Origin of the sequence: Pantoea sp. B65 (assembly GCF_047308185.1) — a bacterium.
Lineage (GTDB): Bacteria > Pseudomonadota > Gammaproteobacteria > Enterobacterales > Enterobacteriaceae > Erwinia.
This window is the reverse complement of record NZ_JAHXPU010000039.1, coordinates 173015-230685: the sequence shown is the minus strand read 5'-3', so window position 1 is coordinate 230685 and position 57671 is coordinate 173015. Positions and strand designations below refer to the sequence as shown.

Annotated in this window: 43 protein-coding genes, 1 pseudogene and 1 riboswitch (1 of these 45 cut by a window edge); of the genes and pseudogenes, 19 read left to right on the top strand and 25 right to left on the bottom strand. The window is 50.0% G+C overall.

Annotation, left to right across the window (positions count from 1 at the left end; all coding sequences use genetic code 11):
- The 18 genes from JWF83_RS19325 to JWF83_RS19240 form a co-directional block, all read right to left on the bottom strand.
- Positions 1-961 carry the 5' portion of an O-antigen polymerase gene (locus tag JWF83_RS19325; RefSeq protein ID WP_413652033.1) on the bottom strand. It extends 242 nt beyond the left edge of the window, so the window shows 961 of its 1203 coding nt (coding positions 1-961); the start codon lies at positions 959-961; its stop codon lies off the left edge, out of view.
- A complete protein-coding gene (locus tag JWF83_RS19320) occupies positions 958-1920 on the bottom strand; it encodes a glycosyltransferase (protein WP_413652032.1) in 963 nt (320 codons plus the stop codon). The genes JWF83_RS19325 and JWF83_RS19320 overlap by 4 nt, the downstream gene beginning before the upstream one ends.
- Before the next feature lie 9 nt (positions 1921-1929).
- Positions 1930-2754, bottom strand: coding sequence for an NAD-dependent epimerase/dehydratase family protein (locus JWF83_RS19315; RefSeq protein WP_413652031.1), 825 nt, complete (start codon positions 2752-2754; stop codon positions 1930-1932).
- A 7-nt stretch (positions 2755-2761) separates the two neighbouring features.
- Complete coding sequence (gene rfbC / locus JWF83_RS19310) at positions 2762-3310, bottom strand: dTDP-4-dehydrorhamnose 3,5-epimerase (RefSeq protein WP_413652030.1); 549 nt, start codon at positions 3308-3310, stop codon at positions 2762-2764.
- 569 nt (positions 3311-3879) lie between these two features.
- Positions 3880-4893 (bottom strand): UDP-glucose 4-epimerase GalE, encoded by a 1014-nt coding sequence (galE, locus tag JWF83_RS19305; protein ID WP_413652029.1) that lies wholly within the window; start codon positions 4891-4893, stop codon positions 3880-3882.
- Between the two features lie 44 nt (positions 4894-4937).
- Positions 4938-5834 (bottom strand): UTP--glucose-1-phosphate uridylyltransferase GalF, encoded by an 897-nt coding sequence (gene galF / locus JWF83_RS19300; protein ID WP_413652028.1) that lies wholly within the window; start codon positions 5832-5834, stop codon positions 4938-4940.
- 247 nt (positions 5835-6081) lie between these two features.
- Complete coding sequence (locus JWF83_RS19295; RefSeq protein WP_413652027.1) at positions 6082-7074, bottom strand: glycosyltransferase; 993 nt, start codon at positions 7072-7074, stop codon at positions 6082-6084.
- Positions 7071-8018 (bottom strand): polysaccharide pyruvyl transferase family protein, encoded by a 948-nt coding sequence (locus JWF83_RS19290; protein WP_413652026.1) that lies wholly within the window; start codon positions 8016-8018, stop codon positions 7071-7073. The genes JWF83_RS19295 and JWF83_RS19290 overlap by 4 nt, the downstream gene beginning before the upstream one ends.
- A 10-nt stretch (positions 8019-8028) precedes the next feature.
- Entirely contained in the window at positions 8029-9510 is a 1482-nt protein-coding gene (locus tag JWF83_RS19285; protein WP_413652025.1) for an MOP flippase family protein, read from the bottom strand.
- A 77-nt stretch (positions 9511-9587) separates the two neighbouring features.
- A complete protein-coding gene (gene wcaJ, locus JWF83_RS19280; protein ID WP_413652024.1) occupies positions 9588-10982 on the bottom strand; it encodes an undecaprenyl-phosphate glucose phosphotransferase in 1395 nt (464 codons plus the stop codon).
- A 63-nt stretch (positions 10983-11045) separates the two neighbouring features.
- Positions 11046-12122: a glycosyltransferase gene (locus tag JWF83_RS19275; protein WP_413652023.1), complete on the bottom strand. Its 1077-nt coding sequence runs from the start codon at positions 12120-12122 to the stop codon at positions 11046-11048.
- A gap of 128 nt (positions 12123-12250) precedes the next feature.
- Positions 12251-14257 (bottom strand): hypothetical protein, encoded by a 2007-nt coding sequence (locus JWF83_RS19270; RefSeq protein ID WP_413652022.1) that lies wholly within the window; start codon positions 14255-14257, stop codon positions 12251-12253.
- Positions 14258-14409: 152 nt separating this feature from the next.
- Positions 14410-15204, bottom strand: coding sequence for a glycosyltransferase (locus JWF83_RS19265; protein ID WP_413652021.1), 795 nt, complete (start codon positions 15202-15204; stop codon positions 14410-14412).
- A gap of 10 nt (positions 15205-15214) precedes the next feature.
- Positions 15215-16330: an EpsG family protein gene (locus JWF83_RS19260; protein WP_413652020.1), complete on the bottom strand. Its 1116-nt coding sequence runs from the start codon at positions 16328-16330 to the stop codon at positions 15215-15217.
- Between the two features lie 35 nt (positions 16331-16365).
- Entirely contained in the window at positions 16366-17262 is an 897-nt protein-coding gene (locus JWF83_RS19255; RefSeq protein ID WP_413652019.1) for a glycosyltransferase family 2 protein, read from the bottom strand.
- 151 nt (positions 17263-17413) lie between these two features.
- Positions 17414-19588: a polysaccharide biosynthesis tyrosine autokinase gene (locus JWF83_RS19250; protein WP_413652018.1), complete on the bottom strand. Its 2175-nt coding sequence runs from the start codon at positions 19586-19588 to the stop codon at positions 17414-17416.
- Positions 19589-19603: 15 nt separating this feature from the next.
- The gene (locus JWF83_RS19245; protein WP_413652017.1) at positions 19604-20035 is read right to left on the bottom strand and encodes a protein tyrosine phosphatase; all 432 of its coding nucleotides are present in this window, start codon (positions 20033-20035) and stop codon (positions 19604-19606) included.
- 5 nt (positions 20036-20040) lie between these two features.
- Complete coding sequence (locus JWF83_RS19240; RefSeq protein WP_413652016.1) at positions 20041-21171, bottom strand: polysaccharide export protein; 1131 nt, start codon at positions 21169-21171, stop codon at positions 20041-20043.
- Between the two features lie 975 nt (positions 21172-22146).
- On the opposite strand from JWF83_RS19240, the gene JWF83_RS19235 reads away from it, so the two are divergent.
- Entirely contained in the window at positions 22147-23724 is a 1578-nt protein-coding gene (locus tag JWF83_RS19235) for a TerC family protein (protein ID WP_413652015.1), read from the top strand.
- A gap of 53 nt (positions 23725-23777) precedes the next feature.
- Here the strand turns inward: JWF83_RS19235 and asmA are convergent, their stop codons facing one another.
- From asmA to udk, 3 genes are all read right to left on the bottom strand, one after another.
- On the bottom strand, positions 23778-25616 hold the full coding sequence (gene asmA, locus JWF83_RS19230) for an outer membrane assembly protein AsmA (RefSeq protein WP_413652014.1): 1839 nt from the start codon (positions 25614-25616) through the stop codon (positions 23778-23780).
- A 33-nt stretch (positions 25617-25649) separates the two neighbouring features.
- Positions 25650-26231 carry a dCTP deaminase gene (gene dcd, locus JWF83_RS19225; RefSeq protein WP_413652013.1) on the bottom strand — a complete coding sequence of 194 codons (582 nt, stop codon included), beginning with the start codon at positions 26229-26231 and terminating at the stop codon, positions 25650-25652.
- Between the two features lie 102 nt (positions 26232-26333).
- Positions 26334-26975, bottom strand: coding sequence for a uridine kinase (gene udk, locus JWF83_RS19220; RefSeq protein WP_026111595.1), 642 nt, complete (start codon positions 26973-26975; stop codon positions 26334-26336).
- A 286-nt stretch (positions 26976-27261) separates the two neighbouring features.
- Between udk and JWF83_RS19215 the strand changes: the two genes are divergently transcribed.
- From JWF83_RS19215 to yegD, 3 genes are all read left to right on the top strand, one after another.
- Positions 27262-27882 (top strand): phosphatase PAP2 family protein, encoded by a 621-nt coding sequence (locus JWF83_RS19215; RefSeq protein WP_413652012.1) that lies wholly within the window; start codon positions 27262-27264, stop codon positions 27880-27882.
- 168 nt (positions 27883-28050) lie between these two features.
- Positions 28051-31392 (top strand): diguanylate cyclase, encoded by a 3342-nt coding sequence (locus JWF83_RS19210; RefSeq protein WP_413652011.1) that lies wholly within the window; start codon positions 28051-28053, stop codon positions 31390-31392.
- Positions 31393-31515: 123 nt separating this feature from the next.
- Entirely contained in the window at positions 31516-32865 is a 1350-nt protein-coding gene (yegD, locus tag JWF83_RS19205) for a molecular chaperone (RefSeq protein WP_413652010.1), read from the top strand.
- A 5-nt stretch (positions 32866-32870) separates the two neighbouring features.
- On the opposite strand, the gene JWF83_RS19200 is transcribed toward yegD, so the two are convergent.
- Complete coding sequence (locus JWF83_RS19200; RefSeq protein ID WP_413652009.1) at positions 32871-33830, bottom strand: aldo/keto reductase; 960 nt, start codon at positions 33828-33830, stop codon at positions 32871-32873.
- Positions 33831-34079: 249 nt separating this feature from the next.
- Here JWF83_RS19200 and JWF83_RS19195 point away from each other — a divergent pair, with 249 nt between their 5' ends.
- From JWF83_RS19195 to JWF83_RS19125, 15 genes and pseudogenes are all read left to right on the top strand, one after another.
- Entirely contained in the window at positions 34080-35321 is a 1242-nt protein-coding gene (locus JWF83_RS19195; protein WP_413652008.1) for an MdtA/MuxA family multidrug efflux RND transporter periplasmic adaptor subunit, read from the top strand.
- Positions 35321-38443 (top strand): MdtB/MuxB family multidrug efflux RND transporter permease subunit, encoded by a 3123-nt coding sequence (locus JWF83_RS19190; protein ID WP_413652007.1) that lies wholly within the window; start codon positions 35321-35323, stop codon positions 38441-38443. Before JWF83_RS19195 ends, JWF83_RS19190 begins: the two co-directional genes overlap by 1 nt.
- Positions 38440-41508, top strand: coding sequence for a multidrug efflux RND transporter permease subunit MdtC (gene mdtC / locus JWF83_RS19185; protein ID WP_413652006.1), 3069 nt, complete (start codon positions 38440-38442; stop codon positions 41506-41508). Before JWF83_RS19190 ends, mdtC begins: the two co-directional genes overlap by 4 nt.
- Positions 41509-41584: 76 nt before the next feature.
- Positions 41585-41839 carry a type II toxin-antitoxin system VapB family antitoxin gene (vapB, locus tag JWF83_RS19180; RefSeq protein ID WP_413652005.1) on the top strand — a complete coding sequence of 85 codons (255 nt, stop codon included), beginning with the start codon at positions 41585-41587 and terminating at the stop codon, positions 41837-41839.
- Positions 41797-41907, top strand: a pseudogene (locus tag JWF83_RS19175) (VapC toxin family PIN domain ribonuclease); the annotation flags it as partial. The gene vapB and the pseudogene JWF83_RS19175, both read left to right, overlap by 43 nt.
- 21 nt (positions 41908-41928) lie before the next feature.
- Complete coding sequence (mdtD, locus tag JWF83_RS19170) at positions 41929-43341, top strand: multidrug transporter subunit MdtD (protein ID WP_413652004.1); 1413 nt, start codon at positions 41929-41931, stop codon at positions 43339-43341.
- Positions 43338-44720, top strand: coding sequence for a two-component system sensor histidine kinase BaeS (gene baeS / locus JWF83_RS19165; RefSeq protein WP_413652003.1), 1383 nt, complete (start codon positions 43338-43340; stop codon positions 44718-44720). Before mdtD ends, baeS begins: the two co-directional genes overlap by 4 nt.
- Before the next feature lie 10 nt (positions 44721-44730).
- Positions 44731-45435, top strand: coding sequence for a two-component system response regulator BaeR (gene baeR / locus JWF83_RS19160; protein WP_413652002.1), 705 nt, complete (start codon positions 44731-44733; stop codon positions 45433-45435).
- A 131-nt stretch (positions 45436-45566) separates the two neighbouring features.
- Positions 45567-46904 (top strand): tRNA 5-hydroxyuridine modification protein YegQ, encoded by a 1338-nt coding sequence (gene yegQ, locus JWF83_RS19155; protein ID WP_413652001.1) that lies wholly within the window; start codon positions 45567-45569, stop codon positions 46902-46904.
- 333 nt (positions 46905-47237) lie between these two features.
- Positions 47238-48137, top strand: coding sequence for a lipid kinase YegS (gene yegS / locus JWF83_RS19150; RefSeq protein WP_413652000.1), 900 nt, complete (start codon positions 47238-47240; stop codon positions 48135-48137).
- A 365-nt stretch (positions 48138-48502) separates the two neighbouring features.
- A complete protein-coding gene (manD, locus tag JWF83_RS19145; protein WP_413651999.1) occupies positions 48503-49717 on the top strand; it encodes a D-mannonate dehydratase ManD in 1215 nt (404 codons plus the stop codon).
- A 10-nt stretch (positions 49718-49727) separates the two neighbouring features.
- Positions 49728-50738, top strand: a complete 1011-nt coding sequence (locus tag JWF83_RS19140) for a Zn-dependent oxidoreductase (protein ID WP_413651998.1) — start codon at positions 49728-49730, stop codon at positions 50736-50738.
- A gap of 132 nt (positions 50739-50870) precedes the next feature.
- Positions 50871-52154, top strand: a complete 1284-nt coding sequence (locus JWF83_RS19135) for an MFS transporter (protein ID WP_413651997.1) — start codon at positions 50871-50873, stop codon at positions 52152-52154.
- Positions 52155-52199: 45 nt separating this feature from the next.
- On the top strand, positions 52200-53663 hold the full coding sequence (locus tag JWF83_RS19130) for a mannitol dehydrogenase family protein (protein WP_413651996.1): 1464 nt from the start codon (positions 52200-52202) through the stop codon (positions 53661-53663).
- Between the two features lie 148 nt (positions 53664-53811).
- Positions 53812-54498 (top strand): GntR family transcriptional regulator, encoded by a 687-nt coding sequence (locus JWF83_RS19125; protein WP_413651995.1) that lies wholly within the window; start codon positions 53812-53814, stop codon positions 54496-54498.
- A 164-nt stretch (positions 54499-54662) separates the two neighbouring features.
- Here the strand turns inward: JWF83_RS19125 and fbaB are convergent, their stop codons facing one another.
- From fbaB to thiM, 3 genes are all read right to left on the bottom strand, one after another.
- Positions 54663-55715 (bottom strand): class I fructose-bisphosphate aldolase, encoded by a 1053-nt coding sequence (fbaB, locus tag JWF83_RS19120; RefSeq protein WP_413651994.1) that lies wholly within the window; start codon positions 55713-55715, stop codon positions 54663-54665.
- A 169-nt stretch (positions 55716-55884) separates the two neighbouring features.
- Positions 55885-56685 (bottom strand): bifunctional hydroxymethylpyrimidine kinase/phosphomethylpyrimidine kinase, encoded by an 801-nt coding sequence (gene thiD / locus JWF83_RS19115; RefSeq protein WP_413651993.1) that lies wholly within the window; start codon positions 56683-56685, stop codon positions 55885-55887.
- Positions 56682-57476: a hydroxyethylthiazole kinase gene (gene thiM, locus JWF83_RS19110; protein ID WP_413652141.1), complete on the bottom strand. Its 795-nt coding sequence runs from the start codon at positions 57474-57476 to the stop codon at positions 56682-56684. The genes thiD and thiM overlap by 4 nt, the downstream gene beginning before the upstream one ends.
- 34 nt (positions 57477-57510) lie before the next feature.
- Positions 57511-57613: riboswitch (TPP riboswitch) on the bottom strand.
- Positions 57614-57671 lie beyond the last annotated feature (58 nt).

Here is a 57671-nt window from a genome sequence, read left to right as displayed (position 1 = left end):
CTGAACCGAAAGTGCCGAAGTACTTATACAAAACGCCAAAAATCGTGTAGGTATTCGTCTTTATCTCGGGCGTAAGGAAGATGCTATCAGCGACAATATTGAATGCCCCATCCGATGCCATCCCTAACATCTGTTCAATATAGACAAAAGTTTTCGGCAGATAAATAAAATCAGGGTTATTATAGAACACACTAAATGCCGGTAACCCGCCAAAGATATACATTAAAAAGTACTGAAAGGAAAAGCCTGATTCGCTTCTTATCATCCCCGCCAGCATAAAGAAAACAATAAACAGAAATCCGTATTTGAATATAAATTTAAATGAATCTTTGCTGCGGTCGATAAAAATAAATGACAAACTAAGGATATCGACAACCCCCTGCCAGCGACTCCCCATCAGAGTGGCGAAAATCAGCCTGACTAGCAGATTTGAAGCGATCATTTTCTTTTTATCGGACAACAGCGCGAATGTCACCAGCAAGATATAATTAAACAAATAATTATTCTTGATTACTCGCATAATGATAAAGTTTGATAACAACCCCGGATAACTATTATCATCCGGATACATCTGCACAGCGCGTAAGTTAGCGATAAACTCGACCAGCGATTTTCCTGAGGCCAGGTACTCTCTTAGCATTATCAAAACAGCTAATGTCTGGATAACAAAAGTGATAATAAATAATGCTTTAACAATTCGATATGATATCGGTCGATACTTAACTTTTATCCTGATGTTTTTGGTCATCACCGATGCAGCTAAAAACAGCAGAATCATGCTGAGAACAAAACACATCGCACTGTCGCTGGTTTGAATATAGCCCGCTAAGGTGACGTTAAAAAACATCACTGCCAGCCAGACAAAGCTAAACAACACTGCCGGATGAGTGATATCCGCATAATAACGGTACACTGCAAATGAAATTATCAGCATGATCAGCAGGGAGCATATGGCAATCAACTTTTGTATTCCTCATGATGAGAGAAATCTTCTTTATAGCCATGCCGGGAAGCGATATGGAATAATTTAAGCCCGGCAAAATCGAATTTTGTCAGGAATAAAAAATAATACTTCACATACCATTTCAATAATGCATTCCGACTATAATACTTCTTCAGAATATAGGTATAGTTTCTGAAGTAGCAATATCTGCGTAACTTGCCATCGGGCAGGTTAACCTTAAAACGTCCCAATACCAGCACAAAAGGAACTCTGTTTTTGGGATGATAATGTCTGGCACAAATAACTGTACAGATTCTGGCCTTATGCAGTCTGGCGCGCGATTGAAATTCATTTTCATCGCCCCAGATAAACATATCTTTTTTAGGTTTGCCAATCTGCGCTATCAGTGAGTGGGTAAATAAAACGCCATTAAATGGGTTTGCCACATTTTCCACCACATCATCCTGCTGATAGCTCTGCAGCAATTGCGCAACAGTGAAATACTTTCCGATGCCAAAACTTAGCTGGTCATGATTCTGCTCATCAATAACCAGTGGGCTAATAAAATCATATTCTTCACTTCTGGCTACCAGTCCAGCGAGGCATTCAACATCCGGATATCCGTCATCATCCATCGTCCAGATTAAATCAAAGCCTTCATTAAATGCTTCATTAATACCGAAGTTAAATCCACCTGCCCCACCGGTGTTTGTCTCCAGGTAAATATGCTCAACTTCGATACCGGTAGCAGCATGGTTATCGGGAGTATTTAACGTTCTGTTTGCTACGGTGGCGCTGTCATTTAGCAGTCCGTTTTCGATCAGAAATGCTTTCGTGCCGTCGGTGGAGTTATTATCAATAATTTTAATTTTTGCAACGGCATAGCTCTGCTGCAGAAGATTTTGCAGACAGCGAGTTAACAACTCTTTCCGATTAAATGTAACCAGGACAACACATACTGATTTAAGCTTTGACATAGTCAGGTATCACTCAATGTTATTTTTATAATCTTGTATCATTGTCCGAAGATCTTTCAGCATATCACTGGAACGAAACCCGTCAATTTTTTCGGCTGCCAATGCAATATCTGTTTCCGGGAAATACTCATTAAAGCCATCACAATCGTGCCAGACCAGATCGCAACCGGTCTCAGTGACCAGTACCTCACCGATTTGCTCAGCGGTGATATTATAACCTGCGGCAACATTAATTATCTGCCCATGCCACTGCTGATGACTGGCGGAAATTGAGCAACAAACCTCAGCAACACAGTCGACGGACACATAGTCCTTGGCATAGTGCTTAGGAACATACATATCTACTTTTTTATTATTAATGGCATTACGGATAATTGATGGCAGGAAAAGCGGACTGTTCAGCGCCAGGCCATAGACATTGCCTGGCCGCACAATGGTAATGTTTTTTCCACTGCGCAGCAGCAGTTCTTCAGCAACCAGTTTGGTCAGATTGAAAAGACGTCGCTTATCATCACTACAAATCGTGAGATCATCATTTTCACCTGAGTTCTCCTGATTCATATATACACGCGTCGAAGACATATAGAGCAAATGTTCGAAGCGGTTATTTTCCAGAATTTTAGCCAGCAGTTCAGTATTTGCCCGGAACACATCAAAAGGCGCATTAACGCAGTTTCCGTTACCTGCGCAATAAATCACATTACCTAAGTCCTGGTTATCAGGGACGGCGTCACTGCGTCCGCGGATATCAACCTGATGTCCGCTGGCAGTTAATTTTTTATAAATTTCGCTGCCGATAAATCCGTTTCCACCAAATAGTGTATAATTTCCCATTTTAGTCTCACCTGAAATTTATCTGATCTTTTATCGCGGCAAATCCTGGCAGTTTTTTATCTTTCTCTGATAAAGTGACTGCATCATCTGGCCAGGGGATGTTTAGCTCCGCATCATTCCAGATAATACCGCCCTCATCTTCAGGATGATAAAAATCAGTGCATTTGTATTGAAACTCAGCAGTATCACTCAGTACCATAAATCCATGAGCAAATCCTGGCGGGATATAGAACTGCAGTTTATTCTCGCCGCTTAATACAACAGTTTCAAACTGTCCGAATGTCTCAGAATTTTTTCGCAGGTCAACCGCCACATCCAAAACTTCCCCGGAAGTCACCATCATCAGCTTACCTTGCGGGTAATTTTTCTGGAAATGTAATCCCCGTAACACCCCCTTCGTCGAAGATGAACGGTTATCCTGAACAAACTCCAGATCTATCCCCAGCGCGGCATATTTTTCTTTATGAAAACTTTCAAAAAAGTATCCGCGTTCATCACCGAACACTTTTGGCTTAATCAATTTCAGCCCGGAAATGCTGGTCGGTAGTAGTTCCAAGTTCAATCCTCTCCACATTGCTGTATAGAATTACCGTCGCCAAAATTTATATTCTTTTGGCCGCGGTATAACTATCTGTTAATTTTGATGAAATGTTAAATTTTCTCTGGTGGGGAAAACAGATAACACTGAGCTCTCAGCTGCTGCTAAGGTAATTATCGAGGTTAAGGTACTAAAACAAAACCACGCTACCGCCCCTGGCTCCCAGCAACCAGTTTGCTGCAGTGACGTCAGCGATGTGAAATTAGCAGCAGCATACGCGGTTTAGCCGGGCTGTAACTCAAGATTTATCCTGAAGCGTCAACCGACAGAATGCGGTCTATCGCCATCCTTGTGCTGCGGTAAACTGTAATTTTGGTACTTACCTGCGCCATAAACAAGCCCAGATTAGGGAAGTTTTGCCGCAACCCCAAGCAGAATCGCTGATTCCCGGCCTAACTGTCTATTTCACAGTCGATATCCGGCTCTTTTCCGGCAGCAGTCAGGGCATGTCGCTAGCGTTTGCTCCGCAAAAAAAGCAAAAAAAAACTCTCCTTCAACATGCAAAGGAGAGCTTTTCAAATGCAGAATTATTTATAGCCCTGCGGGTTCTTCGACTGCCAGTTCCAGGTATCGCGCATCATTGCATCAATGCCACGCGTAACACGCCAGTCCAGTTCTTTATCTGCCAGTGCGGCATCGGCCCAAAATGCGGCCAGGTCACCATCACGGCGTGGTGAAATCTGGTAGGGAACTTTACGACCAGACGCTTTCTCGAACGCTTTCACCATCTCCAGCACCGAGTAACCCTTACCGGCGCCGAGGTTATAGGCTTTGTAGCCGTTAATCGCCACCAGATGATCCAGCGCCTTCAGATGCCCTTCGGCGAGGTCGACCACATGGATATAGTCACGTACGCCGGTACCATCTTTAGTGTCATAGTCGTCACCAAAAATCCCCAGCTTCTCCAGACGGCCAATGGCGACTTGCGCAATATAAGGCAGCAGGTTGTTTGGAATGCCATTCGGGTCTTCGCCAATCTCACCGGACTCATGCGCCCCTACCGGATTAAAGTAGCGCAGCGCGATAGTCTTAAAGTTACTGTCAGCTTTGGCATAGTCTTGCAGAATCTGCTCTACCATCAGCTTGGAGGTACCGTAAGGACTGGTGGTACCACCGATTGGCGTCGTTTCGACATAAGGAACTGGCGAGTTGGCGCCGTACACTGTGGCAGACGAACTGAAGATAAACTGAAACACCCCGGCGTTACGCATCTCTTCCAGCAGCACCACGGTACCGGAGACATTATTCTCGTAATACTCCAGCGGTTTCCGCGTTGACTCCCCTACTGCCTTCAGGCCGGCGAAGTGAATGACCGCGCTAATACTGTGTTGAGAGAAAATATCGCGTAAACACGCCCGGTCAAGAATATCTCCTTCGCAGAACACGGCTTTTTTACCCGCCAGTTTTTCTACCCGGTTCAGAGATTCACTCGAAGCATTACTCAGATTATCCAGTACCACGACATCGTCGCCGCGTTGCAACAGCGCCAGTACCGTATGGGAACCGATATAGCCAGCCCCCCCAGTTACCAAAATTGCCATCTGAACTCCTTTCAGCCGCAGCCTGCTTGCAGCATGTAGTTAAATTATTTTGCCAGAAGCTTCTGAATCTGTTCGCGGAACTCACGTCCCTGGGTGTTGTTACGCAGGCCAAAAGAAACGAACGCCTGCATATAACCCAGCTTACGGCCACAGTCAAAGCTACGTCCGGTCAACAGACATGCATCAACCGGCTTTTTCTTGCTGAGATTGGCGATAGCATCGGTCAACTGAAAGCGGCCCCATGCGCCGGGCTCTAAGGTCTCCAGTTCTTTCCAGATATCACCTGACAGCACATAGCGACCAACAGCAGCCAGATGAGAATTCAACGCCTGTGGCGTTTCTGGTTTCTCAACATATTCTGTAATGGTCTCAACTTGCCCTTCGTTATCCAGTCGATGTTCGGTAACAATCACGGAGTACTCAGAAAGATCGGCATCCGGCATATGTTGTGCTAATACCTGGCTGCGCCCTGTTTCTTCGAAACGCGCAACCATTGCGGCGAGATTATAGCGCAACGGGTCAGCAGTGGAATCATCTAACACCACATCCGGGAGGACAACCACAAAAGGATTATCGCCAATCATTGGGCGGGCACACAGCACCGAGTGGCCGAGACCTAACGGCTGCGCCTGGCGGACGTTCATAATGGTCACGCCCGGCGGACAAATTGATTGTACTTCACTCAGTAACTGACGCTTAACGCGCGCTTCCAGCAGCGCTTCAAGCTCGTATGAGGTATCAAAATGGTTTTCAACCGCGTTCTTGGACGCGTGGGTGACCAACACAATTTCCTTAATACCTGCCGCAACACACTCGTCAATGATGTACTGAATCATCGGCTTATCAACGATAGGCAACATCTCTTTAGGAATGGCTTTTGTAGCAGGGAGCATATGCATACCGAGGCCCGCAACCGGGATAACTGCTTTAAGCTGGGTCATATTTTTTCCATATCTATGATGTGAAGTCAGTCACACATTATGCACCAGGTGCATGATTGTTAAGTATAATCATAATCTGAAAATTTTACATGAACATCTCATAATTCCAGGGAAAATATAACTCCAATAGTGGGTATAAAAGCGTACTAAATTCAAATCACCTCTATGCATAACCAATAAAAATTTCATTAACAATATTTATATACTAAAAATAAAATTAGCTAGCAATTAAAAGGCAATCTCACTATTAAATTTCAACCAATTTCAACTGACGAAGCACTCCGCGCAAAACACGATATGAAAAGAAATTTATGCTGGCTACTCTCATTAATGGCGTTTGATACTGCATCATTAATTTTTTATACTCATCTTCTGTGGATTGAGAAAAATTCACCTCAGAACGAATATGAATTATAATGAACATATTATTCTTGATACGTTGTAGCAAATGTCTTTTACTTTCTGCATTGTCAGTTTTTTGGTATAATTCCTGTAATGCCTTTATACTCTGTAGATAGCCAATTGCATTTCCTTCCCCCCGCCGTGTTTGCATGATAGAACCACTTCTCAAACGCCGTTCGAAGAAACTCTGCGCTGTAACTACAACTTTTTTTGCATTAAAAAAAAGTCTCGGCGTAAACTCTTCATCTTCATGAATAATAGGCTTGAAAAAAAGGTTATTATGCTTTTGCAGATCACGACGGTAAATATAGAGCCAGGCATTAGGGAAAAAAACCGCATTCTGCGACATACCACAGAATGCAGTTTCTCCATCAGTGTAGGTATGTTCCATGCCACGATTATACTCAGGCATTTGCAGCATTTTTTTCCCGGATTTCAAAACATCCTTATCATAAAAAGATTCTGCAGAAAATACGAAAATATCCAAATCTGGGTTTTTCCCCACCGCATCTTGAAAGACTTCAACAAGATTATTTTTCAGCAAATCATCAGAATCAAAATAATAGATAAAGTCACTCTTCGCCAAACGAGTGCCAACGTTACGCGCCTCACCAAGCCCAGCATTTGGAGTATGAACAATAGTGACATGTTCATATTGTGCATAAAGTTGCTCAATCAATGCCCCTGAATTATCAGTCGCTCCATCATCGACGATAATGATTTCATCAGGTGCTACCGTTTGCTCTAGCACTGAATCGACAGCAGCCTTAACGTATTTTTCAACGTTATACACTGGAATCACTACTGATAATGTTGGTTTCGACGAAATTTCACTCATAGTCTAATTAACTCGCAATTGGGAACATCTTTTGTCCATGACATGTAATAACCGGAGTTTTTCCCATAGGAATTATCAAGCAATTGTGTTTTGACACCCAATAGACAGCAAAGAATATGGCCATGCATGCGCGAGGTAATAACTGTATCGTGTGACATAAAATAGTTGTTAATGCGATCAACCAGTCGGTCTGTATACCTGCCCCAGATACTTGGTGCCGGTATAAGTTTGCTGGAAATATGTCGGTTAAAGCGTTCTGCATTCTCAATCAGATTCAGTACTGTTCTATCACGATCGGTACAAATATCTTCCCAGTCTTCAAACTTGTCGCGTGTAGGTACATTTGGAAAGCCTGTGACATTGGTTTCCTCGATATCTTTCCGCAGCATCCACAATTTTTCGCTTTTGATATCCGTTGGCTTTTGCTGAGGAAATACATTCCAAAGCGCATGAGCCATATCTGGGCAAAGCACGACGTGATCACAGAAATGCTGCAGCAATATCTCCTGGCTACGCGTATCACGACAAAAAATTGTCAAATTTTTATGCTGTTTTATAATCGCAGCAGATTTTTCAAGCTCAATTGAGCTCTTGAAATGAACGGTTTGTGGTAAAAATACCACTTTATTATCGGGGAACTTTTGTACCACAGCCTCTCGCAAGCGTTGATGGTGTCCATAAAGGTCCCCGAAGTTACCTCCACCATGCATCATAATTACGACATCTGACGGCAACTTACTAGTTTCATCAACATATTTTAGACTACACTTATCAGTTCTGCGCGCTAACACTTGGTATTTCTGCTCAATAAAGAACTGTTCTGTACCTTTATAAATTAACAAATCGCCTACATTCAGATGTAACGGAATATCCAGATAAACAACTTTACTGTTTTGCGGAACCTCATCAACAATTACTGAAAGCATTTGTTTTAATTTTGCCATATGGTGCATATCAATTTCCCACTCTTAAAATACGACGAAGCTTTGGACTTTTCACAAACTGTACTTTCAGTTCACTGACAAATGAATTTTTACTGAGCCAGAGGGTGGTCACAAAGACGAATATTCCCAAAAAAACTTCAATAGACAAACTTAGTGCTACAGGCAGCTCTCCCCTGATGAACCATCCAACTACTCCAGTAATCAATAACATTGGAAGAGTTAGTTTAAATGGCAGCCAGATGCTATTAATGTAGGCACCATAACTATTCCCCAAGACGGGTTTGATCAAGATAAAGTAGCTAAGATAAGTATTAACTATTTGAACTACCAGAAAACCGACTGAAGCTCCTATACCACCAAAATAGTATGCCCCCATCCAGATAGCTGGAACGAACAAAAAAAGTTTGAAAATATTAAATTTAAAACTGATATCAACACGAGCCTTTGCCATCAATAAAGATCCAATCGGATTGCCAATAGAACGCAACAAGCCTACCAGGCATAAAACCTGCAAAATTGGAGTCACAAATGCCCATTTTTGACCAAACATGAACAACACAAAATTATCGGCAACTACTAATAATCCTAACAGCACCGGGAAATTTATCAACCCGACCAGTGACAATAGCTTATAGAAGTTAATTCTTAACTTTTCACGGTCATCTTGGATCTTGGAAAATGCGGGGAAAAGCACTCGGGTAATAATAGGGTTAAGTTTAGTGGGTGGCATAACTGCAACATTAAACGCAAGATTATAACCACCTGCAATAACTGCACCCAATGTCCGTGATAGTATTACAGTGGCAATATTACCGTTCAATTGGTTGATCAGGTTATCTGCGGTAAGCCAGGCACCAAATCGAAGATTGGACTTAATAGACCCCAACTGAAATATAAAAACAGGTTTATATTCTTTACGTCCGACCCACGCCAACATGAGCGTTCTTGCAACTGACATTGCGAGATACCCCCACATCGCGACTATAGCCAATGGATGAAAATAAGCCGAGATTATGGTTACAGCAAATCCGAGTAACAGAGCCGTAGTTTCGATAATCCCTATTCTTGAGAAATCGAGCTCTTTTTGTAACAAAGCCCGATACTGCTGACCATGAGGTATGACAAGGAAAGCAAAAGATAATGTCTTGATCAGGATAGCTAAATCAGCTTGCTTAAGGAATGCGGCAATCGCGTCACTGCAGCTAAATGTCAGCACAAAAACAGTGAAACCAATCAGTGTGTTAACCCAGTATAGCGATGACAGCTCCACAACAGTCAAGTTTTTACGCTGTATAATAGAGTTTGAAATACCAAAATCTGAAAGTGTATCGGCGATCAAGATGATCACCATTGCAATGGTCAGCAGACCAAACTCATGTGGCTCGAGGATACGAGCCAGCAACGTTATTTGTAGAAAGCCTATAGCAATAGTAGCAACTGTGGATATTGCTGACCACTTAGCTCCCTTGATGGTTTTATCTCTCAAGCTCATAGCAATATTTTATGTTTATTTAAATGATGGAGGATAATCCGCAGACGAAGGCGAGCGGTGTGCTTTTTGTAGCCTTATTAGTAGGCTGTTTTGCTGATGAAACCTTTAAATATAGTCAAAAAGATTATATGCAAATCGAAATAGATACTCCACTGGCGGATGTATTCAAGATCAAACTCTATACGCTTTTCCATCTTTTCCAGTGTATCAGTTTCACCTCGCCAACCATTAATCTGAGCCCAACCGGTAATACCTGGTTTAACTTTATGACGTAACATATATCCTTTGATCATACTACGATATTGCTCATTATGAGCTACAGCGTGAGGTCTCGGTCCGACAATTGACATATCACCAAACAGTACATTAAAGAATTGTGGTAATTCATCAAGGGATGTTTTTCGTAAGAATCCTCCGATAGGAGTCAAACGCTTGTCCCCCTTACTGGCTTGTACAACTTTATCACCGTTTTCCATAACATTCATTGAACGGAACTTCCAGACCATAATTGGTTTGCCATCAATCCCATAACGGGTTTGTCGGAAAATTACCGGTCCTCGAGAGGTGATTTTAACTGCAAGAGCAATAGAAAAAAGAGCTGGGGAAATTAGCAGCAAAATCAGGCTTGAGACAATGATATCTTCGATGCGTTTTAGAATCATATTTACACCGTAAAATGGTGTATCTGTAATTGAAAGAACCGGCAAACCATTAATATCTTCAGAACGTGACTGCAAGATGCTAAAGGTGAAAATATCAGGAATTAACATAACTGAGCATGTTGTATCGCAGAGCTCATCAATGAGTTCTTTAATTTTTGCTTCTGACGTCATCGGTAAAGCAATATAAATACGATCAATTAGTCCAGATTTAGCATCATTGACTACTTGCCAAATATCGTCGATGTAATTGACGTTATCAAGCCGATCGTTTTCACTACCTCCATATATTGCCGTCAGACGCATTCCCAGCCAAGGTGCATTGGTTAAATTAACCGCCAACTCATGGCCAGCAGTAAGGCTACCAACGATCGCCACACTACGGGTATTATAACCACGATATCTTAAGGCTCCAATAAGTTTACGTAATATAGCTCTCGCAACAACGAGCCCCACGGAAACCAGCAAGAACCAATAGCCATAAACACGAAAATTAACATCAAAAACATTAAAGAATGAAACAATGCCAGCGGTAACAATAACTGCAAGCGTCCAGTTTTGCAGGACCAACTGGAGCTCTGTCAGAAGACTTACCCCACGCCATGAACGATAAAAATCGGTCATTCCACCAACCATCTGAAAACAGACTAAGGCAGTCATCGCCATAAACAAATGCTTGGAAGAAAAATGCTCTCCCACCACTAAGCAGACGATATATAATCCGAAGAAGATCGTTGAAATATCGGTAAACCTTTGCAACATTGAAATAATTGATGCGTTCGCAAGTGTGCGACGTCTTGCCTTGAAGTTCATAACATTTCACCAGGTTATAAGCTTTGAAATAATATAAGAGGTAATAATTGGCACTCTTTGATATTAGGAAAGTACTATCTGATAAAGTGAAAATGTTTTATCAATCATGGCCTGAGAAGAGAAGTGTTCGCGAAATACCTTATTGCCTTCACTTCCTAATTTATTAAGGTCACTTTCCTTTAGTGCCAATATTTTTTCTTTTAATTCTTCGGCATCTCCATTTTTAAACAAATATCCTGTAACCTGATCCTTAACAACTTCAGGAAATGAAGTCGAATCGCTTGAGATAACCGGCAGCCCATAGCTCATGGCCTCTAATGGTACCATCGCAAAACCCTCCCAACGGCTGGGAATGACTAAAGCATCAGCATTCACAAAATAACGCTCAATTTCAGTAGATTTAACCCAGCCTGTATACGTTATGTTTTTTAAAGGGACCTTTTCAGTTTCACCATTTACACTATCACCAACAATAGTTAAATGAATCGATTCATCTGATATTTCACGCATAGCAGTCACTAATAGATCATATCCTTTCTGGAAATCCAGTCTGCCAACGAATAGCAAATTAAGCGTATCATGAGAATAGTGTTTATCTATACCTTCACGCACAGGTACGCCATTATGCACCACTGCCATCTTACTCGGGCTGATACCTAATTTTTTAGCAGCCTCATACTCAAATTGACTAACGCAGATGATCTTATCGGTTATCAATGATAAAAATTTCTCAATATATACATATAAATTTTTCTTGATCCCACTCCCCTCCATGAGGAAGGCGAATGCATGAGGACAATAAATTACTGCAGGTTGTCGGATGGGGTAAAAAACCATCAAAATTAATCTAGCCATAAACCCGGCAAAAGTACTATGTATATGCACAACATCAGGTTTTTCTTTAAGCAGGATAGAAATGAAACGCTTAGCAAATTGCCAAAAAGAACTAATATTTCGACCACTACGTCTATATAAACAAAGATTAGTGGCAGGAACCTCATTTAGCTCACTACTTTGAGTATCTGGTATCATACAGATAACGTGAGAAAAATCAGATGAAGAAATTTGTGCCAGAGCAATTTGCTTCAAAACAGTAGCAACACCACCCTTAATAGTTTCAGCACAATGCAATACTTTCATTATTATTTCCCTGCAGTTACAGTTAAATCAACCATGGCCCAGAGGTTAACTATTCAATACTAACTCAAATAAGTTTAAGTAGTTATCTGACGTCAACACTATAATTTCAAGCTGCCAATCGATTACCTTTAAATTTTTGAGAACCCCACTCCAGCGATTTTAACATCTCCAGATGCACCTGTTATCGAAACATCAAAACTAACATAGTAGGTATTATTATCCAGCTTAAAACTACTTAGTTTTGTTGGTAACACGGCTTTACTGTTTTTGAAACTATTCTCTTCAAGCTTTCTATTTTTATAGATAGCATAATCAAATACGCTACTTTCTTGCGTTCCAATAATGTTCTTGTCACTATCATATTTAGTTAATTTGATAATAACCTTTGGGAAATTATTATTAGAACGTTCTAACAATAAACTGCACCATACAGCAAGATTACTTCCAGGCTCAACTTTAAACTGCTTGCGTCTTAATGTTAAAGGTGCACCAGTAGATATTGCTAAACTCATAACTTCCTGTTTTGTACCACCCACATTTTCACTATTGAAATTCCGCTCTGCTTTGCCATGCCCATTTATTATATCAAAGTGCGCATCAATATCTTTATTATCTGATAAATCATGATAAGAGACATTGCTATCTTTTCGAGGTAACTGCGGGAATGGGTCTTTTACATAACCAATGCTATCGAATGCGCCTTTATCATCAGCACACATATAAATATTATTATCAACGGCAGGAAATTCATGACGAATTTCAAATCCTGATAAATGCATACTCACACCAGAATTCAATTTAAATAGCGAACGGGATGGACTATTGATAATATCTTTTATATTCGAACGTGGTAAAAAAATAACATTTGACATTATAACACTAATATTATTTAGCGCATTCTTGCAGTTAACAACATATCCATCCCATTGCTCAAAGTGACAACCAATGAAACGAACGCATTGATAACCTGAATTTTTATCAAAAGTAAGTATATCATGCCGGGAAAAATCAAAACTACAATTTATAAAGTTGAAGTCAAAAGCATCCGCGTCGATATATATATTTTCGTTGCCTGAACCACCTAATACGCAGTTCTCGTATGACATTTTTTCGCCACTGTTATCTGTTTTACCCGAAACATATAAGTTATATGCGTTATTCTCCAGGCGGCAATCTCGAAAATTTGTCAGATAAACATCAATTGTTCTATATTCGTTAGCTTTATTCCAGCCGGTGACAACTAAGTTGGAAAATTTAACTTCCCGGCATGGTGTATCAGAACGTTTATTATTCCCAATAATAAGAGCAGAAGCCTGCGAATTTTTCCGCCCTACCCCCAGAATCGAAATTGCGCCATTGACACCATTGAGGCAAGGGGCATTATTACCCGGCATTTTTAAGGCATCGATCTTGAGTGAACTTTCACTGTTAATAATAAAACCATCTACGTTTTCATGGGCGTTCGAAAAATCGAAAGTGACACTTCCTTGTGACTGGATCTGGATATAAGGCGGCAAATGCACACTATTCATCATTAAATAGCGCCCGGCGCGCACTCTGATAATGGGTAATTCATAGGTTTTGCCACTCGCCAGGGCCTTCTTAGACACCAAATCGATTGCCCTTTGTAGTACAATCGACTTGTCTTCTTCCCCCCGATCACACCACTCCAGTTTAATCATCCCTTCATCTATGCGTTTCCACCGCTTGCCTGTTGCTGTAACAAAGCACAACACGCCATCATCCGGTGTTTCAGTGTCCTTAGCGTCATAATAAAGAACACCATCGTGAGCAAGTTCAAGATGCCCGGCCAAAGCTTCATTGGCCAAATCCGAAAAAAACACACGTTGACCATGATGTTCAGGCTCAATTTTACCCAGCGAGTCGAGCTGATTACATGAGCCGATATACTTCAAACCATCAGGTTGTTTTAAATCGGAAAGTCCCCGATCTTCTATTCTATCATTACCAACTATTCGTGCATTATTCTCTGTTGTTTTATTACTAATACTCGTTTTATCTTCAGCAGCAAGCACCCGACCAGTGCCTAATACCAGTGAACCGACAGAGAGTGCCGCAAATGATTTTACAAATCGATTAAAGAAAATTCTTCTTGGAGTGTCACTATTTTTCATCTTTGCATCCTACTCAGTCTTGGGGAAATTTTGAAAAGATGTATTCAAAATAATTATTTCGTCACTAAAAAACGAAAACATTCACCCCAGAGTATATCGTTTCAATTTATTATATGCAGAGATTGAGAATCTAAAACTGACTAAGGATTTATCTATCGCCCCAATAACTTCCTTACAAAAGTTGTTGTCTTCCGTCCGATAAATAAGAAAACCACACCTCTAATTAACCCATAGTAAGGGTATAAACCATATTGAAAGAAAGAAAAGTTTTGTTTTATTATTTTAATTCTATTCTTTATTTGCTTATTTCTTTTAGCAGAAGAAATACTATTATCATTTACTTCGTAGTTTAACCATGCATACGGCATATTGTGGCCTTTGCCATTTGACATAAGTCGAAAAAACAAATCATAGTCTTCACATGCTTCGTAGTAAGTACTATACAATCCAACTTTTTTGAGAGCAGCGCAACGCATCATCACTGATGGATGGATGAACATATTATTTATAAACATACGATTGCGAATTTCATTATCTTCAACCGGCGTTTTACTTACAAACAAACTATTACCATCCATATCGACAAAGTTTGCCCAACAGCCGACAAGGTCGTAGTCTGGATTTCGTTCCAGAAAATTTACCTGCGCGGCGAACCGTTCTGACATGCAACTATCACCAATATCCAGGCGCGCAACATAGGTATAATTATCGATGATATTTCCCAATCCCGAATTTAGTGCATTCTCGATTCCTGCATTTTTCTCAAGTTTAATTACCTGAAGATTACTGTATTGCGAAAGTTCAGTACCAATAACATTACTGAAAGGAATTTTACTGCCATCATCAACTACAAATATATGAGCATCTAGTGGCAACCCCTGAAATGTACGTAAAATAACATCCCTATTAGAATTATAAGATGGAATTAATATCGCATAAGAATTCATTTCACATTCCTTATCCATGAAGGTTGCTAAAATACCATTTAGAATTATAAACAATAAACAATAAAAAGTTACTTAGTGGTAAAAAAAGTAACAATGCGACATTATAAATGCTTCTGCTATTTGCTTTTTTCGCTAATAACACGAGAAATAGTGGAGTGATAAACCATGAATATGCAGCGAAGCGATCATAGTATGGCATAAATGAAAAAATATTCATCAAGCAATTGAGTGTAAAGTAACAGCAAAGCATCATTATAACTTCTTCATCTTCACGCACTCTTTTAGGCATTAAGCGATAAACAATATAAGGAAAGAAGGAGAAGATTACAAAATCAGGACGAAAGCCTTTTATATAATCATTTTGCTGAAAATAAAGCTGATACCGCTCATCGAGAGCACCGACATTTACTCGGCTCGATATCAACTTATCAAACACATTCGCGGCAGAAAGTATCAGTGTAAATACCCAGCCAAAGCCAATCAACTTTAACAAAGACTTAATATTCATATTAATGAAGATTGTAAAATACAACACCACTAATGCTGCTGCTGTATTATGAAACATAAAGGCAACAAACAACCATATTAAACTAGTTACCTTTTTTTTCTCAAGAAGATAACTAAAGAAGACTAACATTGTTCCTAATGCAAGACCTTGCCTAATCCCTAGCGCTGTATAAGAGGAAAAATAAGGATACATCGTATACGAAATAACTGCGATTACACCGAATGAAAAACCAAGAATGCGGATGCAACCAAATGCTACAAGCGCAAAGATCAGCGCAGCAATAACTGAAAAATAGTAATGCACATCAGGCAAACTTTGAGAAAGTATCCATGATAGCACCCGAAACCCTGGCATAAAGCCACTGGCATAAACCGTATCGTCATTCCACGCCTGTGAGAATGACCATTGCGTCAGACGCACAAAATAGGCTGCATAGTTTATTGAGTCAGAGGCAATTACTTTATTGAAAGTCAGAACTGCAGTGAAACCAAAACAATATATCAATGGAAGAATGAGGATATCATCCCGATAGTTTTCCAGATTGGATTTTTTTAGCATAATAAATACAGCAGATATTATTGTTATGCCAAAAAATATTAAATAGAATATTTTTTCCATCTCTACTTTCACTTTTTAGTGGTATAGAATTTACTTTATCGGGCGATTGCTTTTATCGCCTTATTAATTTTTTTCGAGATATTAAAAAATATTACTTCAAGGTCAGTTTTGAAGATGTTCGTTAACGACACCTTCAGAGCACCCAATTTTTTACCATCGTCTAAATACTTGTACGGCATAATAAAGGCATTAAAACATGCCCGTTCTTTTGCCGTAAGATACTGGCTCATATCATTTATCCAGTATGTTGAATACGTACGAGACTCTTTCTTTTTCCCTGGATTAACCACACGACTGACGTAGTAACGCGATAAAGTCTCAGGGATCATTACAAAGCGAAAACCTTTTACATCTGCGCGAATACAGAAGTCATAGTCCTGGTGACGCCGGTAATTCTCGTTAAACATAATTTTTTCTGCATCGACCCGCTTTAGTACAATCGTGCTTGTCTGTATCACACCTTCAAATCCAAAAATATAGCGCGCAGCGGATTCGCTCTTCTTGATTCCCCGTGCTGGAGTATCTGGCACACGCCTCACACCGTCAATAATTAGTGCAAGTCTGCTATAAAAGATTATATTTTCATCACCCTGAGTAAGAATGGCATCATAATGTACCTGAAGTTTCTGTATCTCCCACTCATCATCGGCATCAAGAAAGGCAATATATCGGCCCACTGCTTTTCTAATACCTTCGTTGCGAGCAGCTGCACCATTGCGATTCTCGGGGAAACTGATCAATGTTATCGCCATACCCTGCTGCTGAAAGCTTGCCACTTTCGCTTGCAATGCAGCAAAGTCTGCAGATGCATCATCAACAATCACAACTTCATAGTCGGTGAATGTTTGATTTTTAACTGATAGTAGCGTCTTTTCAATACTTTCGGATGCGTTATAAGCAGGCACAACAACCGAGAAAAATGGCGTAGACATACTGTCACTCCTGTCACAACGTAGTCTCAAATTAAAGCAATACAGTTTATATATTTTTTGTACTGCATTTTGATATTTCACCAAGTCACTGCAAAACATCGTGTTAAAGCAGAAACAGAGTGGAATAGTCCACTCTGTTCTGAGTTATCGACTATTTAGAAGAGGACTCATAGTTATAACTGTAATAGCCATATTCGCCATAATATCCACTCGCTTTTTTCTCTACGGCATTGAGAATCACACCTTTAATTTCTGTGCCATTATGTTCAAACCGTTTGACACAAAGCTCCATCTCTTTGGCAGTGTTAACACCAAAACGGGCCACCAACAAAGCTGTTGAAGCAATTTTACTAATAATTGCCGCATCGGTTACCGCAAGGATAGGCGGAGTATCAATAATAATCAGGTCATAATTTTTCTGCGCCCACTCAAGAAGTTCTTTCAATGCAGGCCGCATTAATAATTCTGACGGGTTAGGTGGGACTTTGCCACGTGGAATAAGGTCGAGATTCGGCACTTCAGTAGTCTTAATAGCTTTAGCATAATCAGTCTGATTAGACAGCAATTCCGACAACCCATTTTCATTTTTCACATTCATAATTTCATGTGAATATCCTTTACGCATATCCGCATCGATAAACAGGATTTTCTTATCACTTTGCGCCATCGCTGCAGCCAGATTACTGGAAACAAAAGTCTTACCGCTCGATGGACTTGCGCCAGAAATCATGACGATATTGTTTTCTGCTTCTACCAATGCAAAGTGGATGCTGGTACGTAAGCTACGGATAGCTTCCATTGCCAAATCACTTGGATTACCAATAGCCAACATCTTTGCGGAACGATTTGCTACACGCTTAAGACGAAGCGTATTGATCAACTCACGATCTTGCGTTTTTTGCCACTCTGAGACTGGAATATTGGCATAAACACTCATGCCACGCTCTTCAAGTAGATCTGGGTTTTCAATACCGCGATGTAGAATGGATTTGATGATCACCACTGTCATTGCGAGCATCGCACCAACCACCGTCATTAAAACAACGATCATAGCTTTTCTTGGGCTAACGGCTGTTGGGTCTATCTGTGCAGGATCGATGATCCTAACATTGCCGACAGTACTTGCTTTGTTTATATTGAGCTCTTGCTGTTTATTCAGCAACTGCATATAGATTGCCTGCCCAGAATCAACATCACGAGTCAACTTAATGATCTCTTGCTGTGTACCCGGCATTTCACTTACACGTTGATTGTACTTACGCTTTTCTTCCTCAAGCGTTGCACGTTTCTCTAATAGAGCACGATACGTAGGGTGCTCTTTGGTATAAAGCTTAGATACATCGGCCTCTTTAAATGTCAGCTCATTAAGCTGAGTATCGACAGCGACGATACTATCCAACACCGATCTCGCCTCAAGCGGCAAATCAACAGTGTCATGCTGACGACGATAGAGATTCAAATTGTTTTCAGCAGTGTCCAGACTATTCCTAACAAGCGGCAGCTGTTCTTTAAGAAATGCCAGACTTTTAGCTGCTTCTTCTGACTTACGTTCTATATTTTGTTCTAAGTAGTTACGCGTAATTCTATCAAGGATTTGCTCCGTCAATACCGGATCACTTCCTACCAGCGAAAGATGTAATACACCAGAGTCTTTGCTATTATCTAATACAGTTAACGCAGGGAAAATACTCTTATAGATGTTTAATACAGTATTTTTATTAATATCAAAACTAGTTCCCGACTCAGCATCAATTTTGCTAACGTTAATCTTAACACCATTTCCGCTTATTGGCTGGCCTACTTTTCCCTTTAATTCGTCCCCTGCTGGGGTTGTGAGGGTATAAGTACCATTTTCGCCTACCTGGAATGTGAATGGTTGCCCCATGTACATACTATCAATATCAAACTGACTCAGTTTAAGAGATGAAGGTTTTTGTTTCGTTAATCTGGCCCATCCATCACCAATCAGAGGAAAATGTTTTTCTGTGATACTGGTTTCAAGACCAAGATCACGAGTTACTTTATCAATTACCATACGTGAAGTAATTAATTCGATTTCGGTATTTGAGGCTGGCTGCGCGTTAGGCAACATTTCCGAAATATCATTCAGTAACGAACTGCTGGCATTTTTTTCGACCTGAACTACTGCGTTAGCCTGATACTGGGGTTGAGCAAAAATCACATAGACGATTGAAATCAATGAAAAAAACGCAGTAACACCAATAATCAGCCAACGATAGTCAATTATGGTGCCTATGAGTTTAGCAATATCGATGACATCTTTGCTTTCAGTATCCGGCGCAGAAGTATTATGTTTATTGACCATTAGGTTTTCCAACTATTAGCTCAGAACTTTAGCCCATTTTTTTGCTGAATTGTTCAGCATCCCAAATACGCCATCAAAAAATTCATCATTTTTCCTGTAAGGATCATAAATTTCTACATCTTTGTCCCAATGGCCAAAAAGCATAATTTTTCCTTTTGATTCCGGTGAAATTTTTTCCACTGATTTAATATGCTTTTTCTCCATCACTAAAATCAGGTCATGTTCGTAGCACATCCGGCTGGTAATCTGACGTGCCATATGTCCGACGAGAGAAACACCATTTTTTTCTGCAACTCTCATCGCCGTCTCATCAGCATGGTGATCAACGAGTGCATTGATACCAGCAGAGCTAATATTTTTATCCGGTAAATACTGTTTCAACAAACGCTCCCCAGTAGGGGAACGACAGATATTCCCTACGCAGACAACTAAAATTGAATTAAACATATGCGTTACCAGTTTTTGATATTCTGGGTCGTTTCGACACCATAACGTACACTGTTGATTGTTGGCAGGAGCTGGTTAATTACGCGGTTCCAGCGGGAAAGCGGTGTAGCCGTAACATACACAATGTCATATGGCTCCAGTTGGAAATCAGTGCCTAATACCATAGCTGTCGCATCAGAAGTATTCAGCTGATAAATATTAGCGATTTTTCCACCTTGCTGGCGATTTGGTCGGATAACAAAAACACCTGTCGCATTCGCTACCGATTGATCCAGACCTTCTGCATTCCCCAAAGCCTCGGTCAGTGTCATACCACTGCGATCCATTTTCAGTGTCTGTTGCTTGCCGACTTCACCCATAACAAAAACCTTCAGGTCGTCATTACGCGGTATATAGAGAATATCGCCAGGATAAAGCAGATGGTTCTGGGTCAGGTCACCATTCTGCATCAATGCCTGCAATGATATTCTCTGCTCACTGCCATTATGGGTCAGAACGACATTACGCCAATCTGCGGTTGCGGTTAATCCACCAGCACTGTTGATTGCATCCAGTACCGTTAGTGGGATATTGGTAATAGCTTGTTTCCCAGAAGTTGTGACTTCACCTGTTACATATACTTTCTGCGAACGGAATCCGGCAACATTGACATCAACCTGTGGACTCTCAATATAGGTAGCTAAACGATTTTGAATATCGTCACGCACTTGTTGAATCGTTTTGCCGACTACGGTGATTTTGCCAATATAAGGATAGAAAATTGTGCCGTCGGAATGTACCCAGTTGCCGGTATCACTAGCGCTGCGATATTGACCGGCAGGTGTGGTTAATTCCGGGTGATCCCAGACGGTGACGTTGAGAACATCACCTACACCAATACGATATTCATAACTCGCCAGTTCTTGATCGAGCTGAAGATTTGGCCGCGCGACTACTGGAGACTTGCGCATCTGCGCAATCAGCATCGGCGTCATAGGAAAGACATTGACCATTTTATCAAGATCGTAATCAGCGTCTTGCTGCTTAATAACATCCTTACCGCTGGTTGAAACGTTTTGGCCTGGAATTATAGTACAGCCACTGATAAGTGTTATCGACACCAGCAAGGGTGCCAATTTGAGTTTTGATTTCATCATTAAATTATCATCACTATTGCTGATTTATTGTCTAAAGCGGTTACGCCGCAAAGTGTTCGTGAATCATCTCTCACCCACGTCCAGCTTTATCCCCAACTATTTCGATCCGTCATCCGATATTTACCCTGGAAATTGCGCGCACTGAAGCGCTGACTTAATGCAGCATTTTAAGGATTTCGACAAGATTCGCACCACCAGACAGAATACAGAGGGCAGTGTAGCAACATGTGACAAGCCAACAAAGGCTAACAGTCCGAAATCTCTGATTTTTCCAACACGCAGCCAGATTTTTATGGCCGGAGGTCAGTAAGCATGGTAAGTCCGCAAATCAATCTGGCTTTAATCTTAAAATGACGCAATTAACGATATTTTTGTTGACGAGTATTGTTTATTGCGATTAATCGATTTTAAGCACGCTACCGCCCCTGGCTCTCAGCTACCAATGCTGTTTGCAAACCGGACAGTGCTATTTGTGAGTGAAGAATAAGTGAGCTTGTAATACCTGAGCTAAAAAATCACCAATTAATCGTCAATCTGGCAACCTGTAATCAGGCAGTGGCTACAAATGTTATGACTAGATTTTTATACTATTGATCGTTCGTTACAAGCATGAGTACGCAAAACCAGTACACTTTCAGAATAAGACTAACAAAAGTAAAAAATTAATGTTAAATTTCATAATGTTACTCAAATATGCAAACTCCGCATTTTCCAGAACAATCCATGTTGATAATACTATTTTTGCGATTTCAATCTTTATTTGCTGTAATTTCCACCTGTTCTAATCGCATCGTGCATATAAACGCGTAGAATAGCTATACAATTTCCATGCCTCTTTATCACACACACATCTTAGGGCCAATGCAATTGATTTTATTTTAAGAATTTTCTTATACTGCATTGCATTTTTGTTATTCCACCGTCACTATCAACATTAATCTGACTAATGTTCTGCAATAAGGAAAATTACGTCGTATGGAATGGATCGCTGATCCTTCGATTTGGGCAGGTCTGGTCACGCTTATCGTGCTGGAGCTGGTTTTAGGTATTGATAACCTCGTTTTTATCGCCATTCTCGCCGAGAAATTGCCAGCGGCTCAGCGCGATCGCGCACGGGTTACCGGCCTGTTACTGGCGCTGGTCATGCGCTTGTTACTGCTGGCCTCAATTTCCTGGCTCGCTACGCTCACCACCCCTATTTTCACCATTTTGGCGCACCCTTTTAGTGCACGCGATCTGATTATGCTGGTCGGCGGGGTCTTTCTGTTATTTAAAGCCACCATGGAGCTTAACGAGCGGCTCGAGGGTAAAGATGAAGAGCAAAATCCACAGAAACGTGGAGCGCGCTTCTGGCCGGTGGTGGTGCAAATTGTGGTACTGGACGCGGTATTCTCACTGGACTCAGTGATTACTGCCGTCGGCATGGTTGATCACCTTGCGGTGATGATGGCGGCGGTAATAATAGCGATTTTCCTGATGCTACTGGCCAGTAAACCCCTAACCCGGTTTGTTAATAGCCATCCGACAATTGTCATTCTCTGCCTCAGTTTTCTGTTAATGATTGGCTTCAGTCTGGTGGCTGACGGTTTTGGCTATCATATTCCCAAAGGCTATCTGTATGCCGCCATCGGTTTCTCAGTGATTATCGAAGGTCTGAACCAGCTGGCGCATTTTAACCGCCGCCGTTTCCTGTCGGCAAAATTGCCACTACGCAAACGCACCGCTGAAGCGGTACTGCGTTTACTGCGTGGCCACCATGAAGAAGCCGAACTCGATGCCGAGACCTCTTCGCTGGTCGCTGACCATGATGAGAACAACGGCATTTTTAATAAGCAGGAGCGGCTGATGATCGCCCGGGTACTTGGTATGGGGCAGCGCAGCGTCAGCAGCATCATGACCTCGCGTCATGATATTGAAAATATCGACCTCAGCGATGAACCTGCAGATATTATGGCGCAGTTGGACCGTAATCAGCACACCCGTATTATCGTCACCGACAATAGCGATGAACCTCTGGGCGTGGTGCATGTGATCGATCTGCTGCATCAGTCGCTGCATCATAACTCCCTCGATCTGCGCGCGTTGATTCGCCAGCCACTGGTATTCCCTGAACAACTGACGCTATTGCAGGCGCTGGAACAGTTCCGCAGCGCCCGTACCCATTTTGCTTTTGTCGTCGATGAGTTTGGCTCAGTTGAGGGCGTGGTAACATTAAGCGACGTGATGGAGACTATCGCCGGTAACCTGCCAAACGAAAATGAGGAGCTGGATGCGCGTCATGACATTATCCAGAACCAGGACGGCAGCTGGACGGCCAATGGTTATATGCCGCTGGACGATCTGGTGATGTATCTGTCGCTACCGCTGGACGAAAAGCGCGAATTCCACACCATTGCCGGATTGTTAATGGAGCATCTGCAACGCATTCCGCAGGAAGGGGAAGAGTTACAGATTGGCGATTATCTGTTCCGCACCCTGCAGGTTGAAAGCCACCGCGTACAGAAGGTGCAGATTATACCGTTAAATATGCCGGAACCGGATTACGAGGTGTAAACCTGCCCGCGGAAAGCACCTCGGTGGCGGGAGCCATAACTGGCTCCCCTGCCCTATTGCATTAACTTTTTCACATCATTGGTATTCTTGTTGTCCGGATTACGCTGGATCCAGTCATTGATACGTGATTTTGCTTCGTCCTGAATACGCTTACGCAATAACTGATCGACTGGCAATGAATACTGTAATCCATCCCACGAGCCATAGAGACGCAGCGGCACTGCCGTGTTGGTCAGGGTTTGCACCAGCGCGTTATCTCCCTGCCAGCCGCTAATCACTTTAATATCAAAAGTGATATCACACTGTTTATTGTCAAGGTCAATGACCCCTTTACCGGCCAGATCAAGCAGTGCGGAGCGACCCTGCAGATTTACCAACGCCATGGATCCATTATCGAGCTGGACCGAACCTTTCAATTGCTGAACTTCAGTGTAATTGGCATCACTTTCACTGCCTCGTACCTGATCGCTGCTGCGCTCAACCGCCCGCTGTACCATCTGCTGGAAATTCAGTCCGGCCAGACGTGCATTTTCCATGCTCAGCTCGGCACTGCCACGCCAGTTATGCTTAAAATCTTCCACACTTAAACCGCTACCCCGCAGGCTACCGTCCAGCGACAGTTTGCCGCTGACGGTTTCTGGCAGTTCAAAGGCGGTTAACAACGGAGCAAGTTCGATGTTATGGATCACCGGCTGAAAAGCGACTTTGGTCTGCACGCTACGCAGGTTGATGGTTCCAGGCAGCGAAAAATCCCCGCTCGCGGACTTGCCGCTCAGGTCGGCGATATTAATCAGCCCGCGATCGTTACTGCCATTCAGCGTCACCTGATTAAAATCCATGCCTCGCCAGCGTAGCGCATCCACCTGCAGCTTCAGCTGAGCCGTGCTGGTATTCAGCGGCGAGTTGGCGCTGTTGCGATCGGCAGGTTCGGCGATCACCGGCGCGCGTCCGGAAAGCTGGGCCTGCGAAGCGGCGCTCTTATTGCCCTGTTCCGCTGAATCATTACCGGTCAGCGCATCAACATCTATTTTTGCTGAATGCAGATCGATATTAATGGCAGGAATATCGCTCAGCTTGCCGCTAATCGTTCCCTGTAGCTGGCTGTCGTTAACGGTGAGCGCCAGATTTTTCAGCGCGAACTGCTGGCTTTCATTCAACCATTCAGCCAGCAATGTGCCTTCACCCTGCAAGCCCTGCGGCGGCAGATCGGCGCCTTTCAGCTGCCAGCTCATCCTGGTGATATTGCCCGATAGCTGCTGCGGATACTGTGCGACATTCATGTCGCCATTCAGTGCCAGTTGCAGTTCACGCTGATCGCGACTGACACGGGTGGTTAAATCCACGTGCGCCAGCTTACGATCGCTTTGCGACAGTTCAAGATTGATGTCGCGAAAGTTAATCTGCTCACCGCCGGCCTGCTGCCAAATCAACAAACTGTCTGCGACCTGCAAATTGCCGATATCAAACTTCCAGCCGCTTACCGGTTCAGGCGGAGAGGAGTCTGACGGTCCAACCGGCGCATCCAGCGGACGTTGTGCTTCACTTTCCGGCGTCATGCGGATGACTGCGTTTTTCAGCATCACCTGCCTGACGCTGAGCTGATGCGACAGTAATGGCAGAAGATCGACATCGAGGCGCATATTTTCCGCATTAATCAGCGGCTGTTGCGCACCGGGCGCGGTGAGGGACATCCGCCCCGCAAGAATGCTCAGCTGTGGCCAGACGTGCCAGCGCAGATTGCCATCCAGCGCCAGATGGTAGCCACTACGCTGTTCAACCTGCTGGACCATATAGGCACGAAAATCGTTTGGATTCACCAGCAGTACCAGCGCGGACATTCCTGCCACAATCACTACCAGCAAAATGGCCAGCGCGGTAATCAATCTTCTCATCCGATCCTCTTATCCGCCCGAAGATTCAGGCTATTAGTCTTTATCAATACGACTGGCATCTGCGCCCTGCTGATCCTTATATTTTGCATCCTGGCGACGGTTATAAGGACGTGCCGCTGGACCGGAAAGCGGTTCAAAACTCAGGGCGCCAATCAGCATGCCTGGACGCAATGCCAGCGGCAGCTTACCTGAATTATAGAACTCCAGCACAATCCGTCCCTGCCAGCCGGGATCAATGCGGTGAGCGGTAACATGCACCATTAGTCCCAGTCGTGCCAGAGAAGAGCGGCCATCCAGCCAGCCTACCAGATCATCAGGCAGCGTGACGGATTCAAACGTTACCGCCAGCGCCAGTTCACCAGGATGCAGATAAAAGGCTTCACCTTCCGGCAGCACAATCTCATCGCTCATTACGCGATCCAGTGCCGCGCTGACTTCATCTTTCGGGCCACTAAGGTCAATAAAGGCGGCGGTATGACCGCGAAAGGTACGGAATTTATTACCCAGTCGCACATCAACGGTAGCACCACTGATGCGCTCTTGCGGTGGACGTGGGGTAATGTCCAGCTTGCCGCTGTCAAGCCAGGCTTCGATATCGCGGTCGCATAGTCTCATCGCCGTCTACTCCCTTAACGTATTGAGGAGCGGCATTAATGCCGCCAGTATAGCCAGTGCAAATCATTGGTACGGGCGGCATTAATGCCGCCCCTACAGTTATTATTCGAAAAACTGATTGATCTTCGCTTTCAGAATGTCAATCGCGATGCGGTTTTTGCCGCCGCGTGGCACGATAATGTCAGCATACTGTTTTGAAGGCTCAATAAATTGCAGAAACATTGGCCGGACAGTCTTCTGATACTGCGCCATCACCGAGTCCATCGAGCGGCCGCGCTCGTTGACATCGCGCTTCATACGACGCATCAGACAGATATCTAATGGCGTATCGACGAAAATCGAGAAGTTCATCTCCTGGCGCAGACGCGCATCAGTCAGCAGCAAAATCCCTTCAAGGATAATCACTTTCTTTGGCTTCAGGTGGATGGTCTCTTTAGTACGCGTATGATCAACGTAGCTGTAAACCGGCAGTTCGATATCCTGGCCGGACTTCAGCATCTGCAAATGCTGTAGTAACAGATTGTGGTCCATCGCGCTCGGATGGTCGTAGTTGGTTTTAACCCGCTCTTCCATGGTGAGGTGACTTTGGTCTTTGTAGTAGCAATCTTCAGGGATCACACCGATATGCTCGTCGCCAACCTGGTCGCGCACCTCGCGGTACAGGGTACTGGAAATTAAGCTTTTACCTGACGCTGAAGCGCCTGCGATTCCTACAATGACGCATTGGTGAGACTTGTCAGTCATATAATTAAAGACCTGATAACTATGTGACAAATCAATAAGGCGGCATGATTTTGCCCGGTCTTATTGACTGGTCAGGAATGAGAGGGGTGATTCGCTGGCAATTATAGGGACTTAGCGGATTTGATGCCAGAAAAAAGCAGTATCCGGTTTTTCAGACTTTCCCTTTAGTGAAAAACCGCTTTCATCGGTAAACTACCGGCCATACCATTCGGATGTTGTTGATCCGTCTTTAAACTAACCCCGTACAGCCACTTCTGCAGTCGCAGTGAGTTCAACAAGGAAAGCTATGTTCTGGAGAACATTAACCTATTTTGGTGACAGCATGCTGCTGATCCCCACCGCGGTGATTATTGCGCTGGTGATGCCGTGGAAAAACGACGACCGGCGCGCCGTATGGTTCTGGGTGCTCGCATTCTGTGTGGCAGGGTTAATTGTCAGCCTGTCGAAAATTGCCTTTATGGGCTTTGGCATTGGCAGCGCCCGCTTTAATTTTACCGGTTTTAGCGGCCACAGTGCGATGTCCGCCACTCTCTGGCCGGTCATGCTCTGGTTGCTCAGCGGTCGCCTGCTACCGGTATGGCGTACTATGGCGATCGGCGTTGGCTATCTGATCCCATTACTGGTCGGTGTTTCGCGACTGATGTTGCATGCGCACTCCGCCAGCGAAGTCGTCAGCGGTTTAATCCTCGGTTTTACTCTGAGTACGGCATTCTTAGCGTCGCAACGCAGCTCCCGTCTGAAGGGTTTTAGCCTCGCGCAGCTGTGCGTTGCGCTGCTGGTACCGCTACTGCTGCTGGGCCGCGGCGAAGTAGCCAGCACTCAGCATTTTCTCGAACGTCTGTCGGCAAAAATTGCCGGACTGGAGAAACCATGGACACGTGCCGATCTGCTGAAACATATGCGATAACCTCTCACCATCGACGGAGGGGATGAAACGGCGCTATCATTCTGGCAAATAAGCAATAATAATGATTTGCCACGGGCATTACGCAGTATCTATGCTAGCATGCAAAAGTATTGTTGATTGTGCTTAAATCAGCCTGTTCGGCTCTCAGGCGTGCTGCTGGAACCGTTGATGACGACAGAAATTTTCTCTTCTTCCCGACAGACCCCTTCATGGTGGTGGACAGCCTTATCGCTGGGAGCGCTGAACTTCCTCCTGACCGTTTTTTGCCTGAAGTTAATTATGGTGAGTGGCAATATTTCGCCGCTCTGGTTCCCGACGGCATTGATGACTGTGGTGGTGTTCCGTTGCCCGGCGCGATCGCTGCCGCCGATCCTGTTCTGCTGCGTGGTCGCGGTAATGCTGGCCAATGCGCTGATGTTCAGCCCGACGCTGGCCAGTATCAAATTCCCGTTGCTCAATTTACTGCAGGCGCTGATTGGCGGTGGTTTATTGCGGCTGGTGCTCGATCGTAAGGCGCCGCTTAATTCGCTGGCAAGCTGGTATAAAATGATGCTGGCGGTGGGGATCTTTACTCCTCTGTTGGGTGGGGTACTGGCAAGCTGGCTATTGCATAAAACCCATGCCACAGCCCTGCCTTTTTTTACCACCTGGGTTATTTCGGAAACTGTCGGCATGCTGGCACTGGGGCCGGTTGCCCTGTTGTGGCAGCCCGGCTACTTCCGCAAACAACAACCTAAGCAGACGCGTATTGAAGTGGCGATAACCATGGTGCTTACCCTGTGCCTCAGTTATATCGCACTGCGTTTTTTCGCCTGGCCGTTCACTTTTGTTATCGTTATTCTGTTCTGGAGCGCGGTGCGTCTGCCAAAGCTGGAAGCCTTTATGGTGTTTCTGGCCAATATCCTGATGATGTCATTGATGCTGGCATTCCAGCTGCTTGATCTGCACACCAATAATTCCGACTTTGTCGTCGCCGCCCCCTGGCTGCCATTCCTGCTGGCCTTGATCCCCAGCCATATGATGACGATGGTGATGTACTCTTTCCTCGAAGAGAAAAAACATATCAGCGAAAGCGAGAACCGTTTTCGTAATGCCATGGAACATTCGGCGATTGGTATGGCGCTGGTAGCGACGGATGGGCGCTGGCTGCAGGTCAATAAATCACTGTGTCATCTGCTGGGTTATCAGCCGGAAGAGTTGCTGCGCACTAAATTCCAGCACATTACCCATCCGGACGATCTCAATGCGGACCTGGAACTGCTGCAGGCATTACTGGAAGGCGCACGCGACAGCTACACCATAGAGAAACGTTACTTCCGTAAAGACGGGCAGCCGGTGTGGGTGCGGCTGTCAGTGTCGCTGGCACGTGATTCCGAACAACAGCCGCTCTACTTTATCTCGCAAATTGAGGATATCACCGAGTTAAGACGTTCAACCGAAGTTAATCGGCTGCTAATGGAGCGCATCACGCTGGCTAACGAAGCCGGAGGTATTGGCGTCTGGGAATGGAATGTCGCCAGGAATGAGATCAGCTGGGACAAACAGATGATTGAAACCTTCGGGTTGCCGCCGGAGCAACAACCGAACTTTGCTTTCTGGATGAATTGCATTGTGCCGGAAGATCGCCAGATGGCGGAGCAGGCGATGCAACGGGCGGTGGAACAGCTGGAGCCATTAAACGTTGAATATCGCATTCGCAACAGCAGAGGGATTCGCTATATGCGTACCCAGGCCAATCGTATCTTAAGCCACGATGGTCATATCGAGCGCATGCTGGGGGTAAACCAGGATGTGACCGAAATTCATCTGCTGAATGATGCGCTATTCCAGGAAAAAGAGCGGATGCTGATTACGCTCGACTCGATCGGCGAAGCGGTGATCAGCGCTGATGAAGAGATGCAGGTGACCTTTATGAACCCGGTGGCCGAGAAAATGAGCGGCTGGTCACAGGCGCAGGCGGTCGGCAAGCACATCAGCACTATTTTGCATATTACCCACGGCAGAGAGGGGCCCGAACTGAAGAGCCTGCTGCTGTGCTCCCTACCCGCGGCGAAAATCGCCCCGGATTTTGATCATGACCTGGTGCTGCACAACGCCAGCGGTGAGCAGTTCGATATTCATTACAGCATTACGCCGCTGAAAACCCTTGCAGGGCGCAGTATGGGATGCGTAATGGTGATTCATGACGTCAGTGAATCACGCGAGATGTTAAAACGGCTTAGTTACAGCGCCTCGCACGATATGCTGACACGCTTACCAAACCGCTCCAGCTTTGAGCATCAACTGAAGCGCCTGCTGCTCTCAGCCAGCGAGCAACAACATCAGCATGTCCTCACTTTTATCGATCTCGACCGCTTTAAAGCGATTAATGATACTGCCGGCCATGCTGCGGGCGATGCGTTGCTGCGTGAACTGGCGAAATTAATGCTGGGGCAACTGCGCGGCTCAGATTTACTGGCGCGCCTTGGCGGCGATGAATTTGGTTTGCTGTGCAGTAACTGCACACTGGAACATGCCACAGCGGTGGTGCAACGTCTGGTCAGCAGCATTAACGAGTATCGCTTTATCTGGGAAGGACAACTGTATCGCGTCGGCGCCAGCGCCGGTGTCACGCAAATCCGGCGCGACAACTGCATCAGTAGTGAAGTCATGGCGCAGGCCGACCTTGCCTGCTATAACGCCAAACATAATGGCCGCGGTCAGATTTCCTTATATGAAGCCCATCTGCAGCGCCAGGTGCGCCCGATACTGACCCACGAAGATATTCTGCGCAGCATTGGCGAAAACAGGCTGCAGATACAGGTCTCGGCCGTGGTTCCGCCACGCAAAACGCAGTCGGTCAGTTTCTGGCTGGCCGGGTTACAGCTATTCTCCGGCAGCGGACAGTCGCTTGACGAAGCGCAGTTCCGCGCCAGTCTGCGCGAACCAGAACACTTTATCGCGCTGGATCGTAAAGTGATCGACACCTTCTACACTCACTATGCGGAAGAGGTTGCCAGCCAGCAGATTGGTATCGCCCTGCCGCTCTCCAGTTATGGCTTAAAAGATGATGCTTTTATCAGTGAACTGGTGACCACCATTAGCGCCGGTCAGGTCGCAGGCAGTTTGCTATTGTGGGTGACAGATGCCGAAGCCATGCAGGAGAAGCATGAAGGCCTGCATGCTAATGTCGCCCGCCTACGCGAACTGGGCTGCGGTATCATACTGCGTAGCTTTGGCCGCAACCTCGACGCCTTCCATTTGTTGTATGCCGACGAAATCGACTTTCTGATGCTCAGTGCCGATCTGGTGTCCGCGGTTCACAGCAACCTGATGGATGAGATGATCGTGTCAATCATTCACGGACATGCGAAGCGGCTGAATATCGCCACCATTGCCGGTCCGGTTGCTTTGCCGGAAACCCTCGCCACGCTGGCCACCATTGGCGTAAATGCCGTGTGGGGGGGAGCGGTCAGCGCTGCAGAACCGCTTAGCGCCGCCACCAGGCATAGCCCGTTCGCCGGCAAATAATGGCGCACTGCCGCCCACGCGTCCTCTGCAATCTCCCTGCTCATTTATATCCCATTCACGTCTTGCCATGGGCCGCTGGCTGCGCTAAAGTCGCCCCCTTTTTTCGACATTGGGAGGGTAAACATGTTTATCGGTTTCGATTACGGGACGGCTAACTGCTCGGTAGCAGTAATGGAAAATGGCTCGCCGCGTCTGTTGCCACTGGAAAATAATTCCCCATGGCTGCCCTCCATGTTATGCGCGCCGACGCGTGAAGCGATTAGCGAATGGCTGTTCCGCCACCATCAGGTCGCCACGCCGGATGCTGAGAACCAGGCACTACTGCGCCGCGCCATCGCTTTTAACCGCGAAGAAGATATTGAGGTCAATGCCAACAGCGTGCAGTTTGGTCTGGCTTCACTGGCACAGTATATGGATGACCCGGAAGAGGTGTGGTTCGTTAAATCACCGAAATCTTTCCTTGGCGCCAGTGGCCTGAAGCCGCAACAACTGGCCCTGTTCGAAGATCTGGTGTGCGCCATGATGTTGCATATCCGCCAAAGCGCGGAAAGTCAGGCGGGCGACAGTATTGAACAGGCGGTGATTGGTCGTCCAATTAACTTTCAGGGGTTAGGCGGCGATGATGCCAACCGCCAGGCGCAGGGGATTCTGGAGCGTGCAGCGCATCGCGCCGGTTTTCGCGACGTGGTATTCCAGTTTGAACCGGTGGCCGCCGGATTAGAGTTCGAGGCAACCCTGCAGCAAGAGACGCGGGTGCTGGTCGTCGATATTGGTGGTGGTACCACCGACTGCAGTATGCTGCTGATGGGGCCGCAATGGCGCGATAAAGCGGAACGCAACGCCAGCTTACTCGGCCATAGCGGCTGTCGGATCGGTGGTAACGATCTCGATATTATGCTGGCATTTAAAGAGCTGATGCCGCATCTCGGCCTTGGCGGCCAGACGATAAAAGGTATCGCGCTGCCGGCGCTGCCGTGGTGGAATGCCGTCGCCATTAATGATGTGCCGGCGCAAAGTGATTTCTATGCTGCCGCCAGCCGTAAGCAGTTGCAGGATTTGATCCGCGATGCCGAACAGCCGGAGGTGGTGAAGCGTCTGCTGAAAGTGTGGCAACAGCGCTTAGGCTACCGTCTGGTGCGCACAGCGGAAGAGTGCAAAATCGCCCTGTCAGACAGTAGCAGCGCCACGGCGTCACTCGCTTTTATCGAGTCGTCGCTGAGCAGCACGGTCAGTGTCGCAGGGTTGCAGGCCGCGATTGTACAGCCATTAGAACGTATTCAGGAGCAGGTGAAACTGGCATTAGCCACCAGCGGCACCCGCCCTGATGTCATCTATCTCACCGGCGGTAGCGCGCGCTCCCCTCTGCTGCGTCAGGCGCTGCAGCAACAATTGCCGGATATTCCGCTGGCCAGCGGCGATGACTTTGGTTCCGTCACCGCCGGTCTGGCGCGCTGGGCGCAGGTGATGTTCTGAGCGAATTAACGGCTGGCTTCGGTCAGCTGGTTAATCTCGGCAATATTCAGCTTCAGGCTGGCCGCTTTCACCAGTTCATCCAGCTGCTGTAGCGAAGTGGCGCTGACAATCGGCGCCGTAATCCCCGGCTGCGCGATTTGCCATGCCAGCGCGACTTGCGTCTGGCTGACGCCACGCCCGTCAGCAATTTGATCCAGCGCGGCCAGGATCTTCAGACCCCGCGGGTTAAGATACTTCTGCACCACGCCATCACCACGCTTACTTTTGCTGGCATCCTGCGGCGTACGGTATTTGCCGCTGAGAAAACCGCTGGCCAGTGAATAGTAGTTAATCACCCCCAGCCCTTGCTCCACCGCCAGTTGCTGCAAACCACTTTCAAACCCCTGACGATCATAGAGGTTATATTCCGGTTGTAGCGTCTCGTAACGCGCCAGATTATGTTCCGCACTCACCTGCAACGCTTGCGCCAGCCGTTCAGCACTGTAATTAGAGGCGCCAATCGCCCGGACTTTCCCCTCTTTCACCAGCGCGTCAAAAGTCGTCAGCGTCTCTGCCAGCGGCGTGTCCTGGTCATCACGATGCGCCTGATAGAGATCGATATAATCGGTTTGCAGACGACGCAGGGAATCCTCCACCGACTGACGAATATATTTCGCCGCCAGTCCACTTTTCCCCGGTCCCATTTCCATGCCAACCTTGGTTGCCAGCACAATCTGCTCACGCTTGCCACTGCGCTTTAACCAGTTGCCGATAATCGTTTCCGACTCCCCCCCCTGATTACCGGCAGCCCAGCGCGAGTAAACATCAGCAGTATCAATAAACCACAGGCCTTTCTCCACCAGCGCATCCAGCAGGGAAAAGGAGGTGGCCTGATCGATGGTCCAGCCAAACACATTGCCACCAAAAGTGAGCGGCGGCACCTGAAGCGGACTACGGCCAAGCTGACGTACGGTTAACTGACTCATACTTTCTCTCCTGAAATTGAATGATTTCCTGCGCGACAATTAGCTTAGCAAACATTTTTCGCCACGCTTTGACCAATTCCGGCGAAAGTTTTTCAGCCAGCGAATAGCGCGACATAACCGAACTATACAGTTATCCTTAATTCCTTCATTTTTTTACCGTACCAGATGACTACACTAGAATTTTTGCGGATTGCCCTGTTTTAATCCGCCGGAAGCTTAGCGATTTCCCCCGGAGAGCCACTCACCATTATGAATGCCAGAAGCCGCCTGACTAAAAAAACGCTCACTGTTGCTGTCGTCGTCGTCATCGCTGCTGCCGGATTCGGCTGGTGGCATCACAGCACCACGCTGACAGCGGAAAACAGCGCGCAGCCCCAGCAGCAGGCACGCGGCAAAGGGGCAAAAGGCGGACGACATTCGCTGCCGCTGGCGCCAGTGCAGGCCAGCAGCGCATCACAGCAAAGTGTGCCGCAATACCTTGCCGGACTGGGTACCGTTAGCGCAGCCAGTACCGTTACTCTGCGCAGCCGGGTGGATGGCGAGCTGATGGCGCTGCATTTTACCGAAGGCCAGCAGGTTAGCGCCGGTCAGCTACTGGCAGAGATTGATGCGCGGCCTTATCAGGTGGCGCTCACCCAGGCACAGGGCCAGTTGGCAAAAGATCAGGCGACGCTGGCGAATGCCCGTCGCGATCTGGCCCGTTATGAAAAACTGGCGAAAACCAGTCTGGTATCGCAGCAGGAGCTGGATACCCAGCGTTCGCTGGTCAGTGAAACCCTTGGCACCATAAAAGCCGATGAAGGCAGCGTCGCCAGCGCACGGCTAAACCTCACCTACAGCCGGATCACCGCGCCGATTTCCGGCCGCGTCGGCCTGAAACAGGTTGATATCGGCAACTACATCACCAGCAGTGATACCAACGGTATTGTGGTGATCACGCAAACCCATCCGATTGATGTGGTATTCAGCCTGCCGGAGAGCAGCATCACGCCAATTCTGCAGGCGCAGAAAAGCGGTCAGTCATTGCTGGTGGAAGCCTGGGATCGCAGTAACACCACTAAACTTACCGAGGGTGCGCTGCTGAGTCTGGATAATCAGATCGATGCCACTACCGGTACCATTAAACTGAAAGCGCGTTTTGCCAATACCGACGATCAATTGTTTCCTAACCAGTTTGTTAATGCCCGTCTGAAGGTGGACACCCTGCATAACGCCATCGTTATCCCCACCGCCGCATTGCAGATGGGTAATGAAGGACACTTTGTCTGGGTGGTCAATAGCGAGAATAAAGTCAGCAAAAAAAGGGTCAGCGTCGGCATACAGGACAGTGAGAAAGTGGTGATTAAGGCGGGACTCAATGCCGGCGAGCGGGTGGTGACCGATGGACTCGATCGTCTGACGGAAGGGGCCAGCGTTGAGGTGGTTGCGCCGCAGAACACCTCGCTCTCCTCCGGTAAAACCGTGCAGCCGGCGAAAGGAGAACGATCCTGATGCAGGTTATGCCTCCCAATGCCAGCGGCGGCCCATCGCGGCAGTTTATTCTGCGGCCGGTGGCCACCACCCTGCTGATGGTGGCTATTCTGCTGGCCGGGCTGCTCGGCTATCACGCGCTGCCGGTTTCCGCACTACCGGAGGTAGACTACCCCACCATCCAGGTAGTGACGCTCTATCCTGGCGCCAGTTCCGACGTGGTCACTTCGGCGATTACCGCCCCGCTGGAGCGCCAGTTTGGCCAGATGTCAGGGCTTAAGCAGATGTCATCGCAGAGTGCCGGCGGCGCATCGGTTGTCACGCTACAGTTTCAGCTGACGCTGGCGCTGGATGTCGCCGAACAGGAAGTCCAGGCGGCGATTAACTCGGCCACCAACCTGCTGCCCGCAGACCTGCCTAATCCACCGGTGTACAGCAAAGTTAATCCGGCGGATCCGCCGATTATGACCTTAGCGGTAACCACCACCAGCATGCCGATGACCCAGGTGCAGGATATGGTGGAAACGCGGGTGGCGCAGAAAATCTCTCAGGTTTCCGGTGTCGGTCTGGTCACGCTCTCCGGCGGTCAGCGTCCTGCCGTGCGGGTGAAGCTGAATGCCCGGGCGCTCGGGGCGCTGGGGGTGAGCAGTGAAACCGTGCGCAGCGCGATCGCCAATGCCAATGTCAACTCGGCGAAGGGGAGCCTTGATGGCCCCGAGCGCTCAATCACCCTGTCAGCCAACGACCAGATGAAATCCGCGGAAGATTATCGCCAGCTCATTATCAGCTATAAAAACGGTGCGGCGGTCAGGCTCGGGGATGTGGCGGAGGTGGAACAGGGAGCGGAAAACAGCTGGCTGGGCGCATGGGCCAACCGTCAGCCGGCGATTGTACTGAATGTGCAACGGCAACCCGGCGCCAATATTATTACCACCGCAGACAGCATTCGTCAGTTGCTGCCAGCGCTGACTGCTTCGCTGCCGAAGTCAGTGAATGTGCAGCTATTGTCGGATCGCACCACTAATATTCGCGCCTCCGTGCATGATGTGCAGCTGGAGATGCTGCTGGCGATGGCGCTGGTGGTAATGATTATTTATCTGTTTCTGCGCAATGTGCCGGCCACCATTATTCCGGCGGTCGCGGTACCGCTATCGCTGGTCGGCACCTTTGCGGTGATTTACATGCTCGGCTTTTCGGTGAATAACCTGACGCTGATGGCGCTGACTATCGCCACCGGCTTTGTGGTCGATGATGCGATTGTGGTGATTGAAAATATCTCCCGTTATATCGAGAAAGGCGAAAAGCCGCTGGCCGCCGCGCTGAAAGGTGCCGGTGAGATTGGCTTTACCATTATATCTCTGACCTTCTCGCTGATCGCCGTGCTGATCCCGCTGCTGTTTATGGGCGATATCGTCGGACGACTGTTCCGCGAGTTTGCCGTCACCCTGGCAGTGGCGATTTTGATTTCGGCGCTGGTCTCTCTCACCCTGACGCCAATGATGTGCGCACGTATGCTGAGCGCCGAATCATTGCGCAAACAGAATCGTTTTTCCCGCGCCAGCGAAGCAATGTTTGCGCGGATTATTGCCGGCTATGGCCGACTGCTGCAACGGGTACTGCATCACCCGTGGCTGACGCTCAGCGTGGCGATCGGCACCCTGTTAGTCACGCTATTGCTGTGGATCACCATCCCGAAAGGGTTCTTCCCGCTACAGGATAACGGCATTATCCAGGGCACGCTGCAGGCGCCGCAATCGGTCTCCTACGCCAGTATGGCGCAGCGTCAGCAGAGCGTCGCCGCGATAATTATGCAAGATCCGGCGGTGGAGAGTCTGACGTCATTTATTGGCGTTGACGGGACGAATCCGGCACTGAATAGCGGCCGGTTGCAGATCAACCTGAAACCGCTGGCGGAACGTCATGAGCGCATTCCGGCGATAATTGCCCGGCTGCAAAATAACGTCGCCCGGCTGCCGGGCATCGAACTCTATCTGCAGCCGGTACAGGATCTGACGATTGATACGCAGGTGAGTCGTACGCAGTATCAGTTCACCTTGCAGGCCGGTTCCCCTGACGCCCTGAGCGAGTGGGTGCCGGTCCTGCTGGAACGTCTGCATCAATTGCCGCAGCTGAAAGATGTCAGCAGCGACTGGCAGGATCAGGGGCTGGAAGCCTGGGTTAATGTCGATCGCGACAGCGCCAGTCGGCTGGGTATTTCGATGGCTGACATCGATAACGCGCTGTATAACGCCTTTGGTCAGCGGCTGGTCTCCACCATTTACACTCAGGCCAGCCAGTATCGGGTGGTGCTGGAGCAGGATAATCAAAGTACACCGGGCCTGGCGGCGCTCGACAGCATCCGCCTTACCAGTAGCGATGGCGGCAGCGTACCATTGAGCGCTATTGCACGCATTGAGCAGCGCCACGGCGCACTGACCATCAACCACCTTGATCAGTTTCCGTCCACCACCTTCTCGTTTAATGTCAGCGAGGGCTATGCGCTGGGTGAAGCGGTGGCGGCGATTACCCAGGCCGAACAGCAGCTGGAACTGCCGTCAGAGATTATCACCCAGTTCCAGGGCAGCACGCTGGCATTCCAGGCCGCGCTGGGCAGCACCGTCTGGCTGATTGTCGCGGCAGTGGTGGCGATGTATATCGTGCTGGGGGTGCTGTATGAGAGCTTTATTCATCCGGTAACCATTCTCTCCACCCTCCCCTCCGCCGGGGTGGGCGCACTGCTGGCGCTAATGCTGAGCGGCAACGAACTGGATGTGATTGCGATTATCGGCATTATTCTGCTGATCGGCATTGTGAAGAAAAACGCCATTATGATGATCGACTTCGCCCTCGCCGCCGAACGTGAACAGGGTATGGCGCCTTACGAGGCCATTTACCAGGCCTGCCTGCTGCGCTTTCGTCCGATTCTGATGACCACGCTGGCCGCCCTGCTGGGTGCGCTGCCGCTGATGCTGAGCAGCGGCGTCGGTGCTGAGTTGCGTCATCCGCTGGGGGTGGCAATGGTCGGCGGTCTGCTGGTCAGCCAGGTGCTGACGCTGTTTACCACCCCGGTGATCTACCTGCTGTTTGATCGTCTGGCGCATGCCACGCGCCGCCGCCTGCGCCGTGCGGAGAAAGCGTCGTGAAGTTCTTTGCGCTATTTATCCACCGGCCGGTGGCCACCACCCTGCTGACGCTGGCGATTGCGCTGGCGGGCGCGCTCGGCTTCCGGCTGCTGCCGGTGGCGCCGCTGCCGCAGGTGGATTATCCGGTGATTATGATTAGCGCTTCGCTACCAGGCGCTTCACCGGAAACCATGGCGTCATCAGTGGCTACGCCGCTGGAACGCTCACTGGGGCGTATCGCCGGGGTCAGCGAAATGACCTCAACCAGTTCGCTGGGAAGTACACGCATTATTATGGTGTTTGATTACGATCGTGATATCAACGGCGCGGCGCGTGATGTTCAGGCGGCGATTAACGCCGCCCAGGCGCTGCTGCCGAGCGGCATGCCGGCCCGCCCCACGTATCGTAAAGCCAACCCTTCCGATGCGCCGATTATCATTGTCACGCTGACATCTGACACGCTGTCGCCGGGACAGCTGTATGACTATGCCTCTACCCAGCTGGCGCAAAAACTGGCGCAGATTGATGGCGTCGGCGACGTGTCGGTCGGCGGCAGTTCGTTACCGGCGGTACGTGTGGCGTTAAATCCGCAGGCGCTGTTTAATCAGGGGGTATCCCTTGACGCCGTGCGCAGCGCTATTGCCGACGCCAATCTGCGTAAACCGCAGGGGGCAATTGAAGATCAGCAACAGCGCTGGCAGATAAAAACTAACGACGAGCTGAAAACCGCCGCCGCATACCAGCCGCTGGTGGTGCATTACCATAATGGCGCGGCGGTACGCTTACAGGATGTCGCCAGCGTCGAAGATTCAGTACAGGACGTGCGCAATGCCGGGATGTCCAATGCCCGCCCGGCAATCCTGCTGTTGGTACGCAAATCCTCTGAAGCCAATATTATTGAAACCGTCGATCGTATCCGCGCCCGGCTACCGGAACTGCGTGAGATGATGCCCGCCTCTATACAGCTGGATATCGCTCAGGATCGCTCCCCCACCATCCGCGCGTCACTGGCAGAAGTGGAGCAGTCGCTGATGATCGCCGTCGCGCTGGTGATTTTGGTGGTATTCCTGTTCCTCGGCTCGGCACGCGCCACGCTGATCCCGGCGGTAGCGGTGCCGGTATCGCTGATTGGTACTTTTGCCGCTATGTATCTGTGCGGCTTTAGTCTGAATAATCTGTCACTGATGGCGCTCACCATTGCCACCGGCTTTGTGGTGGATGACGCCATCGTGGTGCTGGAAAATATTTCACGTCATATAGAAGCCGGAATGAAACCGCTGCAGGCCTCGCTACAGGGGGTCCGTGAAGTTGGCTTTACCGTGTTATCGATGAGTGTCTCGCTGGTGGCGGTGTTTATTCCGCTGCTGCTGATGGGCGGTATGCCAGGCCGGTTGTTCCAGGAGTTTTCTGTCACCCTGTCGGTAGCGATTATTATCTCGCTGGTCATCTCCATTACGCTGACGCCGATGATGTGCGCCTATCTGCTCAAAGGTCAGCCGGCGCGCAGCCAGCCACGCATCCACGGCTTTAATAAGCTGCTGCTCAGCGTACAACAAGGCTATGGCCGCTCGCTGGAGCGGGTGCTTGACCATGCGCACTGGATATTACTGTTACTGCTGGCCACTGTCGGCCTGACCATCTGGTTATATATTACCATCCCCAAAGCGCTGCTTCCGGAGCAGGATACCGGCCGACTGATGGGCTCGATCTCTGCCGATCAGAGCATCTCTTTCCAGGCGATGCGCGGCAAACTGGAAGATTTTATGAAAATCATCCGTGAGGATCCGGCGGTATCCAATGTCAGCGGCTTTACCGGCGGCTCGCGCACTAACAGCGGTTCGATGTTTATTACCCTGAAGCCGATTGCCGAACGTAAAGAGAGTGCGCAACAGGTGATGGCGCGCCTGCGCGTGAAGCTGGCGAAAGAACCGGGAGCCAGTCTGTTTTTGATGGCCGCCCAGGATATCCGCACCGGTGGACGCGAAGCGAACGCCGAATACCAGTATTCGCTGTTGTCAGACAATCTTGCTGATTTACGCCAGTGGGAACCGAAAATTCGTCAGGCATTTGCCGCCCTGCCGCAACTCGCTGATGTCAACTCCGACCAGCAGGACAAAGGTGCGGAGATGGCACTGACCTACGATCGCGCAACTATGTACCGTCTGGGGATCAGCGTCGCTGAAGTCAATGGCCTGCTGAACAACGCTTTTGGCCAGCGTCAGATCTCCACCATCTATCAGCCGTTGAATCAGTACAAAGTGGTGATGGAAGTCGATAAGCGCTACACCCAGGATATCAGTGCGCTGGACAAGATGTTTGTAATTAACAGCGACGGCAAACCGGTGCCGCTGTCGTTCTTCGCCAAATGGCAGCCGACTAATGCCCCGCTGTCGGTGAACCATCAGGGTCTGTCGGCGGCCTCGACCCTCTCCTTTAACCTGCCGGAAGGCGTGTCGCTATCGGAAGCCTCGGCCGCCATTGAACGCGCCATGACGCAACTTGGCGTACCTGCCAGCGTACGCGGCGCGTTTGCCGGTACCGCACAGACTTTCCAGCAGACGCAAAATAGCCAGCTGCTGCTGATCCTCGCCGCCATTGCCACCGTCTATATCGTGCTGGGGATTCTGTATGAAAGCTATATCCATCCGCTCACTATTCTCTCTACGCTGCCCTCGGCCAGCGTGGGCGCGTTGCTGGCGCTGGAACTGTTTGACACACCCTTTAGCCTGATTGCGTTAATTGGCGTTATGTTACTGATTGGTATTGTAAAAAAGAACGCCATTATGATGGTGGACTTCGCGCTGGATGCCCAGCGCAATAGCAATCTGACGGCGCGTGAGGCTATCTGGCAGGCTTGTCTGTTGCGTTTCCGGCCAATACTGATGACCACACTGGCCGCGTTACTGGGCGCCTTACCGTTGGTACTGAGCAGCGGCGATGGTGCCGAGTTGCGTCAGCCGCTGGGGATCACCATTGTTGGCGGTCTGGTGATGAGTCAGTTGCTGACGCTGTACACCACCCCGGTGGTGTATCTGTTTATGGATAAGTTGCGGCGCAGAAAAGCTTATCGCTCACTGGCGGTTTAAAACCTGCTAAATACGCTGGCTATACACATCTTTGTGGGTAAAAGTTAAACAATATCTATTTCACCGGAGAAACTCTATGTCACGAGGTAGCGTGTTTACCAGTAACCGTACACAAAACGTCCGTATCCCGGCCAATGTCAGATTCCCGGACTCGGTGAAATCCGTGATTGTGCGCGTGTCAGGAAAAGAGCGAATTCTCACCCCTGCAAAGAGCGGTTGGGACAGCTTTTTTCATGCCGCAGATAGCGTATCGGATGACTTTATGCCGGAGAGAGCCAGCCAGCAGCAAGTGATCTGCATATTGCCGGGCATGCCAGAAGCGCGGGATTAACCTTGGTCACTAATAATTTAAAAGAGTTTGAGCGGGTTAACGGCCTGGTGTGCGAAAACTGGCTTTAACCCCTCAGGATACCTTTATCAATGAGTAATAGTCCCGCGACGGTACGCTGGCAGTTATGGATCGTCGCTTTTGGCTTTTTTATGCAGACGCTGGATACCACCATCGTCAACACCGCCCTGCCGTCAATGGCACGTGATCTCGGCGTCAGCCCGCTCAGTATGCACTCGGTTATCGTCTCCTATGTGCTGACCGTCGCCGTTACCCTGCCGGTCAGCGGCTGGCTGGCCGACCGCTTCGGGGTACGCAATATCCTGTTTGTCGCCATCCTGCTATTTAGCCTCGGTTCAGTGCTCTGCGCCCTGTCCGGCACGCTGGATCAACTGGTGATATCACGGGTGGTGCAGGGAATTGGCGGGGCGATGATGGTGCCGGTGGGTCGTCTGACGGTAATGAAAATCGTGCCGCGCGATCAGTATATGGCGGCGATGACCTTTGTCACCCTGCCCGGCCAGATCGGCCCGCTGATCGGTCCGGCGCTTGGCGGCGTGCTGGTGGAATATGCCAGCTGGCACTGGATCTTCCTGATCAATATTCCGGTGGGTATTATCGGCGCCATCGCGACTCTGGCACTGATGCCCAACTATGTGCTGCCGGCAAGGCGCTTTGATTTCGCTGGTTTTTTGTTGCTGGCGGCCGGGATGGCCACCCTGACGCTGGCGCTGGACGGCCCTCGAGGCTCCGGCGTTTCACCGCTGCTGTTGGGGATGTTTATCCTGTCGGGCATGTTCTCGCTGCTGTTCTACCTGCTGCACGCCCGTGGCAATGATAATGCACTGTTCAGCCTGAAACTGTTTGCTAACCGCATCTACGCCATCGGCCTGCTGGGTAGCCTGACCGGGCGTATCGGCAGCGCCATGTTGCCGTTTATGACGCCGTTATTTCTGCAAATCGGCATGGGGTACAGCCCGTTTCATGCCGGTCTGATGATGATGCCGATGGTGCTGGGTAATATGGGGATGAAACGCATCGTGGTGCAGATCGTCAATCGCTTCGGTTATCGCTATGTGCTGACGGGGGCAACGCTGGCGCTGGCGCTGGTGGTCCTGCTGTTCCCGCTAGTGGCGCTGATCGGCTGGTTCTGGCTGTTGCCGCTGGTGTTGTTTTTACAGGGGATGGTCAACGCCATACGCTTCTCGGCAATGAATACCCTGACCCTAAAAGAGTTGCCGGATGAACTGGCCTCCAGCGGCAATAGCCTGATGTCGATGGTGCAACAGCTGTCGATGAGTATTGGCGTGACGATCGCCGGGCTGTTGCTGGGTACTTTTGGTCATCATGCGATTGCTGGCAGCAGTGTGGCGCGCCAGACCTTTATTTATACCTATTTGTGTATGGCGCTGGTGATCCTGTTACCGGCGCTGGTGTTCTGGCGGGTGCCTGAAGATATCAGCAAGAACGTCACGCTCACGCGCAGGGGAGATAAACAGCCATGAGAAAAATGCGTATCGGCATCAGCGCCAAATTGTTCCTCGCCATTTTTTCCACCTGCATGCTGGTGTTGATTATTATGCACTGGGGCGTGCGTCTGAGTTTTGAACACGGTTTTATCGATTATATTAAACGCGGCAATGAGCAGCGTCTGACACTGCTGAGTGACGCGCTGGCCGATCAGTATGAACAGCACGGTGACTGGGATTTTCTGCGCAACAATAACAAACTGGTATTTACCATCCTGCGTTCGCTGGAGCAAAATCCGGATGTCAGCAAACCACTGCCGCCGCACGGCTGGCGTACCCAGTTCTGGATTATCGACCAGCAATATAATGTGCTGTCCGGGCCGCGAGCGCCGGTGCCACAGGATGGCAAACGCTGGAATATCACCACCAGCAATAATAAAGTGGTTGGCTGGGTGATTGGCTCGCCGCCCGAGCGCTTAACCAGCAGCGCCGATATTAACTTTGATCGCCAGCAGCGGCGCACCAGCTGGCTGATTGTCGGCCTGTCGACGCTACTGGCGGCGGCAGTGACCTGGCTGATGTCGCGCGGGTTGCTGGCGCCGGTGAAACGGCTGGTGGAAGGCACTCATCATCTGGCGGCCGGTGATTTCGCCACCCGCGTTGAAGTGGGCAGCCGCGATGAGCTCGGGCGTCTGGCGCAGGACTTTAACCGCCTTGCCAGTTCACTGGAGAAAAATGAGAGTATGCGTCGGGCGTTTATGGCCGATATTTCCCATGAACTGCGCACCCCGCTGGCGATTCTGCGCGGCGAGCTGGAAGCGATGCAGGATGGTGTGCGGAAGCTGACGCCTGACGCCATCGCCTCATTACAGGCTGAGGTGGTCACTCTGACCAAACTGGTCAATGATTTACATCAGCTATCGCTGTCGGATGAAGGCGCACTGGCCTATCGCAAAGCCAGTACCGATGTGGTTTCTCTGCTGGAGGTGGTCGCCGGTAGCTTCCGCGCACGCTTTGCCAGCCGTCAGCTATCCTTAACCCTGTCGCTGCCACAGCAGGCCGCATTTTTTGGCGATGCCGACCGGCTAATGCAGCTGTTCAGTAATCTGCTGGAGAACAGCCTGCGTTATACCGATGCCGGAGGCGGACTGAAGATCTCCCTGCAACAACAGCCGGGTAAGATGTTGCTGCATTTTGATGATTCCGCGCCCGGCGTCAGTGATGAACAGCGGCAGCAGATTTTTGAACGTTTTTTCCGTACCGAAGGCTCACGTAATCGTGCCAGCGGCGGTTCCGGACTGGGACTGGCAATCTGTAAAAACATTGTTGAAGCGCATGGTGGTACACTCAGTGCAGACCACTCTGATTTGGGCGGCTTGCGCATTACGGTAGCATTACCGCTCGACACCAACTGAATAAGACAACATGACCGAATATCACGAACCGATGATTCTGATAGTGGAAGATGAGCCGAAACTGGCCCAGCTATTAATCGATTATCTGCAGGCATCGAACTACCGCACGCATCATATCGCCCATGGCGATCAGGTACTGAGCTATGTGCAGCAGACGCCTCCCGATCTGATTCTGCTCGATCTGATGCTACCCGGAACCGACGGTTTAACCCTGTGTCGTGAGATTCGTCGCTTCTCCGATCTGCCGGTGATGATGGTGACGGCGAAAACCGAAGAGATTGATCGCCTGCTCGGGCTGGAGATAGGCGCCGACGACTATATCTGTAAACCGTTTAGTCCGCGCGAAGTGGTGGCAAGGGTGAAAACCATTCTGCGCCGGGTAAAAAGCTCGCCGGAAGAGCAACACAAAGCCTCACTGCTGGTAGTGGATGAGGGACGTTTTCAGGCCAGCTGGAACCATCGTTCGCTCGACCTGACGCCGGCAGAGTTTCGCCTGCTGAAAACCCTGGCGCAGGAGCCGGGCAAAGTTTTCTCCCGTGAGCAGTTGCTGAATCATCTGTATGACGACTACCGCGTGGTCACCGACCGCACCATTGACAGCCATATCAAAAATCTGCGACGTAAACTGGAAGCGCTCGACAGCGAGCAGCCGTTTATCCGGGCGGTATACGGCATGGGTTACCGCTGGGAAGCCGATATCTGTCGCCTGGTTTGATCCAGCGCAATTTACATTACCGTCACGACCCCCTACAATCCCCGCACATTTTGTATGGCCAGCCGGACGCTTCGCGCCCGGCTGGCTGACGGCTGCTTGCCGTTCTGACCTGACATCAGACTGAGAAAAATATGTTTAAACCGGAACTCCTCTCTCCGGCCGGTACGCTGAAAAATATGCGTTATGCATTTGCCTATGGCGCAGATGCAGTATATGCCGGTCAGCCGCGTTACAGCCTGCGGGTTCGTAATAACGAATTCAATCACGAGAATCTCGCCAAAGGGATTAATGAAGCGCATGCGCTGGGCAAAAAGTTTTATGTGGTGGTGAATATCGCGCCGCATAACGCCAAGCTGAAAACCTTTATCCGCGATCTGAAACCGGTGATTGAGATGGCGCCTGATGCGCTGATTATGTCCGATCCCGGCCTGATTATGATGGTGCGCGAAGCCTTTCCCCAAATGGCGATCCATCTGTCGGTGCAGGCGAATGCGGTCAACTGGGCAACGGTGAAGTTCTGGCAGCAGATGGGCCTGACGCGCGTGATCCTGTCGCGTGAGCTGTCGCTGGAAGAGATCGAGGAGATTCGTCAGCAGGTGCCGGAAATGGAGCTGGAGATCTTTGTGCATGGCGCCCTGTGCATGGCGTACTCCGGTCGTTGCCTGCTATCCGGTTATCTGAATAAGCGCGATCCTAACCAGGGCACCTGCACCAATGCCTGCCGCTGGGAGTATAAGCTGCAGGAAGGCAAAGAGGATGAGGTCGGCAATATTGTCCATCAGTATCAGCCAATCCCGGTGAAAAACGTTGAACCCACCCTTGGCGCCGGCCAGCCGACCGATAAAGTGTTTATGATCGAAGAGGCGCAACGCCCTGGCGAATATATGACCGCGTTTGAAGATGAACACGGTACTTATATTATGAACTCTAAAGATCTGCGCGCTGTCGCCCACGTTGACCGCCTGACAAAAATGGGCGTGCACTCGCTTAAAATTGAGGGGCGCACCAAGTCGTTTTACTACTGCGCGCGTACCGCTCAGGTATACCGTCGTGCCATTGACGATGCCGCCGCCGGCAAGCCGTTTGACGCAACGCTGCTGGAAACTCTGGAATGCTTAGCCCATCGTGGTTACACCGAGGGCTTTCTGCGGCGCCACACTCACGAAAGCTATCAAAGCTATGAAAGCGGTCATTCGATTTCGGAGCTGCAGCAGTTTGTCGGCGAATTTACCGGCGAACGTCGTGGCGGACTGGCGCAGGTGGATGTGAAGAACAAATTTCTGGTCGGCGACAGCCTGGAGATGATGACGCCAGTGGGTAATATCACTTTTCAGCTGCGCGCAATGGAAAATAATAAAGCGCAGGCAGTAGAGGTTGCGCCAGGCAATGGTCACTTTGTCTGGCTGCCGATCCCGGAAGAGATCGATCTCAGCTACGCGCTGTTGATGCGTAATCTGGCGGCCAGCTAAGCGGTCAGGGCCAGTCGCCACTGGCCCGCTACCCGCAAGAAAATTGCGCCAGGTTAAATTAACCCGTTGTTACAGATATTAGAATTCGATCACATTACGCTGCGCCTTTCCCGGCTACTATCTCGCTTGCTGAAAACGAGCAATAAAAAATAGCAAGGTTTTACAGGAACCACCTCATTCGCCCGCCCGGCTCCCCCGTGCGGGTTTTTCTTTTTTTAGCTTCCCGCCACTCTCACTCCCACCGGTAAACCTTTTCGCTACGATGTGCTATACAGTTTGCTAGCAATATTGATTTTTCCGGTCATTACGGCCAGCGCAACAGAAGGGATAACAATGGAAAAGCAGACACTTACGCTGGTGATCTTAAATGGTAAAGGCGCGGGTAACGAACAGCTGCGCAGTGCGATTAATACGCTTCGGGATGAAGGACACGACATTGCGGTGCGTGTAACCTGGGAGCACGGTGATGGCGCGCGTTACGTGCATGAAGCGGTGCAACTGCAGGCAGAGACCGTCGTTGCCGGTGGCGGAGATGGCACGATTAACGAAATTGCGACCGCGCTGGTGCAGCTGGAGGGCGTCAGTGCGCCGATCCTCGGCATTCTGCCGCTGGGTACCGCCAATGATTTCGCCACCAGCGCCGGCGTGCCTGAAGATATGGAACAGGCGCTGCGGCTGGCGATTCTGGGTAAAGCGACCCGTATCGATCTGGCCTGCGTTAATCAGCAACGCTACTTTATAAATATGGCCACCGGTGGATTTGGCACCCGTATCACCACCGAAACCCCGGAAAAACTGAAATCCGCCCTCGGCGGCGTCTCCTATTTTATTCACGGGCTGATGCGGATGGACCAGCTGAAAGCAGACAGCTGCGAGATTAGCGGCGCAGATTTTAACTGGCAAGGGGATGCGTTGGTGATCGGCATCGGCAATGGCCGTCAGGCGGGGGGCGGGCAACGTCTCTGCCCGGGCGCACTGATTAATGACGGCGCGCTGGAGTTAAGTATTGTCACTTCACAAGAGATCTTACCCACCCTGCTGCATAGCCTGACCCGTGATGACGATAATCCGAATATTATTTCCGCTTCGCTGCCGTGGCTGACCATTCGCGCGCCGAATGAGATGACCTTTAATCTCGACGGTGAACCGCTTAGCGGCAGCGAATTCCGCATTGAAGTGTTACCGCAGGCACTCCAATGCCGTTTACCGCCGTCCTGTGAGTTGCTGGCATAAGATCGCGACCTGCCCCGGTTGAGAAAAACAGAGGCAGGTTTTTACCGATCACACCCGGGTTAATCGGCATGTGGTTCTGGCGTTTTTCTGGCAGATTGCAGTTCTGTTGTTAATTGTGGTCGCACTGGCACAGCAAGACGCGACCTTCAGTAACCTTGTAACACGCTAACCGGCGCCACTCGATCCGCGGGTTCCCAACCGCCAGGCATCACCTTTCGCCCGTTTCTCACCTTACTGAATCACTCGCAGTCCGTCAGACTGCGGCTACAACGTGATCTCTGCCGCAAAATCTACGCATTGAACTTGTATGGTAGTATTAAGGCGCGTAATTTTTCATCATCAAATGCAGTGATAAGGTTATTGAGATGAAAATTGTTAACGCAGAAGTGTTCGTTACCTGCCCCGGCAGGAACTTTGTTACGGTAAAGATCACCACCGATGAAGGATTAACCGGCATCGGCGATGCCACGCTGAATGGCCGTGAGCTGCCGGTGGCCTCGTATTTAAAAGATCACCTGTGTCCGCAACTGATTGGTCGCGATGCGCATCAGATCGAAGATATCTGGCAGTTTTTCTATAAAGGCGCCTACTGGCGTCGCGGTCCGGTCACCATGTCGGCGATCTCCGCGGTGGATATGGCACTGTGGGATATCAAAGGCAAAGCCGCCAATATGCCGCTGTACCAGCTGCTGGGGGGCGCATCGCGCACTGGCGTGATGGTTTATTGCCATACCACCGGCCACACCATTGATGAAGTCATGGACGACTACGCCCGCCACAAAGAGATGGGCTTTAAAGCCATTCGCGCCCAGTGCGGCGTTCCCGGCATGAAAACCACCTACGGTATGGCCAAGGGCAAAGGCCTGGCCTACGAACCGGCTACCAAAGGTAACTGGCCGGAAGAGCAGTTGTGGTCGACAGAAAAGTACCTCGATTTTACGCCAAAACTGTTTGCGGCTATCCGCGATAAGTTCGGCTTCGACGAACATCTGCTGCACGATATGCACCACCGCCTGACGCCGATTGAAGCGGCGCGTTTCGGTAAAAGCATCGAAGATTACCGCCTGTTCTGGATGGAAGATCCAACGCCAGCGGAAAATCAGGAAAGCTTCCGCCTGATTCGCCAGCATACCGTGACGCCAATTGCGGTTGGCGAAGTATTTAACAGCATCTGGGACTGCAAGCAGCTGATTGAAGAGCAGCTGATTGACTATATCCGCACCACCATCACCCACGCAGGCGGCATTACCGGCATGCGCCGCATCGCCGATTTTGCTTCGCTGTATCAGGTTCGCACCGGTTCACACGGCCCTTCCGATCTGTCGCCGATCTGCATGGCGGCGGCGCTGCATTTCGACCTCTGGGTGCCGAATTTCGGCGTACAGGAATATATGGGCTACTCCGCCCAGATGATGGAAGTGTTTAAACATAGCTGGAGCTTTGATAACGGCTATATGCATCCGGGCGATAAACCGGGTCTCGGTATTGAGTTCGACGAGAAGCTGGCAGCCCGATATCCCTATGAACCTGCGTATCTGCCGGTCGCACGCCTCGAAGATGGCACCCTGTGGAACTGGTAAGGAATCGAAAATGAATAGCGTGGTTATTGAACGTCCCGGCAATTTAAGCCTGGAAAAACGCGAGATCCCTCAACCTGCCGCTGGCGAAGTGCGGGTAAAGGTACGTTATGCCAGCATCTGCGGTTCCGATGTGCATATCTGGCACGGTCACAATCCGTTTGCCCGCTACCCGCGGGTTATTGGTCACGAATTCTTTGGCATTATCGATGCGGTGGGCGCCGCAGTTGATCCGGCGCGCCTGGGTGAACGTGTGGCGGTGGATCCGGTTGTCAGCTGCGGGCACTGCTACCCCTGCTCCGTCGGGCGTCCCAATGTCTGCAGCGAGTTGCAGGTCATCGGCGTCCATCGTGACGGTGGCTTTAGCGAATATGCGCTGGCGCCGGCAGCTAATGCCTATACGCTGCCGGCCAGCATTCCCGACACGCTGGCCAGCCTGGTGGAACCTTTTACCATCGCCGCCAATATCACCGCATTCCTGCAACCTGCCGCCAGGGACATTGCGCTGATTTACGGCGCCGGCCCGATGGGGATGACGGCAATTCAGGTGCTGAAAGGCGTCTATGGCGTACAGCAAGTGATTGTCGTCGATCGTCTGCCGGAGCGCCTGGCGCTGGCAAAACAGAGCGGCGCCGACCTGCTGCTGGACAACAGCGAGCTGCCGCTGGCGGCGCAGCTGAATGGCGTACAGCCGACGCTGATCATTGATGCCGCCTGCCACCCGGCGATCTTAGCCGAAGCGGTAGCGCTGGCATCCCCTGCGGCGCGTATTGGTCTGCTCGGTTTTTCCGGCGAACCCTGCACGCTGACCCAGCAAAGCCTGACCAGTAAAGAGCTGTCACTGTTTACCTCCCGACTGAACAGTAAGCGGTTTCCGCAGGTAATTAGCTGGATGGAACAGGGCCTGATTCATCCGGAGAAACTGGTGACCCATACCTTTGCCCTCAGGGATGTCGAACAGGCGATGACCCTGTTTGAGAAACAACCACGTGTCTGCTGCAAAGTGATCTTAAAAGTGGATTGATGGTTTATCGCGCGAGCTCTCAGTCTCGCGACCATATCGGGCCAGCAACTGCTGGTCCGCACCGGGAATGCTGTACCTACACCATATAACCTCTGTCCCCAGGGCAGAGATAATAATTATTTCGGAGTCATTATGTTCAAGAACCTGCGCTGGACGATCGTACTTCTGCTGTTCCTGGTCTACATGATTAACTACCTCGATCGTGTTGCCCTTTCACTGACCGTGCCGATGATTGAAAAAGACCTGATGCTGAATGCTGAGCAGTTCGGCATGATTTTCGGCAGCTTCTTTTTTGGCTATGCCATATTTAACTTTATCGGCGGCCTCGCTACCGATAAATTTGGCCCGACGCTGGTGCTCGGCGTGGCGGTCGGACTGTGGTCGCTGTTCTGCGGCATGACGGCGATTGCCACCGGCTTCTGGTCGATGCTAATCCTGCGCGTCCTGTTCGGTATGGCCGAGGGACCCATTTGCGCCTCGGCCAATAAAGCCATTAACGGCTGGTTCCCGAAAAAACAGGCCGCCACCGCGATGGGCTTCCTGAGTGCCGGTTCGCCTCTGGGCGGCGCGGTAGCCGGTCCGATTATTGGCTATCTGGCGATCTCCTTCGGCTGGCGTCCGGCATTTATGATTATCTGCTGTATCGGCATCGTCTGGATGGTCGGCTGGTTCCTGATCTCGGCGGATAACCCGGCAAAAAGTAAGCATGTCTCCGCCGATGAGCGCACGCTGATCGAAAAACTGAAGCAGGAGCAGATTAGCGCTGAAGAGGATCTGGCCCAGGCGGCACACGGCCTTGGTTACTACCTGCGTCAGCCAATCATTCTGGTGACCGCCTTCGCCTTCTTCTGCTACAACTATATTCTGTTCTTCTTCCTTAGCTGGTTTCCGGCTTATCTGGTGCAGGCGCATGGACTCAACATTAAAGCGATGAGCATTACCACCATGATCCCGTGGATTGTCGGCTTTGTCGGTCTGGCGCTGGGCGGCCTGATCTCCGATAAAATCTTTAAGCTCACAGGTAAACTCCTGCTGTCGAGAAAAATTGTGCTGGTGGTCTCGTTACTGGCGGCAGCAATTTGTGTCGCGCTGGCCGGTACGGTAAAAGATGTCACCTCCGCCGTGCTGCTGATGTCGGTATCGATCTTCTTTCTGTATATCACCGGCGCCATTTACTGGGCGATTATTCAGGATGTGGTACACAAAAGCCGGGTCGGCGGCATCAGTGGCTTTATCCATCTGATCGGCAGCCTGTCCGGTATTATTGGTCCGATCGCTACCGGCTATATTGTGCAGAACACCGGTAAATTCGACAGCGCCTTTGTGCTGGCGGGTGTGGTTGCCGCCCTGGGCGCCTTGCTGGTACTGTTTTTGATTAAAAGCCCGAAGACCAGCGGTGACGCGGTTTCGGTCTGATGATTCAGGGCGCGTTCCGCGCCCTTCTCTCTACAAGGATTGACTATGTTAGTCGTCGAACAGCTTCCGCCAGACGTCCGGCTCCCCGATTACGACCGCTGCCGTCTGCGCACCCGCATGGTACATATTGGTTTTGGCGCCTTCCATCGCGCTCATCAGGCACTGTGCAGTGATAAACTCGCCAGCGATCACGGCAGCGACTGGGGTTACTGTGAAGTCAATCTCAACAGCGGCGAACTGATCGCGGTATTACGGGCGCAATCGCTGCTGTATACGGTGACAGAAATGGCGGATGACAGCCTGTCGACCCGGGTGATCGGCGTGGTTAACGCCGCCCTGCACGGGCAGAGCGACGGCATTGAGGCGGTGATTGAAGCCATGAGTCAGCCGGATGTGGCTATCGTATCAATGACGGTAACCGAAAAAGGTTACTGCCACCATCCGGCCAGCGGCGAACTGAATCTGCAGCATCCGTCGATTCAGCACGACCTTGCCCATCCGGACGCGCCGCAATCCGTGCCGGGGGTGATTCTGGCGGCAATTAAACGGCGTCAGCAGCGCGGCCTGGCGCCGTTTAGCGTGATGTCCTGCGACAATATGCCGGGAAATGGCCATGTTACCCGACAGGTAATTGTGCAGCTTGCCCGCCAGCAGGACAGCGCGCTGGCGGAGTATATCACCCGCCATCTCAGCTTCCCGTCCACCATGGTCGACCGCATAGTGCCGGCGATGACGCCAGAAACCCTCGCGACCCTCAGCGACAAACTGGGCTGCCGTGATGAGGCTGGCGTAGTCTGTGAACCCTTCTTTCAGTGGGTTATCGAAGATAACTTTGTCAGCGGGCGTCCGGCGTGGGAGAACGCCGGGGCCGAGCTGGTAGACGATGTTCTGCCGTTTGAAGAGATGAAATTACGCATGCTAAACGGCAGCCACTCATTTCTCGCCTATCTCGGCTATCTTGGCGGTTACCAGCATATCAGTGACTGCATGGCTGATGACCACTACCTGATTGCCGCCCGTCAGCTGATGCTGGCAGAGCAGGCGCCGACACTGCGTACCCACGATGTCGATTTGACGGCCTACGCCGATTCGCTGATCGCACGTTACCAGAACCGCGCCATCAGGCATCGCACTTATCAGATTGCCACCGATGGCAGTCAGAAACTGCCGCAGCGCTGGCTCGACAGTATTCGCTGGCATCTGAAAAACGGCAGCCGTTTTGATCTGCTGGCGCTCGGCGTAGCGGGCTGGATGCGCTATGTTGGTGGCGTTGATGAACAAGGCGCGACGATTGTGATTAACGATCCGTTAAAAGATGAGTTAGCGCGCTGCGTTGCCGCCACGGCGGAAGGCGCCGAACGCGTTACGGCGTTACTGTCGATACGGGCGATTTTTGGTGACGATCTCGCGGCGCAGCCGCAACTGGTGGCACGCGTAACCGACTTCCTGCAACAGCTGCAAACGCTGGGCGCCAGAGAGACGGTAAAACAGCTGATGGCTCACTATTAACCGCTGAAGCATTCAGGTTGCAGAACGTCACCTGCAGCCTGAAGCCGGGGGGCTATAAAAGGGCTGGCGCTGGCGCAACGGGCTGTTTAGACTGAAAGCTTTCCAGCAAGGTTGACCTGTGTGTTAGCCGCAAAAAGGATGTTGCTGAATGTCAATCACTTACACCATAACTGCCAGCGAACCGGTGAATCAGCAGATCTACCGCTTTTTGCGTCAGGATATCGTCACCTGCGTGATCCATCCTGGCGCATTACTGTCGGAGAAAGAGGTTTCCAGCCGGTTTAACGTGTCACGCCAACCGGTGCGGGAAGCTTTTATTAAACTGGCCGAAGCCGGACTGGTTCAGGTGCTGCCACAACGCGGTACCTTTGTACGTAAAATATCTGCCCGTCGCGTTGCCGATGGCCGTTTTATTCGCGAAGCAGTGGAAGTAGCCGTGGTTCGCCGCGCGGCGCTGGAAGCCACACCTGCGGCGCTGGACGAGCTGGAGCATAATTTACAGCTGCAACAACTGGCCGCGCAGCGTCATGACAGCCAGGCGTTTTTACTGCTGGATGATGAATTTCACCGGCTGATTGCGCAAAGCATTCAGTGTGAACTGGCGTGGGAAACAGTAGAAAACATTAAAGCGGCCATGGACCGGGTGCGTTTCCTCACCCTGAGCGAAGTGTCACCGCCAGAAAAGTTAATTGAGCAACACCGGCAGATTTATCAGGCGATTATCGATCGCGATGCTGATGCCGCTGAACGCGCCCTGCGCCGTCATCTGCAGGAGATGATCTTCTCCATTACCCCGATTGCCGAGCAGAATAGCGACTGGTTTGAGCAGACGTAAATTATGCAACGTCGCTGCAAACCATTGGCACGGGCGGCATAAATGCCGTCATCACGCCGCTGCAAACCATTGGCACGGGCGGCATTAATGCCGTCATCACGCCGCTGCAAACCATTGGCACGGGCGGCATTAATGCCGCCCCTACGGGGGGGAACAGCTGAAATTCAGGCGATGGTAACGTCTTTCGACAGATACACATCCTGCACGGAATTAATCAGCGCGACGCCCTCTTTCATCGATTTCTTAAACGCCTTACGCCCGAGAATCAGCCCCATACCACCAGCACGTTTATTGATCACCGCGGTACGTACTGATTCGGCAATATCGGTATCGCCGGCAGCAGCCCCGCCGGAGTTAATCAAACCGGCACGCCCCATATAGCAGTTGGCCAGCTGATAGCGCACCAGATCAATCGGGTTTTCACTGGTCAGTTTGCTGTAGACGCGCTCATCGGTATAACCGAATTTCACTGCCTGATAGCCGCCATTATTTTCGGCCATTTTCTGCTTAACGATATCAGCGCCAATGGTGGCCGCCAGATGGTTTGCCTGGCCGGTCAGATCGGCGCTGGCATGATAATCGGTACCGTCTTTTTTAAAGGCGTTATTACGCAGATAGGCCCAGAGTACCGTCACCATTCCCAGCTCATGGGCGCGTTCGAAGGCGGCGGAAATCTCTTCAATCTGACGGCGCGACTGTTCGGAACCGTAGTAAATCGTGGCGCCGACCGCTACCGCACCGAGGTTAAATGCCTGTTCGACGCTGGCATACAGCGTCTGATCGTACTGGGTCGGATAACTGAGGGTCTCGTTATGGTTCAGTTTCACCATAAACGGAATGCGGTGCGCATAACGCCGGGACACCGATGCCAGCACGCCATAGGTTGAAGCCACACAGTTACAGCCCGCTTCAATCGCCAGCTCGACGATATTCTTCGGATCAAAATAGAGCGGGTTGGCGGCAAATGACGCCGCAGCCGAGTGCTCCACCCCCTGATCCACCGGCAGAATCGACAGATAACCGCTGCCCGCCAGACGGCCGGTGTTATACAGGGTCTGCATATTGCGTAGTACCACAGGAGAACGATTGTTATCGATCATTACCCGATCAACAAAATCCGCGCCTGGCAAATACAGGCTTTCCGCTGGAATGGTCATGCAGCGATGTTGCAGAAGGTGGTCAGCTTCTTTGCCCAATAACTGTACGATGTCCGTCATGTTAGCTCCTGGAAAATGAGTGATGGGCCAAACAGCTTCAGCCTTCAGCCCGACCGCCGGCCTGCGCCGACCTACCACAGCCTGGACCCAATCGCCCCCTTAACGCAAATTGCTGACACCATTTTTCAGAACGATCCGCAGCAAAAAAATCTCATGCAGGCAGTACTGCCTACCACCAGCGATAAAAATGGTGCACCGGGCCAATCCCCTGCCCCACCTCCAGCGAATCCGCATGTTCCAGCGCCCCCTGCAGCCACTGCTTAGCCTCATCCACCGTGGCGGACCAGCTATCATGGCGCGGGCGCAGTGCCGCCAGCGCTGCCGACAGGCTGCACCCGGTGCCATGGGTATGGCGGGTCGGCACGCGCGGGGCGCTAAAGCGCTGCTCATACTGGCGGGTAAACAGCCAGTCCGGGCTCTCCTGCTCAGACAGATGACCGCCCTTAATCAGTACCGCCTGGCAGCCCAGATCTAACAACGCGCGCCCCTGCGCGCACATCTCCCGTTCATTGCGCGCCGGCGGGCAATCCAGCAGCGCCGCCGCTTCCGGTAAATTAGGGGTGATCAGCGATGCCAGAGGCAGCAGGCGCTGGCGCAAGGTTTCAATCGCCATCACTGATAGCAGAGGATCGCCACTTTTAGCCAGCATCACCGTATCGAGCACCAGCCATGGCAGCGCCGCCTGGCGTAAACGCCCGGCGACGACTTCCACAATATCGCTATCCGCCAGCATACCGATTTTGGCGCTATCGATACGCACATCCGACAGTACCGAGTCGAGCTGTGCCGCGACGAACTCCGCGTCGATACGGTACAGCGACTGCACGCCACGGGTATTCTGCGCCACCAGTGCGGTGATCACGCTGGCGCCATAGGCGCCCAGCGCGGAAAACGCCTTTAAATCAGCCTGAATACCGGCGCCACCGCTGGGGTCGGTGCCGGCGATGGTTAAAGCATTAATTCGTTTCATTGCAGCGCCTCCGCATCCAGTTGCCAGAGGGCGTCGAGGAAGGCAGGAATAAAACTCCCCGGCCCGCTGGCCGTGGCGGTCGCGCGTTCACCGGCGCAGGAGATCACCCGGCAGGCACTGGCGATATGCTGCAGGCTATCGCCAGGCAGCGCGGCAAAAGCCGCCACCACCGCCGAAAGCGCACAGCCGGTTCCCACCACCCGCGTCATCAGCGCCGAACCGCCGGGCACCGCCAGCGTACGCTCACCGTCGGTGACATAGTCGACCACTCCGGTTACCGCGACGACCGCACCGCTGCTGCGCGCCAGCTGTTGCGCCGCGCTCAGCGCCGCAGCGGAATCGTGTAAGCTATCGACGCCGCGCCCCTGGCCGACCTGCTGCGCCAGCGCCAGAATTTCTGAAGCATTAGCGCGAATGGCACGCGGACGCTGCAGCAGCAGCGCCTGACAAAATTCGCTACGAAAGCGCAGGCCGCCGACGGCGACCGGATCCAGCGTCCAGGGTTTCTGCGCCTGCACAGCGGCGTCAATTGCCGCGCGCATCGCGCTGGCGCGATCGCGGGTTAGCGTACCGACATTGATTAACAACGCATCGGCGATAGCGCTAAACTGCGCCGCTTCCTCAGCATCGATCACCATCGCAGGCGACGCGCCAAGCGCCAGTAGCACGTTAGCAGTAAAGGTTTGCACCACATCGTTGGTCATACAGTGCACCAGCGGCGCATGCTGACGAAACAGAGCGAGGGATTCGGCGACAATGGCGCCAGAAACCGGGTCAGGTTGATAATTCATATACAACTCCCAACCGGCGATCAAGAAGGCGATGCGCTCAGGCATCTGACTTCCCTCCGCTGGCATTATCCAGTTCAGGTTCAACGGGTGTATCTCAGCCGGTTCGGTGAAAAGAAACGGCACCCCGAGTCAAGTTCTTACTCCGCCAGCATAAGGAAGCGACCAGATTTACGCAAGCGTTAGCCTGACCCTGGC

Coding starts and splice junctions, on each gene's coding strand:
- JWF83_RS19320 (WP_413652032.1), bottom strand. CDS start 1,920: ATGTCAAAGCTTAAATCAGTATGTGTTGTCCTGGTTACATTTAATCGG.
- JWF83_RS19315 (WP_413652031.1), bottom strand. CDS start 2,754: ATGGGAAATTATACACTATTTGGTGGAAACGGATTTATCGGCAGCGAA.
- galE (WP_413652029.1), bottom strand. CDS start 4,893: ATGGCAATTTTGGTAACTGGGGGGGCTGGCTATATCGGTTCCCATACG.
- galF (WP_413652028.1), bottom strand. CDS start 5,834: ATGACCCAGCTTAAAGCAGTTATCCCGGTTGCGGGCCTCGGTATGCAT.
- JWF83_RS19295 (WP_413652027.1), bottom strand. CDS start 7,074: ATGAGTGAAATTTCGTCGAAACCAACATTATCAGTAGTGATTCCAGTG.
- JWF83_RS19290 (WP_413652026.1), bottom strand. CDS start 8,018: ATGGCAAAATTAAAACAAATGCTTTCAGTAATTGTTGATGAGGTTCCG.
- JWF83_RS19285 (WP_413652025.1), bottom strand. CDS start 9,510: ATGAGCTTGAGAGATAAAACCATCAAGGGAGCTAAGTGGTCAGCAATA.
- wcaJ (WP_413652024.1), bottom strand. CDS start 10,982: ATGAACTTCAAGGCAAGACGTCGCACACTTGCGAACGCATCAATTATT.
- JWF83_RS19275 (WP_413652023.1), bottom strand. CDS start 12,122: ATGAAAGTATTGCATTGTGCTGAAACTATTAAGGGTGGTGTTGCTACT.
- JWF83_RS19270 (WP_413652022.1), bottom strand. CDS start 14,257: ATGAAAAATAGTGACACTCCAAGAAGAATTTTCTTTAATCGATTTGTA.
- JWF83_RS19265 (WP_413652021.1), bottom strand. CDS start 15,204: ATGAATTCTTATGCGATATTAATTCCATCTTATAATTCTAATAGGGAT.
- JWF83_RS19260 (WP_413652020.1), bottom strand. CDS start 16,330: ATGGAAAAAATATTCTATTTAATATTTTTTGGCATAACAATAATATCT.
- JWF83_RS19255 (WP_413652019.1), bottom strand. CDS start 17,262: ATGTCTACGCCATTTTTCTCGGTTGTTGTGCCTGCTTATAACGCATCC.
- JWF83_RS19250 (WP_413652018.1), bottom strand. CDS start 19,588: ATGGTCAATAAACATAATACTTCTGCGCCGGATACTGAAAGCAAAGAT.
- JWF83_RS19245 (WP_413652017.1), bottom strand. CDS start 20,035: ATGTTTAATTCAATTTTAGTTGTCTGCGTAGGGAATATCTGTCGTTCC.
- JWF83_RS19240 (WP_413652016.1), bottom strand. CDS start 21,171: ATGATGAAATCAAAACTCAAATTGGCACCCTTGCTGGTGTCGATAACA.
- JWF83_RS19235 (WP_413652015.1), top strand. CDS start 22,147: ATGGAATGGATCGCTGATCCTTCGATTTGGGCAGGTCTGGTCACGCTT.
- asmA (WP_413652014.1), bottom strand. CDS start 25,616: ATGAGAAGATTGATTACCGCGCTGGCCATTTTGCTGGTAGTGATTGTG.
- dcd (WP_413652013.1), bottom strand. CDS start 26,231: ATGAGACTATGCGACCGCGATATCGAAGCCTGGCTTGACAGCGGCAAG.
- udk (WP_026111595.1), bottom strand. CDS start 26,975: ATGACTGACAAGTCTCACCAATGCGTCATTGTAGGAATCGCAGGCGCT.
- JWF83_RS19215 (WP_413652012.1), top strand. CDS start 27,262: ATGTTCTGGAGAACATTAACCTATTTTGGTGACAGCATGCTGCTGATC.
- JWF83_RS19210 (WP_413652011.1), top strand. CDS start 28,051: ATGACGACAGAAATTTTCTCTTCTTCCCGACAGACCCCTTCATGGTGG.
- yegD (WP_413652010.1), top strand. CDS start 31,516: ATGTTTATCGGTTTCGATTACGGGACGGCTAACTGCTCGGTAGCAGTA.
- JWF83_RS19200 (WP_413652009.1), bottom strand. CDS start 33,830: ATGAGTCAGTTAACCGTACGTCAGCTTGGCCGTAGTCCGCTTCAGGTG.
- JWF83_RS19195 (WP_413652008.1), top strand. CDS start 34,080: ATGAATGCCAGAAGCCGCCTGACTAAAAAAACGCTCACTGTTGCTGTC.
- JWF83_RS19190 (WP_413652007.1), top strand. CDS start 35,321: ATGCAGGTTATGCCTCCCAATGCCAGCGGCGGCCCATCGCGGCAGTTT.
- vapB (WP_413652005.1), top strand. CDS start 41,585: ATGTCACGAGGTAGCGTGTTTACCAGTAACCGTACACAAAACGTCCGT.
- mdtD (WP_413652004.1), top strand. CDS start 41,929: ATGAGTAATAGTCCCGCGACGGTACGCTGGCAGTTATGGATCGTCGCT.
- baeS (WP_413652003.1), top strand. CDS start 43,338: ATGAGAAAAATGCGTATCGGCATCAGCGCCAAATTGTTCCTCGCCATT.
- baeR (WP_413652002.1), top strand. CDS start 44,731: ATGACCGAATATCACGAACCGATGATTCTGATAGTGGAAGATGAGCCG.
- yegQ (WP_413652001.1), top strand. CDS start 45,567: ATGTTTAAACCGGAACTCCTCTCTCCGGCCGGTACGCTGAAAAATATG.
- yegS (WP_413652000.1), top strand. CDS start 47,238: ATGGAAAAGCAGACACTTACGCTGGTGATCTTAAATGGTAAAGGCGCG.
- manD (WP_413651999.1), top strand. CDS start 48,503: ATGAAAATTGTTAACGCAGAAGTGTTCGTTACCTGCCCCGGCAGGAAC.
- JWF83_RS19140 (WP_413651998.1), top strand. CDS start 49,728: ATGAATAGCGTGGTTATTGAACGTCCCGGCAATTTAAGCCTGGAAAAA.
- JWF83_RS19135 (WP_413651997.1), top strand. CDS start 50,871: ATGTTCAAGAACCTGCGCTGGACGATCGTACTTCTGCTGTTCCTGGTC.
- JWF83_RS19130 (WP_413651996.1), top strand. CDS start 52,200: ATGTTAGTCGTCGAACAGCTTCCGCCAGACGTCCGGCTCCCCGATTAC.
- JWF83_RS19125 (WP_413651995.1), top strand. CDS start 53,812: ATGTCAATCACTTACACCATAACTGCCAGCGAACCGGTGAATCAGCAG.
- fbaB (WP_413651994.1), bottom strand. CDS start 55,715: ATGACGGACATCGTACAGTTATTGGGCAAAGAAGCTGACCACCTTCTG.
- thiD (WP_413651993.1), bottom strand. CDS start 56,685: ATGAAACGAATTAATGCTTTAACCATCGCCGGCACCGACCCCAGCGGT.
- thiM (WP_413652141.1), bottom strand. CDS start 57,476: ATGAATTATCAACCTGACCCGGTTTCTGGCGCCATTGTCGCCGAATCC.